Origin of the sequence: Thermolongibacillus altinsuensis, from assembly GCF_004341205.1 — a bacterium.
Lineage (GTDB): Bacteria > Bacillota > Bacilli > Bacillales > Anoxybacillaceae > Thermolongibacillus > Thermolongibacillus altinsuensis.
This window is the reverse complement of record NZ_SLUL01000014.1, coordinates 1-56901: the sequence shown is the minus strand read 5'-3', so window position 1 is coordinate 56901 and position 56901 is coordinate 1. Positions and strand designations below refer to the sequence as shown.

63 protein-coding genes, 1 rRNA gene and 2 riboswitches (1 of these 66 only partly in view) are annotated in these 56901 nt (G+C 40.3%); of the genes, 34 read left to right on the top strand and 30 right to left on the bottom strand.

Features of this window, described 5'->3' with window-relative positions:
- The 10 genes from EDD69_RS12125 to EDD69_RS12080 all read right to left on the bottom strand — a co-directional run.
- A protein-coding gene (locus EDD69_RS12125) for an NAD(P)-binding protein (protein WP_132949211.1) crosses the window boundary here: on the bottom strand, positions 1-17 show its start. 550 nt of this gene lie to the left of the window's left edge; the window shows 17 of its 567 coding nt (coding positions 1-17); its start codon is at positions 15-17; its stop codon lies beyond the left edge, outside the window.
- A gap of 5 nt (positions 18-22) precedes the next feature.
- Complete coding sequence (locus tag EDD69_RS12120) at positions 23-739, bottom strand: sirohydrochlorin chelatase (RefSeq protein WP_132949210.1); 717 nt, start codon at positions 737-739, stop codon at positions 23-25.
- Between the two features lie 3 nt (positions 740-742).
- The gene (gene cobA, locus EDD69_RS12115) at positions 743-1519 is read right to left on the bottom strand and encodes a uroporphyrinogen-III C-methyltransferase (protein WP_132949209.1); all 777 of its coding nucleotides are present in this window, start codon (positions 1517-1519) and stop codon (positions 743-745) included.
- Between the two features lies 1 nt (position 1520).
- A complete protein-coding gene (locus EDD69_RS12110) occupies positions 1521-1745 on the bottom strand; it encodes a DUF3906 family protein (RefSeq protein WP_132949208.1) in 225 nt (74 codons plus the stop codon).
- Positions 1746-1756: 11 nt separating this feature from the next.
- On the bottom strand, positions 1757-3367 hold the full coding sequence (locus tag EDD69_RS12105) for a nitrite/sulfite reductase (RefSeq protein ID WP_132949207.1): 1611 nt from the start codon (positions 3365-3367) through the stop codon (positions 1757-1759).
- Positions 3368-3370: 3 nt separating this feature from the next.
- Positions 3371-3967 carry an adenylyl-sulfate kinase gene (gene cysC, locus EDD69_RS12100; RefSeq protein ID WP_132949206.1) on the bottom strand — a complete coding sequence of 199 codons (597 nt, stop codon included), beginning with the start codon at positions 3965-3967 and terminating at the stop codon, positions 3371-3373.
- On the bottom strand, positions 3964-5112 hold the full coding sequence (gene sat / locus EDD69_RS12095) for a sulfate adenylyltransferase (protein WP_132949205.1): 1149 nt from the start codon (positions 5110-5112) through the stop codon (positions 3964-3966). Before sat ends, cysC begins: the two co-directional genes overlap by 4 nt.
- A 47-nt stretch (positions 5113-5159) precedes the next feature.
- Complete coding sequence (locus EDD69_RS12090; RefSeq protein ID WP_132949204.1) at positions 5160-6218, bottom strand: inorganic phosphate transporter; 1059 nt, start codon at positions 6216-6218, stop codon at positions 5160-5162.
- A gap of 14 nt (positions 6219-6232) precedes the next feature.
- Positions 6233-6940, bottom strand: a complete 708-nt coding sequence (locus EDD69_RS12085; protein ID WP_132949203.1) for a phosphoadenylyl-sulfate reductase — start codon at positions 6938-6940, stop codon at positions 6233-6235.
- Between the two features lie 79 nt (positions 6941-7019).
- Positions 7020-7160 (bottom strand): YezD family protein, encoded by a 141-nt coding sequence (locus tag EDD69_RS12080; protein WP_243643113.1) that lies wholly within the window; start codon positions 7158-7160, stop codon positions 7020-7022.
- 64 nt (positions 7161-7224) lie between these two features.
- Positions 7225-7333, bottom strand: a riboswitch (SAM riboswitch).
- Positions 7334-7736: 403 nt separating this feature from the next.
- On the opposite strand from EDD69_RS12080, the gene EDD69_RS12075 reads away from it, so the two are divergent.
- Positions 7737-8714 carry an HD-GYP domain-containing protein gene (locus EDD69_RS12075; RefSeq protein ID WP_132949202.1) on the top strand — a complete coding sequence of 326 codons (978 nt, stop codon included), beginning with the start codon at positions 7737-7739 and terminating at the stop codon, positions 8712-8714.
- Between the two features lie 15 nt (positions 8715-8729).
- Here EDD69_RS12075 and EDD69_RS12070 read toward each other — a convergent pair whose 3' ends face one another.
- Complete coding sequence (locus EDD69_RS12070) at positions 8730-8915, bottom strand: DUF1128 domain-containing protein (protein ID WP_132949231.1); 186 nt, start codon at positions 8913-8915, stop codon at positions 8730-8732.
- A gap of 124 nt (positions 8916-9039) precedes the next feature.
- Here EDD69_RS12070 and EDD69_RS12065 point away from each other — a divergent pair, with 124 nt between their 5' ends.
- Genes EDD69_RS12065 through EDD69_RS12055 form a run of 3 tightly spaced genes read left to right on the top strand, consistent with a single transcriptional unit; the run spans position 9040 to position 10696 of the window.
- Positions 9040-9516, top strand: coding sequence for a low molecular weight protein-tyrosine-phosphatase (locus EDD69_RS12065; protein WP_132949201.1), 477 nt, complete (start codon positions 9040-9042; stop codon positions 9514-9516).
- Between the two features lie 16 nt (positions 9517-9532).
- Positions 9533-9832, top strand: coding sequence for a YtxH domain-containing protein (locus tag EDD69_RS12060; protein ID WP_132949200.1), 300 nt, complete (start codon positions 9533-9535; stop codon positions 9830-9832).
- A gap of 30 nt (positions 9833-9862) precedes the next feature.
- A complete protein-coding gene (locus EDD69_RS12055) occupies positions 9863-10696 on the top strand; it encodes a YihY/virulence factor BrkB family protein (RefSeq protein WP_132949199.1) in 834 nt (277 codons plus the stop codon).
- Between the two features lie 251 nt (positions 10697-10947).
- On the opposite strand, the gene EDD69_RS12050 is transcribed toward EDD69_RS12055, so the two are convergent.
- The gene (locus EDD69_RS12050) at positions 10948-11094 is read right to left on the bottom strand and encodes a BH0509 family protein (protein WP_132949198.1); all 147 of its coding nucleotides are present in this window, start codon (positions 11092-11094) and stop codon (positions 10948-10950) included.
- Between the two features lie 66 nt (positions 11095-11160).
- Positions 11161-12357 carry an MFS transporter gene (locus EDD69_RS12045; RefSeq protein ID WP_132949197.1) on the bottom strand — a complete coding sequence of 399 codons (1197 nt, stop codon included), beginning with the start codon at positions 12355-12357 and terminating at the stop codon, positions 11161-11163.
- 145 nt (positions 12358-12502) lie between these two features.
- Between EDD69_RS12045 and cax the strand changes: the two genes are divergently transcribed.
- From cax to EDD69_RS12030, 3 genes are all read left to right on the top strand, one after another.
- The gene (cax, locus tag EDD69_RS12040) at positions 12503-13555 is read left to right on the top strand and encodes a calcium/proton exchanger (RefSeq protein WP_132949196.1); all 1053 of its coding nucleotides are present in this window, start codon (positions 12503-12505) and stop codon (positions 13553-13555) included.
- 33 nt (positions 13556-13588) lie between these two features.
- The gene (locus EDD69_RS12035; protein WP_132949195.1) at positions 13589-14191 is read left to right on the top strand and encodes a YczE/YyaS/YitT family protein; all 603 of its coding nucleotides are present in this window, start codon (positions 13589-13591) and stop codon (positions 14189-14191) included.
- Positions 14192-14287: 96 nt separating this feature from the next.
- On the top strand, positions 14288-15064 hold the full coding sequence (locus tag EDD69_RS12030; RefSeq protein WP_132949194.1) for a YfkD famly protein: 777 nt from the start codon (positions 14288-14290) through the stop codon (positions 15062-15064).
- Between the two features lie 30 nt (positions 15065-15094).
- On the opposite strand, the gene yfkAB is transcribed toward EDD69_RS12030, so the two are convergent.
- Positions 15095-16222, bottom strand: a complete 1128-nt coding sequence (yfkAB, locus tag EDD69_RS12025) for a radical SAM/CxCxxxxC motif protein YfkAB (protein WP_132949193.1) — start codon at positions 16220-16222, stop codon at positions 15095-15097.
- A gap of 111 nt (positions 16223-16333) precedes the next feature.
- Between yfkAB and EDD69_RS12020 the strand changes: the two genes are divergently transcribed.
- The 7 genes from EDD69_RS12020 to EDD69_RS11990 all read left to right on the top strand — a co-directional run bounded on the left by EDD69_RS12020 (position 16334) and on the right by EDD69_RS11990 (position 24828).
- Positions 16334-16528: an SE1561 family protein gene (locus EDD69_RS12020; RefSeq protein ID WP_132949192.1), complete on the top strand. Its 195-nt coding sequence runs from the start codon at positions 16334-16336 to the stop codon at positions 16526-16528.
- A 114-nt stretch (positions 16529-16642) separates the two neighbouring features.
- Entirely contained in the window at positions 16643-18175 is a 1533-nt protein-coding gene (locus tag EDD69_RS12015; protein ID WP_132949191.1) for a fumarate hydratase, read from the top strand.
- Positions 18176-18292: 117 nt separating this feature from the next.
- Positions 18293-19069 (top strand): delta-lactam-biosynthetic de-N-acetylase, encoded by a 777-nt coding sequence (gene pdaA, locus EDD69_RS12010; RefSeq protein WP_243643115.1) that lies wholly within the window; start codon positions 18293-18295, stop codon positions 19067-19069.
- 66 nt (positions 19070-19135) lie between these two features.
- The gene (locus EDD69_RS12005; protein WP_132949189.1) at positions 19136-20008 is read left to right on the top strand and encodes a DNA-3-methyladenine glycosylase family protein; all 873 of its coding nucleotides are present in this window, start codon (positions 19136-19138) and stop codon (positions 20006-20008) included.
- 3 nt (positions 20009-20011) lie between these two features.
- Positions 20012-21376 carry a 23S rRNA (uracil(1939)-C(5))-methyltransferase RlmD gene (rlmD, locus tag EDD69_RS12000; RefSeq protein ID WP_132949188.1) on the top strand — a complete coding sequence of 455 codons (1365 nt, stop codon included), beginning with the start codon at positions 20012-20014 and terminating at the stop codon, positions 21374-21376.
- A gap of 346 nt (positions 21377-21722) precedes the next feature.
- A complete protein-coding gene (locus EDD69_RS15715; RefSeq protein WP_279388152.1) occupies positions 21723-23357 on the top strand; it encodes a LuxR C-terminal-related transcriptional regulator in 1635 nt (544 codons plus the stop codon).
- Between the two features lie 232 nt (positions 23358-23589).
- Positions 23590-24828, top strand: a complete 1239-nt coding sequence (locus EDD69_RS11990) for a methyl-accepting chemotaxis protein (RefSeq protein WP_243643112.1) — start codon at positions 23590-23592, stop codon at positions 24826-24828.
- A 35-nt stretch (positions 24829-24863) separates the two neighbouring features.
- On the opposite strand, the gene EDD69_RS11985 is transcribed toward EDD69_RS11990, so the two are convergent.
- The 7 genes from EDD69_RS11985 to EDD69_RS11955 form a co-directional block, all read right to left on the bottom strand.
- Positions 24864-25190, bottom strand: coding sequence for an STAS domain-containing protein (locus tag EDD69_RS11985; protein WP_132949187.1), 327 nt, complete (start codon positions 25188-25190; stop codon positions 24864-24866).
- 234 nt (positions 25191-25424) lie between these two features.
- Positions 25425-26162, bottom strand: coding sequence for an EAL domain-containing protein (locus EDD69_RS11980; RefSeq protein WP_132949186.1), 738 nt, complete (start codon positions 26160-26162; stop codon positions 25425-25427).
- A 133-nt stretch (positions 26163-26295) separates the two neighbouring features.
- A riboswitch (cyclic di-GMP riboswitch) is annotated at positions 26296-26387 on the bottom strand.
- A 145-nt stretch (positions 26388-26532) separates the two neighbouring features.
- Positions 26533-26718: a YfhD family protein gene (locus EDD69_RS11975; protein ID WP_132949185.1), complete on the bottom strand. Its 186-nt coding sequence runs from the start codon at positions 26716-26718 to the stop codon at positions 26533-26535.
- Between the two features lie 72 nt (positions 26719-26790).
- Positions 26791-26919 (bottom strand): YfhE family protein, encoded by a 129-nt coding sequence (locus tag EDD69_RS11970; protein ID WP_132949184.1) that lies wholly within the window; start codon positions 26917-26919, stop codon positions 26791-26793.
- A gap of 96 nt (positions 26920-27015) precedes the next feature.
- Positions 27016-27573 (bottom strand): GNAT family N-acetyltransferase, encoded by a 558-nt coding sequence (locus tag EDD69_RS11965; RefSeq protein WP_132949183.1) that lies wholly within the window; start codon positions 27571-27573, stop codon positions 27016-27018.
- Positions 27574-27824: 251 nt separating this feature from the next.
- Positions 27825-28952 (bottom strand): amidohydrolase, encoded by a 1128-nt coding sequence (locus EDD69_RS11960; protein WP_132949182.1) that lies wholly within the window; start codon positions 28950-28952, stop codon positions 27825-27827.
- A gap of 43 nt (positions 28953-28995) precedes the next feature.
- A complete protein-coding gene (locus tag EDD69_RS11955; protein ID WP_132949181.1) occupies positions 28996-29904 on the bottom strand; it encodes a TIGR01777 family oxidoreductase in 909 nt (302 codons plus the stop codon).
- A gap of 69 nt (positions 29905-29973) precedes the next feature.
- Here EDD69_RS11955 and recX point away from each other — a divergent pair, with 69 nt between their 5' ends.
- The gene (gene recX / locus EDD69_RS11950) at positions 29974-30780 is read left to right on the top strand and encodes a recombination regulator RecX (protein WP_132949180.1); all 807 of its coding nucleotides are present in this window, start codon (positions 29974-29976) and stop codon (positions 30778-30780) included.
- A 12-nt stretch (positions 30781-30792) separates the two neighbouring features.
- Here the strand turns inward: recX and EDD69_RS11945 are convergent, their stop codons facing one another.
- The gene (locus EDD69_RS11945) at positions 30793-31461 is read right to left on the bottom strand and encodes an SDR family NAD(P)-dependent oxidoreductase (RefSeq protein WP_132949179.1); all 669 of its coding nucleotides are present in this window, start codon (positions 31459-31461) and stop codon (positions 30793-30795) included.
- A 166-nt stretch (positions 31462-31627) separates the two neighbouring features.
- Here EDD69_RS11945 and EDD69_RS11940 point away from each other — a divergent pair, with 166 nt between their 5' ends.
- Together EDD69_RS11940 and EDD69_RS11935 are read left to right on the top strand one after the other, a co-directional pair.
- Positions 31628-33277 carry an L-lactate permease gene (locus tag EDD69_RS11940; RefSeq protein WP_132949178.1) on the top strand — a complete coding sequence of 550 codons (1650 nt, stop codon included), beginning with the start codon at positions 31628-31630 and terminating at the stop codon, positions 33275-33277.
- Between the two features lie 56 nt (positions 33278-33333).
- Positions 33334-33663, top strand: coding sequence for a YfhH family protein (locus tag EDD69_RS11935; RefSeq protein ID WP_207893284.1), 330 nt, complete (start codon positions 33334-33336; stop codon positions 33661-33663).
- 25 nt (positions 33664-33688) lie between these two features.
- On the opposite strand, the gene EDD69_RS11930 is transcribed toward EDD69_RS11935, so the two are convergent.
- The gene (locus tag EDD69_RS11930) at positions 33689-33850 is read right to left on the bottom strand and encodes a YpzG family protein (protein ID WP_132949176.1); all 162 of its coding nucleotides are present in this window, start codon (positions 33848-33850) and stop codon (positions 33689-33691) included.
- A gap of 1 nt (position 33851) precedes the next feature.
- A complete protein-coding gene (locus tag EDD69_RS11925; RefSeq protein WP_132949175.1) occupies positions 33852-34019 on the bottom strand; it encodes a small, acid-soluble spore protein K in 168 nt (55 codons plus the stop codon).
- Between the two features lie 106 nt (positions 34020-34125).
- Here EDD69_RS11925 and EDD69_RS11920 point away from each other — a divergent pair, with 106 nt between their 5' ends.
- Complete coding sequence (locus EDD69_RS11920; protein ID WP_132949228.1) at positions 34126-34377, top strand: YfhJ family protein; 252 nt, start codon at positions 34126-34128, stop codon at positions 34375-34377.
- 29 nt (positions 34378-34406) lie between these two features.
- Here EDD69_RS11920 and EDD69_RS11915 read toward each other — a convergent pair whose 3' ends face one another.
- Positions 34407-35384 carry a metal-dependent hydrolase gene (locus EDD69_RS11915; RefSeq protein WP_132949174.1) on the bottom strand — a complete coding sequence of 326 codons (978 nt, stop codon included), beginning with the start codon at positions 35382-35384 and terminating at the stop codon, positions 34407-34409.
- Positions 35385-35476: 92 nt separating this feature from the next.
- On the opposite strand from EDD69_RS11915, the gene mutY reads away from it, so the two are divergent.
- The gene (gene mutY, locus EDD69_RS11910) at positions 35477-36571 is read left to right on the top strand and encodes an A/G-specific adenine glycosylase (protein WP_132949173.1); all 1095 of its coding nucleotides are present in this window, start codon (positions 35477-35479) and stop codon (positions 36569-36571) included.
- A gap of 20 nt (positions 36572-36591) precedes the next feature.
- Here the strand turns inward: mutY and EDD69_RS11905 are convergent, their stop codons facing one another.
- The gene (locus EDD69_RS11905) at positions 36592-36816 is read right to left on the bottom strand and encodes a cytosolic protein (RefSeq protein WP_132949172.1); all 225 of its coding nucleotides are present in this window, start codon (positions 36814-36816) and stop codon (positions 36592-36594) included.
- Positions 36817-36946: 130 nt separating this feature from the next.
- On the opposite strand from EDD69_RS11905, the gene EDD69_RS11900 reads away from it, so the two are divergent.
- The 7 genes from EDD69_RS11900 (at position 36947) to nikC (ending at position 43601) form a co-directional block, all read left to right on the top strand.
- Positions 36947-37123, top strand: coding sequence for a gamma-type small acid-soluble spore protein (locus EDD69_RS11900; RefSeq protein ID WP_132949171.1), 177 nt, complete (start codon positions 36947-36949; stop codon positions 37121-37123).
- A gap of 116 nt (positions 37124-37239) precedes the next feature.
- Positions 37240-37776 carry a nucleoside tri-diphosphate phosphatase gene (ntdP, locus tag EDD69_RS11895; protein ID WP_132949170.1) on the top strand — a complete coding sequence of 179 codons (537 nt, stop codon included), beginning with the start codon at positions 37240-37242 and terminating at the stop codon, positions 37774-37776.
- A gap of 193 nt (positions 37777-37969) precedes the next feature.
- The gene (locus EDD69_RS11890; protein WP_132949169.1) at positions 37970-38986 is read left to right on the top strand and encodes an ABC transporter ATP-binding protein; all 1017 of its coding nucleotides are present in this window, start codon (positions 37970-37972) and stop codon (positions 38984-38986) included.
- A complete protein-coding gene (locus EDD69_RS11885; RefSeq protein ID WP_132949168.1) occupies positions 38961-39929 on the top strand; it encodes an ABC transporter ATP-binding protein in 969 nt (322 codons plus the stop codon). The genes EDD69_RS11890 and EDD69_RS11885 overlap by 26 nt, the downstream gene beginning before the upstream one ends.
- Before the next feature lie 55 nt (positions 39930-39984).
- Entirely contained in the window at positions 39985-41595 is a 1611-nt protein-coding gene (locus EDD69_RS11880) for an ABC transporter substrate-binding protein (protein WP_132949167.1), read from the top strand.
- A 78-nt stretch (positions 41596-41673) separates the two neighbouring features.
- Entirely contained in the window at positions 41674-42678 is a 1005-nt protein-coding gene (locus tag EDD69_RS11875; protein WP_132949166.1) for an ABC transporter permease, read from the top strand.
- A 23-nt stretch (positions 42679-42701) separates the two neighbouring features.
- Positions 42702-43601 (top strand): nickel transporter permease, encoded by a 900-nt coding sequence (gene nikC, locus EDD69_RS11870; RefSeq protein WP_132949165.1) that lies wholly within the window; start codon positions 42702-42704, stop codon positions 43599-43601.
- A 42-nt stretch (positions 43602-43643) separates the two neighbouring features.
- Here nikC and EDD69_RS11865 read toward each other — a convergent pair whose 3' ends face one another.
- From EDD69_RS11865 to EDD69_RS11855, 3 genes are all read right to left on the bottom strand, one after another.
- Entirely contained in the window at positions 43644-44720 is a 1077-nt protein-coding gene (locus EDD69_RS11865) for an FUSC family protein (RefSeq protein WP_132949164.1), read from the bottom strand.
- Between the two features lie 140 nt (positions 44721-44860).
- Positions 44861-49333, bottom strand: coding sequence for a glutamate synthase-related protein (locus EDD69_RS11860; RefSeq protein WP_132949163.1), 4473 nt, complete (start codon positions 49331-49333; stop codon positions 44861-44863).
- A 282-nt stretch (positions 49334-49615) separates the two neighbouring features.
- Positions 49616-50911, bottom strand: a complete 1296-nt coding sequence (locus EDD69_RS11855) for a glutamate-1-semialdehyde 2,1-aminomutase (RefSeq protein ID WP_132949162.1) — start codon at positions 50909-50911, stop codon at positions 49616-49618.
- Between the two features lie 136 nt (positions 50912-51047).
- On the opposite strand from EDD69_RS11855, the gene EDD69_RS11850 reads away from it, so the two are divergent.
- The 6 genes from EDD69_RS11850 to perR all read left to right on the top strand — a co-directional run bounded on the left by EDD69_RS11850 (position 51048) and on the right by perR (position 55256).
- Positions 51048-52055, top strand: coding sequence for an ABC transporter ATP-binding protein (locus EDD69_RS11850; protein WP_132949161.1), 1008 nt, complete (start codon positions 51048-51050; stop codon positions 52053-52055).
- Positions 52048-52839, top strand: a complete 792-nt coding sequence (locus tag EDD69_RS11845; protein WP_132949160.1) for an ABC transporter permease — start codon at positions 52048-52050, stop codon at positions 52837-52839. The genes EDD69_RS11850 and EDD69_RS11845 overlap by 8 nt, the downstream gene beginning before the upstream one ends.
- Before the next feature lie 3 nt (positions 52840-52842).
- Positions 52843-53628 (top strand): ABC transporter permease, encoded by a 786-nt coding sequence (locus EDD69_RS11840; protein WP_132949159.1) that lies wholly within the window; start codon positions 52843-52845, stop codon positions 53626-53628.
- Positions 53629-53682: 54 nt separating this feature from the next.
- Entirely contained in the window at positions 53683-54090 is a 408-nt protein-coding gene (locus EDD69_RS11835; RefSeq protein WP_132949158.1) for a potassium channel family protein, read from the top strand.
- Between the two features lie 14 nt (positions 54091-54104).
- Positions 54105-54569, top strand: coding sequence for a thioredoxin-dependent thiol peroxidase (gene bcp, locus EDD69_RS11830; protein WP_132949157.1), 465 nt, complete (start codon positions 54105-54107; stop codon positions 54567-54569).
- A gap of 246 nt (positions 54570-54815) precedes the next feature.
- Positions 54816-55256 (top strand): peroxide-responsive transcriptional repressor PerR, encoded by a 441-nt coding sequence (gene perR / locus EDD69_RS11825; protein WP_132949156.1) that lies wholly within the window; start codon positions 54816-54818, stop codon positions 55254-55256.
- Between the two features lie 24 nt (positions 55257-55280).
- Here perR and EDD69_RS11820 read toward each other — a convergent pair whose 3' ends face one another.
- A complete protein-coding gene (locus tag EDD69_RS11820; RefSeq protein WP_132949155.1) occupies positions 55281-55643 on the bottom strand; it encodes a YgzB family protein in 363 nt (120 codons plus the stop codon).
- 107 nt (positions 55644-55750) lie between these two features.
- Here EDD69_RS11820 and EDD69_RS11815 point away from each other — a divergent pair, with 107 nt between their 5' ends.
- Together EDD69_RS11815 and EDD69_RS11810 are read left to right on the top strand one after the other, a co-directional pair.
- Positions 55751-56626, top strand: coding sequence for a nucleotidyltransferase-like protein (locus EDD69_RS11815; RefSeq protein WP_132949154.1), 876 nt, complete (start codon positions 55751-55753; stop codon positions 56624-56626).
- A gap of 190 nt (positions 56627-56816) precedes the next feature.
- Positions 56817-56901, top strand: a 16S ribosomal RNA gene (locus EDD69_RS11810); the annotation flags it as partial.

The following is a 56901-nucleotide window of genomic DNA, read 5'->3' as shown; positions in this document are numbered from 1 at the left end:
ACGAAAAGCGGATACATCGTTGTCATCCTTTTTGCATTAGATCGTTTATTTGCTTTTTCAGCAATTCGTAAAGAACAGGATGTCGACCGATCGGCTCACCTAGAACGAACACTTGATGGTCATTGCGAAATGAATCAATCGTCCGTTCCATTTTCGCGATTAGCTGTCCGAAAAAAAGCAAGTAAGGAATGATGGTAATATGTTTGGAAGAAGAAAGGGTCATGTTTTGCAACGCTTCTAAAAATGTTGGTTGGGCTGCAGCTAAATAGCACGTTTGCACAGGAATCTCCATTTTTTGTTCGAGCAGATGACCGACCGTTTGAAAATTTTGTTGCGCCTCGAGATCGCTGCTTCCTCGACCGACTAACAGAATGGCGTCACTTTGAGCATGAACTTGTTCGCTCAATGCATCGATGATTTTCGGTTGAACGCCAAACGGCTCTCCATAGATGATTGTTAAATCAGGAAATTGTTCTTTCGCTTTTGCTAACTGTTCGGGAATGTCTTGTTTGGCATGTGCTGCTGCTAAAAGCAGAATCGGAACAGCGATGATCGTTGTTGCTCCTTTAACGATACAGTTCTGAATGCCTGTCAAAATACTCGGTTCACATAGTTCCAAAAAACATAATTGTTGAATAGGAACGTTAACGAAAGGTGTGAATGATTCAATAAAACGTTTTGCTTCGTCATATCCTTTTTTCGTTCGGCTTCCGTGGCAAATATATAAAATAGCTTTCATCGTTTACCTCATTACGTTTACATACTTTTCTTCGCGCAACATCGTTTCAAACCAATGAAGTTGTTCATGAAGCGTAACGACCTCGCCAACGACAATAATACTTGGATTTGTAATCGGCTGTTTTTGAATCGCCTCGAGGATCGTATCTAATGTCGCAACGACCGTTTTTTGCTCATAAAGCGTTCCCCATTGTATAATGGCGATCGGCGTTTTTGGATGCTTGCCGTGCTGTTGTAGTTGTTCGCAAATAAAAGGCAACTGTTTAACTCCCATGTAAATGACGAGTGTATCGACACCTTTAGCAAGATGTTCCCACTTGAGCGTCTCGGTGGGATTTGTCCGTTGGTGTCCGGTAATGAATGCAACGCTCGAACTAAAGTCACGGTGAGTAACCGGAATTCCTGCGTAGGCTGGAACCGCGATTCCGGAAGTGATGCCTGGGACAATTTCAAATTCGATGCGATGTTTAACGAGCGCTTGCGCTTCTTCACCGCCGCGTCCAAAGACGAAAGGATCGCCGCCTTTTAGCCGCGTTACAATTTTTCCTCTTTTTGCATGTTTGATTAAAAAATGATTAATCGTTTCTTGCTTCATTGTATGGTAATTTGGGAGCTTTCCGCAATAAATCAAATCTGCCTCCGGTTTTGCATAGTTCAATAATTCATCGTTAATGAGCCGATCATACAAAATGATATCTGCTTGTTGAATACATTTTAGTCCTTTTAGTGTAATCAAATCGGGGTCTCCTGGTCCAGCTCCGACTAAGTATACTTTTCCCATGTTATTTCGCCCTTTCTGTTAATGGTTTTGCGTAAACGACAAATCCGCCCCCACGTTGAATTTTTTTCTTTTCATATAACGAAATATCAATGAGTTCCCGCGCAGGAATGAGTTGTTTATCCAGTTCATTTTCCGCTAATTGAAATGCTTGTTCGTCGTTGTGAGCGGCGACGACGACATAAATAAGCTGGGTCGTCGTCGTTACTTCAAAGCGATATAAATTCACAGGCTTCACCTTCAATTGTCCAAAATTCGGTCTAATTCTGCTTGTAATGGTTCGAGGCCAACGCGTTGGACGTATTTAAAAAATGTCTCGCCCGCCAATTTCGTCTGTTTGAAATAAAGAAGAAGTTGTTTTAATACATGCGGGAGATCTTCCGCATCGACTTTTCCTTTTAACTTTTCATTAAATTTTCCTCCGTTCAGCAACGTTCCGCCAACGTAAATTTCAAATGCTTCAATCATTCCTTTTTCCTTTGTTTTCATCTTGACTCCTTGCAAGCCAATGTCGGCGATTTGTCTTTGTCCGCAAGAGTTTGGACAGCCAACCATATGCAGGCGAACGGGAACATCAAGTTCTAGCTGTTCGTCAAGGAATTCGGCAATGCGCCGCAATCGTTCTTTTGTTTCGACGAGCGCTAAATTGCAGTATTCAATCCCTGTGCATGAAACGGAATAACCGATGAACGATTTTGGCTGTACCGTAATACGTTCAAAAACAGGTTCTTTTAATAAAGGATCGACGTTTTCTGTTGGAACGTTTGGAATAACCAAATTTTGTGAATTACATAGACGCACTTCGCCGTTCCCGTATTGTTTGGCAATTCTTGCAATCTCAAAAACTTCATCGGCATGTAAGCGGCCAACTGGCACGTTAAATCCGATATAATGAAGCCCTTGTTGTTTTTGCGGATGAACGCCGTAAAAATAGCCTGCGTTCCATCCTTTATGAACATCTTCGCCTTTTTCTGGAAGCGGGCCAATCAGCTCTAATAGCTTTTCTGTAAATTTTTCCACTCCCCAATCTGCTACTAAAAACTTAAGGCGAGCACGGTGGCGTTTTTCGCGATATCCGTAGTCGCGGAAAATGGTTGTTACCGCAATCGCTGCGTCTTTCACTTGCTCAGGACGGATGAAAACATTTAATGTTTGCGCTAAATAAGGGGCTGATGACAATCCGCCTCCAACTTTTATGTGAAATCCGAGCACTTCATTTCCATCAATCACTTTTTTTGCAGGAGTGAACGAGAGACAATGAATTTCAGCGTTGGATGCATTATAGACGTTTGCGTTAATGGACATTTTATATTTGCGCGGCAGGTTAGAAAAATCTTCGTTGCGTTGGAAAAATTCATATACTTCACGCGTGATGTCTGTCGTATCGACTAATTCGTTTGGATCGATTCCTGATAGGGGATTGCCGACGATGTTGCGCGTAATGTCACCACAGGCTCCAGCTGTGGACAACCCAACTTTTTCTAGACGTTCAAAAATATCAGGAATTTGTTCGATCGTTAACCAATGGAATTGAACGGCCTGTCTTGTTGTAATGTCAAATACGTTGCGTCCATAATCACGGCTAATTTGTGCAAGTGTAACGAGTTGATCATATTGTAAGATGCCGGAAGGGACGCAGACGCGCATCATAAAGTATCCTGCATCCTTTGGGCGTTGTAAGTAAAGACCAGCCCATTTGAATAAATCAAAATCTTCTTCAGGAATGGAAGCAAAGCCGCTTTTGGCATAGCGAGGGATGTCTTCAAAGATTTTTAATCCGTCTTTTTTCAGCTTTTTTAGTTCCGTTTTATTTAAGTTTGGATTATTTGCCCATGTTTTTGTGTATGCCATTGTTTACACTCCTTTAATAAAGTTTTGTTTTTGTAAGTAAGAAATAATTTGTTCTGTGCATTCTTCAATGGAATAACGATCCGTTTCAACGATTAATTCAGGGGAAAGGGGTTCTTCATATGGTGAATCGATTCCGGTGAATTCACGAATTTCCCCGTTGCGTGCTTTCTTATATAGCCCTTTTGGATCGCGTTTTTCACATTGTTCGAGCGGACAGCGTACATAAATCTCGATAAATTCATCTTGTTCGAGTTTTTGTCGAACGAGTTCACGATCTTGACGGAATGGAGAGATAAAGGCTGTTAAAACGATTTGCCCGCTATCGACAAAAAGCTTGGCGACTTCACCGATGCGGCGAATATTTTCGGTTCGGTCTTCGGGTGAAAAACCTAAATCGCTGTTCAATCCGTGACGAATGTTATCTCCGTCTAATACGTAATTTTGGATTCCTCTTTGAAACAACTCTTTAGCCACCGCATTGGCTAATGTCGATTTTCCTGAACCGGATAATCCCGTAAACCAAAGAACACAACTATGATGATGGTTTCGCTGACGGCGTTCGGCTTTCGTAACGCTTTCGTGATGCCAAACAATGTTCATCGGCTTGCACCTCCAACCGTTTGTTTTAGACCGTCCATGAGCACTTGCACGACTTCTGGGCGGCTAAACGTGCTCGGCGGCATCTCGCCATTTCGTAACATCTCCCGTACTTTTGTCCCTGACAGGATGACATGATACTCGCTTTCATGTGGGCATGTTTTTGTTGATGCCATTGCTTCGCATTTCGTGCAGTAAAAGCTATGTTCGAAAAAGAGAGGGGTAATGCCTAGCTCTTCATTTGTAAACTGTAAAAAGATTTTTTGGGCATCATATGTGCCGTAATAGTTGCCGACGCCCGCGTGATCGCGCCCGACAATAAAGTGAGTGCAACCAAAATTTTTGCGAACAATCGCATGAAAGATCGCTTCGCGCGGTCCGGCATAGCGCATGGCCGCTGGAAAGACCCCGAGAAAGACGCGATCGTTCGGATAGTAGTGTTCGAGAAGAACTTGATAGCTTTTCATGCGAATGTCAGCAGGAATATCATCTTCTTTCGTCTCGCCGACGAGCGGGTTTAAAAATAAGCCATCAACGATTTCGAGGGCGCACTTTTGAATATATTCATGGGCGCGGTGAACAGGGTTGCGCGTTTGAAAGCCGACAATGGTTTTCCAACCAAGTGAAGCAAATTGCGCCCTCGTTTCTTTTGGATCAAAGAAGAAAGAAGAAAACATCCCTTTATTTGTTCGTCGAATAAGCGTAATCGGGCCGGAAGCATACAAATTCGGTTTTTCGAACAATTTCTTTACGCCGGGATGAGCAAGGTCCTCGGTTTGATAAACAAGGCGCGCTTCTTTTGCTTTATTAGGGCGATAAATTTCTTCTAACTCTAAAACGCCATACACTGTGCCGCGATGAACGAGTTTTACTTTTTCGCCAATGCGTAATTCAGCTGCTTTTTCTTCCGTAATGGCTAGCGTAATCGGAATGCTCCAAACCGTTCCGTCTTGAAGCCGCATCGATTCAACGACAGATTCGTAATCAGCTTTTCCTAAAAAACCTGTTAGCGGGCTATAGCCGCCGATGCCGATTAATTCTAAATCGCTGAGTTCGGCGTTACTCAGTTCAATCTCTTTTTGAATGTTTTCAAGCGAATAAGATGGGTTTTCTCGTTCGATGAGCAATCCCCCATGTGGTTGAATCATTTTTCTTCCTCCTTAAAAACTATGATTCTTATAACTATGAATGGATGTTAAATGCCGCCACCGTGTTCATGAAAAGAACGTTTCTCTTCAGTGACTGTTTTCTTTAAGCTGATGGTGCCGATCGTTGCTAGGCAAACGCTGACGATGGCAATGACGGTATATAAATCGCTATCGAGAAGCAATTTAATAAGACTGTAAGAAATCGCAAGTGAAAAAATCGGTGATACAATCCAAACTTTTAACACTTGAATAACAATTTGTTTTTGCCAAAGATAAAACCCGTTTTGTGCGGTGCCGATGCCGATAATAGCGGATGTCGTAATCTGCGTTAACGGAACAGGCAATCCGAAAATGGAAGCAGTGATGACGAGAGCGGCACCAATTCCGGAGATGATACAGCCTTCCAGCTGCGAAAAACTTGTGATTTTTTTTCCGTTTGTTTCAAGGACGCGCCCCCCAAGCAAAAGGGCACCGAGCGCCACGAACAGTCCGCCGAACATAATTCCGGCATGGACGGAGATGAGCCCTGCTCCGACGAGCGGTCCAACGGCGTTTGCCACGTTGTTCATCCCTGCGGAGAATGCTTCGAAAAAACCGGCAATGATCAGTAAAACACTTAATGTTTTGGTTGAATGGATAAATGTTTTTCGCTTTGCGTTTAGCCATTTTCCAACAAGATACGCAAGCAAAAAAGCGACGAAAGGGGTAATCACCCAAAATGAAACGATCCATAGAAGTTTACTGACATATACGCTTTGATAGGCGATTCCTGCTCCGACAACAGCTCCGACCGTAATTTCGCTCGTTGATAAAGGAATGCCCATGATGTTAGCCGCAAATAAGGAGATCGTCGCTGATACTAAAATGATGATGACAATGTCCGTTTCTAAAACGGATGAAGGGACGATTCCTGAGCCGATCGTCTTCACAACTTCGCCACCGCTAAGGCTTCCGAGAAAAATCGCCATCGCACATAAAAGAAGGGCGAGACGTTTTTGTTTAATTGCACCTGAACCGTATGCCGCTCCCATGGTTGCGGCCGCTCCGCTTGCGCCGATATTCATGGCAAAGAAGAAAGAAACGATCCAGGCGATCCATACAAGCATTCGTTCCTCCTCCTTTATGACTCATGCAAGCCGCATTCAATTTTTCCTTGCCCCGCCCATCTTCCTGAACGTAAATCTTCTAAATTGTAGGCTGGGGACGTACAAGGAGCGCAACCAATGCTTGGGTATCCGCGATCATGCAGCGGATTGTATGATAAATGGTGGCGGTGAGCATAGCGCCAAATATCTTTCCAAGACCAATAAATAAGAGGGCATATTTTTATTTTTTGGAATTTTTTATCAAGGTTAATAAACTGGACATGTTGTCTTGTTGGCGACTGTTCGCGACGCAATCCTGAAATCCAGGCAGATACATCGTTTAACGCTTCACGTAAAGGAATAATTTTACGGAGCTGGCAACATTGATTCGGATCTTTTTTCCAAAGTTCTGATCCGAATGTTGTTTCTTGTTCTGTGAGCGATAGATTTGGCTTTTGCAAATGAATCTTTAAATTTGGGTATTTCTTTTGAACTTTTTCAATCGTTTCATACGTTTCAGGAAAATGGAGCTCCGTATCAAGAAAGACGATTTTAGCATCTTCACGAACTTTCGAGATGAGATCGATTAAGACGATCCCTTCAATTCCAAAGCTACAGGCATAAATAAGATCGTCTTGATAATGGTCATACGCCCACGCTAAAACGTCTAATGCACCTTTCGTTTTATTTTCGCTGGAAAATAAAGGTTTTTCTTCTGTATCCCACGTTTCGTATGTCAGCATGTGCAATCCCCCTTTTTAAACAAAAAGGCGGTTTTAACATAAAGTTAAAACCGCCTCTAGTTTGTCTAGTCAGCGTTTTTCACTTTATTCTTACTTTTTCCTGTTTTTCTAACTGAATGATTTTTCCATCTTGAACAATGATGGTAATCGAACCGTATTTTAAGGAATGAAGCATGTCTTTTAACTTCACAAACACTTCATCTAATTGCTCATCTGCCACTACACAACCCCCCTTAAAAATAAAAAGCTTTCCATTTCGGAAAGACGGAAGGGTAATGTATGTCACCTTATCTTCCCAAAATGGTAACCATTTGGCTGGATTTAGCACCTTACTTTTCCAAGCAGGTTGCCGGGATTCATTGGGCCAGTTCCCTCCACCGCTCTTGATAAGTATAATTGTTTTAAATTTTAACATAATTCAAATAAATGTCAATCCTAGTTTTTCGATAGGATTTTATTTTTTTATCTATATAGACTCAAGTTGAGTTTCCGACACATCACATCATGAATAGAAGACCGCTTTTCTGCCATAGGTGGATTCCGAACGTAAAACGCATGACAGACAAATTCATTTGTCTGATGGCGTTTTCGTTCGGAGAAGTGGCAGAAAAGCTTGTTTATATTGGAAAATTAAGATATATATATGGCTAATTTTTTTATCTGTATGGCTAACTTTCGTAAGTTGTTAATACAATGTAGTACATGGTGTAATGGCTGTTTTAAAAAATAGGAGTGACAGTCATATACGTTTATTTGTATACTACTTCCGTAATTACTAAAAATAAGGGGAATGGAAATGCGGCTTATTTTGTTGGACGAATACAACGAACAAACGATGCAGCTGGCAAAACCCATTTATGATCGGCATCGACGCGTGTTGTTAGCTGCTGGAAGAAAAATTGACCCAAAATATTTGGAAAGATTAAAGCAAATGGATATTCGATACATATTTGTAGACGATGCCGTTTCAGAAGGGATCACGATGGAAGAACTTTTGGATATGCCTTCATGGATGGATGCGATTGAAATTGTTCAACAAGCGTTTGAAACGGTGAAAACAAAACAATCACTTGATGTACGAAATGTTTTCAAGTTAGTAGCAAAACTTGTTGATGAAGTGAACAAACGAAAAGTGCTCACCATCATTCCATCGACGTCGCTAGAAGCAGATTTACGATTGTATGCTCATTGCGTGAATGTGACGTTATTGGCATTGCAGATTGGAAAAAAGATAGGATTGAATAGTTTGCAGCTTCGGGATTTAGCGGTTGGAGCACTTTTGCACGATATTGGGAAAGTGATGGATGGAAAAGAGGAGCACACAGTTAAAGGATTCGAGTATTTGCGGAAAGAAAGGGAAATTAGCCTTTTAGCAGCACATGTTGCCTATCAACATCATGAATTTCATGATGGGACAGGGGCGCCTCGAGGACTAAACGGTGAACAAATTCATCTTTATGCTAAAATTTGTGCGATTGCAAATGAATTTGAACACCTCGTTTCATCGCAACAAATTCCTCCGCATGAAGCATTGGAAATCCTGATGGCCAAAAGCGGTTCTCATCATAGCCAAGAAATTGTCCGCCTATTTGTTGAAAATATTCCAGCTTATCCGCCGGGGACAAGGGTGAAAATGAGCAATGGGAAAGAAGCCATTGTAACAAAAATTATTTCACATATGCAAAGACCGTATGTCCGATATTTGGATACACATGAAGAGATTTCGCTCATCGATCATCCTTCGCTGCTTATTGTCGAAACAGTGAGCGTGTAGAGTTTCTCTACACGCCTATTTTTTTCGTAAATTTCCTAGTTCTTCAGCAATCGCCTGCATTTCGCTTGGGCTGAATGATTGCTTTTTCATGACCATTTCGTAAATTTCTTTCAATTCATTATACATTTCCTCATCAAAATGACTGGATTTAATGGCATCAAAATTTAATACTTTCAACTTCTCTTTTATTTTCTCGATCATATATTCAACAGATAAATGCAACAGGCTTCATCCTTTCAAAAAATGATTGGTTTTATTGTAACACCATTGCAAATTTTCTTCTACTTTCTTTTTGTTTATAATGGTATGTAGCGAGGTGTTAAAGATGGTAAAGGTATTGTTTGTTTGTCTGGGGAATATTTGTCGTTCTCCGATGGCGGAAGCGGTGTTTCGCCATCTTGTTAAGCAAGAAGGATTGGAAGGAAAAATTAAAGTCGATTCAGCTGGAACAGGGAGTTGGCACGTTGGCAAACCGCCGCATCATGGAACGCAAACGGTTTTAATGAAAAAACAAATTGATTTTGATGGAATTAAAGCTCGCCAAGTGACAAAAGAGGATTTGCAACAGTTTGATTACATTATTGCAATGGACAGCGACAATCTTGCCAATTTGCGTCGATTGGCTGGTGAACATTCAACAGGCGTCATCGCTCGTCTTCTTGATTTTGTTCCTGAACATGATTTAGAAGATGTTCCAGACCCTTATTTTACAGGGAATTTTGATGAAGTGTATGAACTGATTGAAAAAGGATGCAGAAATTTGTTAGAAACGATTAAAAAAGATCATTCACTCACATCATGAGAGGGGGGAGATGGATGTGAGGAAGCGGCAAGTTCTCATTCGGACGGGTGTGGTTGTTGGCGGAATGGCTGTTTTAATGAATAAAGAAATGAGACAAAAGATCAAACAAACCGTCGAGCAAATGTTTCACCAATCGATCAGCGAGTTAGAAGCAATCAAGGAAAACATTCATCATATTCGGCGCAACGTTGAAGAAATGGCTGATGATATTCAGTTCATGATGGATAAAATCAAAGAATTGAAAGAGAATACTCCCTATGTCATGGAATGGATTGAAGAGTTGAAACATTCATTTTTCAATCGCCCGCAGAAGTAAAATTGAAAGAAAGGGATGGGAAGGCGAGCGATGATCATCAGTTTTTCCTTTGTTCGAGAATTAATGAAGCGATTTGAAGAAGACGAAATTTTCCGGTTGTCCGCTGAATTAGCCTATTTTTTCTTGCTTTCTCTTTTTCCATTTTTAATTTTTTTACTGACGTTTCTTTCGTACTTGCCTGTTCCGCATGAAGATGTGTTGTCATTTTTGCGTGAATATGCTCCAAAGGAAACGGTTGACATCATTGAAACAAATGTAAAACAAATTGTTACAAATCAAAATGGAAAATGGCTTTCATTTGGAATCATCGCAGCGATTTGGGCGGCTTCCAATGGAATGGCAGCGATCATCCGCGCATTAAATCGAGCGTATGATGTGCAGGAAAGCCGCTCGTTTTTCATAGCGCGGGGAATGTCGATTTTATTAACATTTGCGATGATTTTTGTCATTATGGTCGCGCTCGTCCTCCCAGTTTTTGGTCGAATGATTGGTTCTTTTATTTTCTCGACATTTGGATTTTCGCACATGTTTTTGAACGTTTGGAATGCGATTCGCTGGATTGTTAGCTTTGTTATTTTGCTTCTTGTGTTTGTAGCCTTATATTTATTTGCTCCCAACAAACGTTTACGTGTTCGTGACGTGATGGCTGGAGCGATGTTTGCCACAGTTGGTTGGATGGTTGTGTCATTGGTTTTTTCTTACTATGTGAATAATTTTAGCAACTATACAGCCATGTACGGCAGTTTAGGCGGAATTATTGCGTTGATGATTTGGTTTTATTTATCCGGAATGATGATTGTGTTGGGCGGAGAGATGAATGCGATTTTTTGTTGCCAGCGCGAGGGGCGAATGCGGATACGGTAAACATTCCCTTCAATAAGAAAAAACGCTTCCGCTTATATTAATGAGTGTAAGCCATGTTTGTAATTGAAGGGAGCGTTTACTGATGGCAAAACATACGAAAAAAGACGGTGGAACCAAACAAAAAGGAAAAAATCGTCCAAAAAATAAAACAAGCGGAAGTGCAAACGGCCAAAACGGCTATCATTAAAAGAGTTAAAAGAGGGAAATCATCCCTCTTTTCTTTATTCCAACAAAAAAAGAGGGAAATTCCCTCATTCAGCGATTTCTTCGTGATGGTAATACGTTTGATTGTAAATATGTTCGATTTCAGCGTCTGTCATATAAAGCAATTGTTCTTTGTTTAACTCTCGCATTTTTGTAATAAATTCAATCATGTTTTTTCTTTCTTCTCTACTCATATTCAATCGCTCTCCCCTCTGTTTTAAAACAGATTATTTTGTTTACTTGTATTATATAACAGAATTTTAAAAAGCGTCAATGTTTTTTCTTTTTTTTCTGAAAAATATTTTTTTCGTTTTTGTCAAGTTTGGTTGGGCAATGGCGAGAGAGATGCTTAATAGAAATAGGCTAATGACGAGAAAAAAGAAACCGCTGTTATATTGAAGGATCACGCCAACAAGGAAAGGGCCGCATATGCTGCCGATACTATACAAGATTCCACAAAGAATATTGCCGGCTGGGAGCAAATGTTTTGGAACAAGATCAGCCATATAGGCCATTCCGAGTGAAAAAAGGGATCCGACGAACATCCCAGCGATGAAAAAACTGCCGATAAAGCCAAGAACAGAAGGAGAAAGCATTTGTGCCAATAGAAAAGAAACCGCTCCGATTATTAACGAAAACAAGATGATCTTTTTTCTTGGAAAGCGGTCGCTCAAGACGCCAAGCGGCAATTGAAAGACAATACCGCCAATCGCAAAGGCAGGCAAAATGATTGAAACCGCTCGGATATTGAGTTCGTTGCGCAATGCATAAATAGGAAACGTGCTATGTAACGAAGCTTCCAGAAAACCGTATGTAAATGTTAACAATAAAGCAGGCCAAGCGTATTTCCACGTTTCAAAAAAACGAACAGACGTTGCTTTTTCCTTTTCGGCTTCTTCGTTTTCAGGGTATTCATTTTTTAATAAAAATAATGTAAACCATCCGAATAAACTAAGCAGCGACGAAATGAAAAAAGGAAGCGCTTCATTAAGATGAACAAGCGGAACGAGAAGAGGGCCAAGCGCAAAGCCGACGCCAAACGATAGGCCGTAAAGCGAAATGTTTCGTCCGCGTTGATGGATGGGCGAAGAAGATGTAATCCACGTCTGTGATCCAAAATGAAGCACATGGTCGCCAATGCCGATCAGCAAGCGCAAAATAAACCAAAAAGAAACAGAATGCCAAACTGGAAATAATGCTAAAGAAAGAACGACGATCGCCCCTCCAAACATAATGATGCGTTTAAAGCCATATTTTCTTAATGGTTTTTCTAAAAAAGGAGAAACGATCAAGACGCCAATGTACATAGCCGTTGCATGCAAGCCGTTCAGTGAAGAATCGATTCCGCTTTTTTCGAAAATGACAGAAATTAACGGGAGAAGCAATCCTTGCGATAAACCAGAAATGGTGACAATACTAATTAAAATGAAAAAGTGTAACCGTTGTTTGTCCATCATTTCCCCCCCACAGTTTTTTGTCAACACTCCGATGTTACACGTTTGGAGAAAAATGAGCAAGAAAAATGATGGATGAAACTTTAACGGCATTCCTGTAAAATATGGATGTCATATCTAAAAATTAGTTAAAAAAGGAGAAGATGTGATGAATAAACTATTTTTTCTTATGGTAGCGATTGGCGTTCCGCTGTCTGTCGTTGGCAGCTTGTTGCACTGGCCAGCGGCGATGATGTTCGTTGTATACTGTTTAACCATTATCGCTTTAGCAAGCTATATGGGTAGAGCGACAGAAAGTTTAGCCATTGTGGCAGGACCGCGCATTGGCGGATTGTTGAATGCGACATTTGGGAATGCAGTGGAGCTCATTATTTCCATTTTTGCGTTAAAGGCAGGATTAGTCGGGGTTGTTCTTGCTTCGTTGACCGGTTCTGTGCTTGGAAACTTATTGCTTGTCGCAGGCTTATCGTTTTTCGTAGGCGGCTTAAAATATAAACGGCAATCATTTAATGTGTATGATGCGCGTCATAATTCTGGTTTGTTGACGTTTGCGGTATTGGTTGCGTTTGTCATCCCTGAAGTGTTTTCAATGACGATGGATGAAACAAAAACATTATCATTAAGCGTTGGAATTTCGATCATCATGATTGCCCTCTATTTAGCGGCCCTTTATTTCAAGTTGGTGACGCATCGCGGGGTCTATCAGCATAAAGATGACGAATTTGAGGAACATGAAGAACCTGAATGGTCAAAAGGAAAAGCGATGCTCATTTTAGCTCTTGCGACTGCAGCTGTTGCGTATGTTTCTGAAAGCTTAGTTCATACGTTCGAAGTAGTCGCGGAATCATTTGGTTGGAGCGAATTGTTTATCGGCGTGATCATCGTTGCGATTGTTGGAAATGCCGCAGAGCATGCTTCGGCGATTATTATGGCCTATAAAAACAAAATGAACGTTGCGGTGGAAATCGCAATCGGTTCGACATTGCAAATTGCGATGTTTGTCGCTCCTGTTCTTGTCCTTTTTTCTTTGTTTTTCCCGACGAAAATGGCGCTTGTTTTTACGCTGCCTGAATTGATTGCGATGGCTACGGCTGTCTTATTAACGATCGTTCTTTCAAATGATGGAGATACAAACTGGTTTGAAGGGGCAACACTGCTCGGCGCTTATATCATTATGGGAATTGGTTTTTATCTTTTGTGATCTTCTTAAACACCATACTTCTAGGAGGCTCTTATGTATCGTTTTCTTTTTTACGTAATCGGCTTATTGATCCTTTCATTCGGTGTTGTATTAACGATTAAAGCCGATCTTGGCGCAGGAGCATGGGATGCGCTGAACGTTGGGTTAGCGAAAACAGTCGGTTTTACAGTCGGAACGTGGGTTATGATCGTTGGGATTGTTCTCATTATTCTTAATGCGGTGTTGTTAAAAAAATTTCCAGAAATTTTCGCGTTGTTGACAATTGTTTTAATTGGGACATTTGTTGACTTTTGGCTTGAATTGGTTTTTAAACATTGGGCACCGTCTGGTTTATTTTTTCGTTTTGGCATTCTTATTTTTGGGTTGATCGTTATTTCGATTGGCGTAGCGCTATATCTCCAAACACAGTTTCCGCTCAATCCCATTGATCAATTTATGATGGTTTTACATCAGAAGTTAAATGTGAGCATTCAAGCTGCTAAAACGTTAGCTGAATTATTGGCTCTCATTTTAGCGTTTTTCTTTAACGGCCCGATCGGGATTGGAACCGTGATTATTACGTTTCTCATTGGACCGCTCATTCAGTTTTTCTATCCAAAATGTCAAACGATTTTTCGGCGTTTGCAGTACCGCTAGCAGTTGGCTAGCGGTTTTTTTTATTGTCAAAGGATAAATCATGACATTTTGAAAAAAATAAACGTTGAACGAAGTTTAAAGAGAGGGGTTTCGTGGATGAAAAAATGGATTATGATCAGTTTATTTAGTGTTTTTCTTCTCCATCCATGTGTTAGTGAAGCAAATGTGAAACTTCCTAGTTCTGTTGTTGATATTTCGAAAGAAAATACGTACCCAAACCCAACGCAAAATCTCCCTTATTTGCAACCGAGCGAACTTGCGAAAGAATTGCTTGCTTCCGCTAATGTCAAAATCAAAAATCCAGAATTAATTCGTCTATTAAATGAATCATCTATTTCAAGTACACCGTTTGCGATTGGGTATAAAGCAACGATTTATTTGGGACAATGGCCGCTCAATTACGAGTCAACAGAAACGACGACCAATTGGGAATATCAAAAAGTGAATACAAATTTCTATGACAATCGCGGCGGAAAAGCGCCGGTGCGCCTCATGTATAAACAGGAGATGCAAAAACATGTTCGAGGCGGATTAACGGCAAGCGTTCCGAATGAAGAAGCAGTCAAAAAAATGATGTTGTTGACAGCGATGAGCAAAACAAATTTGCCGCTTTCCTTTAGCACATTTATCGGTGCAGGAACAAAAAAGGAGCAAATGTATAACGTTCATGCGAGAAAGTTAGGATATTTATATGCATACGCTCCTGCTGTCAACGAAAAAGGAAAAGTAACGTACGGAGAAGTGTATATTGTATTAAAAGGAAACAAAAAAAGCGTTCTCGTTAAAAATGTCACTTCTCAAGGAATTGGAGCCTGGATTCCGGTACAAGACCGCCTCTCGTTCTCATTCGTTTCCAGTGATATTCCAAGATAAAAAACGTCAAGGTTTTTACCTTGACGTTTTTTATGAGCGGCTTATTTTCGCTTTCCGTTTCGTAAAATCAACATTTGGATAATAACGATTTTTTACGAGCACGTTCGGCCCTAAGCATTGTGCAGAAGGGCAATGGCAATTTAATGTTTTAGCCAGAGGTGAATTCATCCATCGTTCATATGCGGTAAGAAGCGAATCTGTTTGAATATTTCCGAGCGACGGTTCATCACCGAAGTCGGTGACAATAATATCGCCTGTGAAAATATTGACGTTTAAGCGAGAACGGCCATCTGGGTCGTTGCGAACCGTCACGTTTTTACTATTATACAACCGTTTCAATAAAGCTAAATCTTCTTCATTATCGCTGCATGGATAAAATGGAAGCGTGCCGAACAACATCCAAACATTTCCATCGCGCACATCCAACAAATGGTGAATTGCTTGGCGCAATTCATCTAATGTTAATGTTTCAAGCGAACTTGCGAAATCGCTCGGATACATCGGATGAACTTCGTGACGTTTACAGTGCATCTCATCCACAATTTGGCGATGAATTTTTTCTAAATGCGGCAATGTTCGTTTATTGATCATCGTTTCCGCCGAAACGATGACACCCATATCCGCAATGGCACGCGCATTTTCAATCATTCGTTCAAAATACTTCTCCCTTTGTGCGATCGATGGCTTGCGTTCCATCATCGCAAAGCCGGCTTCAACGAAGTCTTCAATCGTTCCCCAGTTATGTGAAATGTGCAATACATCTAAATAAGGAATAATTTTTTCATATCGTTCCAGATCCAATGTCAAATTCGAGTTGATTTGCGTACGAACTCCTCGTTCATGCGCATACTTTAACAAAGGAACAACATATTGTTCGACGGACTTTAACGAAAGCATCGGCTCGCCGCCCGTAATGCTTAACGAACGTAAATTTGGGATTTCTTCTAGCCGGCGAATAAGCAAATCAAGCGGCAGCGCTTCTGGATCTTTCGTTTGCAATGTATAGCCAACTGCACAATGTTCACAACGCATGTTACAGAGGGTTGTCGTTGTAAATTCGATATTCGTAAGCTCAAGTTTTCCATACTGCTTAACATCTAAATAAGCTTCCCACGGATCATATGAAGGGGTAATCGGTTGAAATGATAAAGTTTCCATCTCGAAACTCCTTTATTTTTAATTTTAGACTAACGTTAATTATGTAAAACACTGTTTGTTGTTGTCAATGATGATGGCTTCATGTACGATGGTGAGGAAGGAGGGATTTTTTTGGGCAACGCAGTTTATGATCAAGGTCTACAATTAGAATATTTGAAAAATCGGTTAAATATGTTTCTTGAAGTGATCGATGCGCTTGATCCGGAAACGGCCGATTTAGAAGATATCGATCGCCTCATTCGCGTGCTTGATGATTTACAAATGAAGTATGAACGCTTCAAAAAAGATTGGGAAAAAAGTCGCTAAGGCGGCTTTTTTATTTGCAAATGAATGCCTTTTCATATAAAAAGGGATATAATGAATAGTGGAGTATTCTAAATATTGATACATATCTTAAACAAAGGGGAAGGGGAGTTTACCGTGGAAAAGTTTCAAGAAAGTATGTACAAGCTCATTGTGGAAACATCAACGAAGCTGCCAAAAGATGTGCGTCGGGCGATCGCGCGAGCAAGAATGAAAGAAAATGCAGGAACGCGTGCGGCCATGTCATTAGCAACGATTGTGAAAAATATTCAAATGGCGGATGAAAACATTTCGCCTATTTGCCAAGACACGGGCCTTCCGACATTTAAAATTAAAGTTCCGGTCGGCGTCAATCAAATCGAAATGAAAAAAGCGATTAACCAGGCGATTGCTCAAGCGACAAAAGATGGGAAACTGCGTCCGAACTCTGTTGATTCACTAACGGGCGAAAATAGCGGAGATAATCTTGGAATCGGCATTCCTGTCATTAAATTTGAGCAATGGGAGAAAGACTATATTGATGTTCGCCTTATTTTAAAAGGAGGCGGCTGTGAAAATAAAAACATTCAATATAGCCTTCCTTGCGAATTAGAAGGGTTAGGACGAGCTGGCCGCGATTTAGATGGCATTCGCAAATGCATTTTACATGCGGTGTATCAAGCGCAAGGCCAAGGATGCAGCGCTGGATTTATCGGCGTGGGCATTGGCGGTGATCGCTCTTCAGGTTACGATTTAGCGAAGGAGCAACTATTCCGTCCTGTCGATGATGTCAACCCGAACGAGCAGTTGCGACAACTGGAAGAATATATTATGGAAGCTGCGAACAAGCTTGGCATTGGTACGATGGGATTCGGCGGAGAGACAACGCTTCTTGGCTGTAAAATCGGTGTGATGCATCGCATTCCAGCGAGTTTCTTCGTATCGGTTGCTTATAACTGTTGGGCATTCCGCCGCCTTGGTGTCATCATCGATCCAGCAACTGGAGAGATTCAAGAGTGGCTTTATCAAGATGGCGACGATGTCGATTTTGGTCATGACGAACAGTATGAAACAAACACAAAAGAAGTGCGTGAAGTCGTGTTAGAAGCACCGATTACCGAAGAACAAATTCGCCAGCTCAAAGTCGGTGATGTCGTTCGCATTAACGGCATGATTTATACAGGACGCGATGCGATTCATAAATATTTAATGGACCATGATTCGCCAGTCGATTTAAACGGACAAATTATTTACCATTGCGGTCCAGTGATGCTAAAAGATGAAAATGGAAACTGGCAAGTGAAAGCGGCGGGACCGACGACAAGCATTCGCGAGGAACCTTATCAAGGCGAAATTATGAAAAAATTTGGTATTCGTGCCGTGATCGGAAAAGGCGGCATGGGCGCGAAAACGCTGGCGGCATTAAAAGAACATGGTGGCGTGTACTTAAATGCGATTGGCGGTGCGGCACAATATTATGCGGACTGTATCAAATCCGTCGAAGGCGTCGACTTTTTAGAATTCGGTATTCCTGAAGCGATGTGGCATTTGCGGGTTGAAAACTTTACGGCTGTCGTGACGATGGATTCGCACGGAAACAGCCTTCATGAGGATGTTGAAAAATCATCGCTTGAAAAATTAGCGCAATTTAAAGACCCTGTGTTTAAATAATGAAAAACGAAAGACCGTTTAGCTTTTGGCTAGACGGTCTTTTTTGTCATAAAAAATGAAAGAAAGAAAAACCTATAACTAATGCATGGATGAATGGAGGGTTTCGTCATGAGAAAAATGGTCTATAGCATCGTTATTTTTTTGTTTACATTTGTGTGCAGTCATGAAACGTATGCATTATCGTGGGGATTTAAACGAAGCGAAAATCATATGCCCCCTTCGGCAGGGAAAGAATTGGATGAATTGCTTGCGAAGTACGATGCTTTTTATCTCGGCAACACCACGAAAAAAGAAATTTATTTAACATTTGATAACGGATATGAAAACGGCTATACCGAGAAGATTTTAAATATTTTAAAAGAAAAGAACGTCCCTGCTACGTTTTTTGTAACGGGTCATTATTTGCAATCGGCTCCGCATTTAGTGAAAAGAATGGTAAAAGAAGGGCATATCGTCGGAAACCACTCTTGGCATCACCCAGATTTAACAACAGTCAGTGATGAGAAGTTGCGCCGTGAGTTAGAAATGGTTCGCAAAAAAACAGAACTGTTAACCGGTCAACGGAACATGAATTACCTTCGTCCGCCGCGCGGCATTTTTGATGAAAGGACGATGCGAATAGCGAAAGAATTAGGCTATTATCATGTGTTTTGGTCGCTTGCCTTTGTTGATTGGAACGTTCATCAACAAAAAGGCTGGCAATATGCTTACGAAAATATTATGAAGCAAATTCATCCGGGAGCGATTCTTTTGCTGCATACCGTTTCGAAAGATAATGCCGATGCGTTAGAAAAGGTGATTGACGATTTACAAAAGCAAGGGTATACATTTAAGAGCTTAGATGATTTAATGGTAGAGAAAGCAATGTTTCATCCTTGGTTATTCGCCCTTTGAACAAACGATTCAAAGGGCTTTCAACGTGTATGATATTATAATTTTTGCGGAAAGGATCGAAAGTGGATGTGGCAAGAAAAAATACAGGTTCAACCGCCTTATGATTTTTCCCTTGTCTTGCAAAAATTGGGTCAGCAACCGCTCGTCTGCATGGATTTGAACGAACAATGGATTCGCGTGCCGATGTACATTGAGCGCGAACCTGTCGTTGTTTCTGTTCAATCGATCGGTTCGCGACAGGAGCCGTGTTTTCTTGTTTCGGCTGACCAAGCGAAATTCAAAGATGAAATCATTGAACGAATCGCAACGATTTTTCAGTGGAACGTGCCGCTCAAACCGATTCAAGAACATTTTTTACAAACCGAACTGCGCGACCTTTTTATCCGCTTTGAAGGAATGCCGCTTATGTTAGATGTCGATTTATATTTTTGCTTGCTGAAATGCATCATTCACCAGCAAGTCAATATGACGTTTGCTTATCGGCTGACAGAACGGTTCGTGAAGCAGTTTGGCATGGAGAAGGATGGTGTATGGTTTTATCCGCAGCCGGAGACCGTCGCCTCCTTGCATTATGACGATGTACGCGCCTTGCAATTTAGCGCAAAGAAAGCAGAATATATCATTGATCTATCCAAGATGGTTGCAGAAGGAATGCTCGATTTAAATGAACTGGCTTCACAGTCCGATGAAGAAATCATGAAACGGCTTCTTCCGATTCGCGGCGTCGGTCCATGGACGGTCCAAAATTTTCTATTGTTCGGGCTTGGGAGACCAAATATTTTCCCGAAAGCGGACCTTGGCTTGCAAAAAGCGATGCAACGTCTTTTGGCGTTAGAAAAGAAACCAACGATGGAACAAATGGATGCAATGAGCGAACGATGGAAGCCGTATTTAAGCTATGCCACTTTTTATTTATGGAGAAGTATAGAAGGAGAATGATCCATGATACAAGTAGGACAACAATTCCTGTTAACGATCAAACGAATCGGCATTAATGGCGAAGGGGTTGGATATTTTAAGAAACAAGTTGTTTTTGTTCCCGGAGCTCTTCCAGGGGAAGAGGTAGTCGTGGAAGCGACAAAAGTAGAAAAAAATTATGCAGAAGCGCGCGTGAAAAAAATTAGAAAAAAATCGCCGCATCGCATTCAACCGCGTTGCCCTGTTTATGAGCAGTGCGGCGGATGCCAACTGCAACATCTTGATTATGAAGCTCAGCTTGAAGCGAAACGAGATATTGTCATTCAAGCATTTGAACGGCATTTTCATCAGCCGCTAGAAGAAAGCAAAATCCGCAAAACGATTGGCATGGACAATCCTTGGCATTATCGAAATAAAAGCCAATTTCAAGTGGGAAAAGAAAAAGAAAAAGTAATCGCGGGATTGTATAGTTTAAATTCGCATCGTTTGGTCGATATTAGCCACTGCTTCATTCAACATGAAAAAACGATTCGCGCAACGAATACGATCAAGATGATTTTACAAGACTTACGAATTCCAATTTACAATGAGCGAAAGCGAACAGGGATTGTGCGAACGATTGTTGTGCGCGTCGGTTTCCAAACAGGCGACTTGCAAGTGGTGCTTGTGACAGCGACAAAAGAGATTCCGCGCAAGGAGCTGTTTATTTCGGAAATGAAAAGGCGTTTGCCTGAAGTGAAATCGATTGTGCAAAACATTAACGGCCAAAAAACATCGCTTATTTTTGGAGAGGAAACCTTTTTGCTTGAAGGAGAAGAGTATATTCAAGAAGTATTAGGCGACCTTTCATTCGAATTATCGGCTCGCGCCTTTTTCCAGCTAAATCCGGTTCAAACGGTCAAATTGTATGACGAAGTAAAAAAAGCAGCCGCCTTAACAGGAAACGAAAAAATCGTTGATGCATATTGCGGTGTAGGCTCGATCGGGTTATGGTTAGCGAAAGAGGCAAAAGAAGTACGCGGCATGGATATCATTCCCGAAGCGATTGAAGATGCGAAGAAAAACGCAGCCAAACACGGCTTTACGAACACCATGTACGTCGTCGGCAAAGCAGAAAAATGGCTTCCTGCTTGGGTAAAGGAAGGATGGAAGCCAGACGTCATCATTGTCGATCCGCCGCGCACAGGCTGCGATCGGAAATTGCTCGAAACCATTCTGAAAGTAAAACCGAAAAAAATCATCTACGTCTCATGCAATCCATCAACATTAGCGAAAGATGTGGATGTGTTAGCGAAACACTATGACGTACACTCTATTCAACCTGTAGACATGTTCCCGCATACGGCGCATGTTGAAAGTGTTACGCAGCTGATGTTGAAGGTGAAATAAAAATAAACTCTTGCGATTGAGCGGGGAAAAGGTTCGAGGGAACAGGGAAAGTCCTTATCCTTCAAGCCTTTTCTCCTTTTTTCATGTCAAAAATTTATTTTAACATGTTCACCGAGAAGTCTCCCACCTCTAAACAACGTGTAAGTGGGAGAGGTTCATTAGCTTGGCACGGATTTTGCATTACTAATTTATAAAACGCTATAAAGAGGTGTTAATATGCTCACGATCTGTAGATACAAATATTAAAAGAATCGCGTTTGAAATGATTGATTTTTAAGTATATATAAATTATTGGGAGGGGATATCGATCATCGATTGAATATCATGGTAAAGCGAGTGAACGTAAGTGGAGTTAAAAAAGTTATTGCAAAGCGTTCAAGAAGCATATGCGTCCTTATTAAACGCTACGGTTGTTATTTTGGATCAATCGTTTACTCCTGTTACAAGAGTGTCGAGAATGAATGATTTGACAGAGTCGATATTATCTACTTTTCGTTTTTCAAAAAATTTCGGTCGGTTGCGTCGGGCCATGTGGGTCGATACGGATGTGATTGGTGTTAAATCTTTAATTACTCCTGTGATCGTTCAAGATGAAGCAACCTTATTCATTTGGGCAGGGGTGTTTATAGAAGAAGGAACGAAGTCATGGATCGAGTTCTTCCGAAAAGAACAGCAACATTCGTATCCTCTGCATCTAGCGAAAGTAGTTTCATTAGAACAGATGCAAGAGAAGATCGAATGTATAGAAAAAATGGCGAAGATATGTACGCAACTTGTTCAATCACAAAGAGAAAAACAAGAATATCATCATCGCATTCAATTATTAAATAGTATGATTCAATCGTTTTCGAAAAAGAAATTGGGAGTCGAAAACCATTTAAGGCTGTTTCAAAAAATAGACCCATCGATTGAATTTGTAGCGTATGCTGAGCGGATTAGCCCTGATAAATTTTTAATGAAGCATGCGATCGGTGAAGAAGTGAAGCCATTACGCCAACTTTTATTATATAGCGATGACCCCATTGTTAAATTTTTATCTGAAAATAAGCAACCGCTTGTGATAGAAAATGCAGAATCTCACTTATTTGTATCATCTATCTTTAAACAAAAATCAAAACCTTCGTTTTTTTTAGCCTATCCATTAATCATTGATGACGAATTGGTTGGGATTTTATTTGGCGGCAGTTTTCGTGCAAAACGTTTTACCACCTTTCAAGCTGAAAAAACAGTTCAAATGATTGCAAGTGTAATGACTATTCATCTGCAATATGAGAAGACGCTAGCTTTGTTGGATCGGCATTTAATGCGGCTTTCTAATTTAAATGATATGAGTAAAGTGATCAATATGGCTAATGATGTTGACGAATTGCTGCACATGATAGGAGATTTAGCGCAATATCTTGTATCAAGTAAACTGGTAACGATTGTTATTGGAAATCGGCATCATTATATAAAGAATCATTTAATTTCTCAAGAGCAGCTAGATGAATATATAAACCATTTAGAAAAGCGTTGCTTGGAGGGGAAACAAAGTTCTTTTTTAAAATTAAATAAAACACCATTTGGGTTCATGATCGAAGCGTTCTTCTTGCTATCTGAAGAAATAAACGGTGCGTTAGCTGTTCATGTAGAGAAGGAAGAAGATTTAAAGGAAGCGGAAGTATATATCACGACTTTGCTCAACTTTAGCCAAGAAAGACTAAGAAAGTTAGTCGAAGGGGATCATAAAGAACTTGTGTTATCTTATGAAAAAGAGCCTAAAGAATTGCTTGAATGTTTAACTAAAAGAGAGAAGGAAGTATTAAAACAGTTAATACAAGGGCGCAGCAACCGCGAAATTGCTGATCATTTATTTATTAGTGTCCATACCGTTAAAAATCATATCTCGAATATTTTCCATAAACTAGGTGTAACAGATCGCTCACAGCTCATTGCGATGGTATATAAGCTCAATTATGAGAATAGTCGCAATAAAGATTGATAATTGTTGGGGTGTAAGGAGAGAATGAGTCAAAAATTTCATACTTTTGACTTATTTTGTTATAATGAAAATGTAGTAAAAAATAACTATTGTACCATTTAAATCATTCAAGTGACTTTTGCGGAGAATAGGAATAGAAGGTGATATGTTTATATTTTATTTCTTATATAATCATCTACGTTAAGCACACTTGGGCCATTTTCGAAGCATGGAGTAGAGGGAGGGAGCTATCATGCAACGAAATTATGTACTTGATGCAATCATACTATCCACATTTTTATTCATTAGTTTTATCCCACTGCTCATTTATTTAATTGTTAAGAGTTATGTGATGGCTTTCGCTTTGGAAATGGTCATGATTGTTGTCGGTTTTATTTTGTTTAGATTTATTTTTATTTCTCCTCTCCACGAGCTCATTCGATGTTCCCAGGCTGTTTTAAACGGAGATTTGACTCAAGAGGTAGATGTTCAAGCGATTGGGGAAATTAAAAATTTAGCGCTGACGATTAATGGAATGACCGAAAGTTTACGTAATCTAGTCATCAAAATTAAACACGGTTCAAGAAATTTAACAGAAGCAGCGACAGATTTATCTAAAGCTACAGCTACATCAGAAAAGGCGATCGAGTTATTAGCGAATACATTTGAACAAACCGCCTCTTCTACTGAAAAGCAAAGTGCCAATATCGAGGAACTTCAATCAACCATAGAAGAGATTACTTCTTCCATTGAAGAAATTTCTGCATCTGCTCAGCAGGCGAGCGCGGTAGCAACGATGGCCATTCAAACTTCGCAAAACGGTGTAGATGCTGTTAATCATGTAGCGGAACAATTAACATTATTGGAACATAAGTCAAATGATCTCGAACAAGTGATTCGAAAATTAGAAGATAGCTCGAAGCAAATTACAGAAATAATCACATTGATTACCCATATGGCCGATCAAACGAATCTGTTAGCTTTAAATGCTGCAATTGAAGCCGCAAGAGCTGGGGAATACGGTCGAGGATTTGCGATCGTAGCAGATGAAGTGAGAAAATTGGCTGAAGAAAGCGCGAATGCTGCACAAAATATTGGTGAAATTATAAATAAAAATAATGCAGAAACTCAAGAAGCTGTCGATGTGATTAACCAATTAAAAGAACAAGTAGCAATGAGTAAAGAATTGGTGAACCGAGCAAAAGAGGCTCTTTCTGCTATTATGACAAGCTCAGAAGAAATTGATAAAAACTCATCTAACATTGCTGCTGCTGTTGAACAACAGTCTGAAGCAACTCAAATTATAAGCCAAACGGTTGAAATGATTTCCAGCGCAGCTCAACAAATTTCTGCTTCTAGCCAAGAGGCAAACGTCGTTATTGAGGAACAAGTAAGCGCGTCAAGATTGTTAAATAAATCCTCTTCTAATCTACAAACTCTTGCTGAAGAGCTTGAAGCGCTAATCGGTACATTTAAAACGTCATCTTCATGATGGAGCCCACTACTTAAAGTAAGTAGTGGACTGTTTTAGCTATTGTTTTGTTGACAGTATGCGATTGCTTCTCTGTCTGAGTCAAACCATTTTATAAAAGTTGAAAGTTTGGTCGTATGAAAAGATTCTCTCAATGAACTTCCTATATTCGTAATCACGATTTCTTTATTTTTCTTCCTTGCTATGATGCTGCTTTGAATAATAATTTCTAAACCTAACCCATTGATATAACCTACTTTTTCCATGTTCAAAATAATATATGTGCTGTTTCCGTTTACTAATCTTGTTATTTTTCGCTTTAATTCATGAGCATTTTTTAACGTAATATCCTCCTTAAGATATAAAATTTTAAATAGCCCCATTTATTCATCCCCTGCCCATTTTTATTTACACTTAATGTTTTTGTAGTATAGCTTGTTTAAGAAAATTATCTTACACAATTTTACAAAAGTAAATAAAAAAGACATGAACCACTTCTTTCAATCTAAAATGAAATGATCAAAAGTGGTTCATGTCCCTCTAGAAAAATCTTGCCGCCTATGGCAGAAAAGCGGTCTTCTATTCATGATGTGATGTGTCGGAAACTCAACTTGAATCTATATACAAACTGAAATCGATAACATATGAGGCTTAGCTAAATAATATCCTTGAGCATAGCCAATTCCTAAATTTTTCGCACATATCATATCTTCTTCTGTTTCAATTCCTTCTAATATGATGATATTTTCGCCGTCATTAAAATAATCTAAGAAGTAAGACAGGATTTTCTGTTTTTTAAGGTTTTTTGATAAATCTTTTGCAAGATATTGATCCAATTTGATTATATGTGGCTCCACTTCTAGCAAAGTATACAGCGAATGTTTTCCGCGCCCAAAATCATCTAATGCGATGATAAATCCTTTTTCTTTCAGAATAATGATATTTTTTATAAATTGTTTTAAATCTTTTAGCGTCTCTGATTCATTGATTTCTAGCACGATTTGTTGATTAGAAAGGGAAAATTTTTTAACTAACTTTTCCAAAAATTGTGGGAAGAATGGCACGGCAATGGTAGAAGGGTACACATTTACTGATAAAAATAATTCACTTGAGTTTACGGTTTTATAGTATTCATAAAAACTTTTGAAAGAGTTGGAAATAGAAGCCATATCCAACTCATGTATACATCCTTGTTGTTGAGCGTAGTTAAAAAGTAAATCAGGGCTTTTCACAAGGGAACAGCGAAGTAAACTTTCGTAGCCGACAATTTGCTTGCTAGGCAGATGATAGATTGGCTGAAATACATTTGTAAATAAATTTTTCGTTATAATCTCTTGTATTTCATCTAATGTCATATGTAATTTCTCTCCTTTGAATATACCGTTCTTTTCTTATGTTCAATTAAAAATAGCCCTCCTAAAGAGGGCTGTTCAGAAGCCATTGACACGAAAAGTGCTTGTCGCACTTTACATGTAACCTTCCTCATGGAAGGGCAACTGGCTGGCATGTCTATTTTGAAAATAGATTTAGCCCCTTTAGTTTTGCGTCCTACCCTTTCGAGTAGTTTGCCGATTCGATATGAAATTTTTATCTATCTTGTTTAATATTGTCGTCATTTGTATCATATTACAATCCACAGATAGAATGAAATAGCACTGTATTCTTATTTTTTTATTAAACCTAAAATCATGACGCCAACAAAATGTGTTGGCGTCATGTCATGGGTTATTTCCGTTTTTTGCTTTGGCGAATGCCGGATGCTTCGGCGCGCGCTTGTGCTTCTAAATCTTCATGATCGGCGAATTCAGCAGAAAATTCGACGTCATACCCGTCCGATTTCATATTTTTTGGCACTTGCGGTAATGTTGATTTGTTTTTATCGCGCGCTTTTTGACCGCGTGAACGTCCCATGTTGTTGCCTCCTTTAGCTGGTTTCACTTTTAGCATGCAACGGAACAACGAAATGATGAATGGTGAATGTTGTTAATGTCTTGCTTTTTTAGCGGTAAAGCCGCCTGCCTGATCGGCTCGTTTGAAGTCGCGCGCGTACATGACTTCTTGAGCGCTTGATAACGTGCTTTTCGTTTTATCTTTCTTCTTTTTTTCAGTCATATTCATCCCTCGCTTTGTTTATGGTAGACGTTTACATTATGGACGAAAAAGGAAAAATTTATCCAAACAAAAAACCTGTTCGATGTTCGAACAGGTTTATGCTTCTTTTAATTTTTGTTCCTCTTCTTCTTTCAATTGGCGCATCATGTATAGCGTGTAATTGTCCTTCGAAATCTCATATAGGTTATAAATGTCTTCCCCTTGATTGATTTCGTCTAACAAACTTTTTCGTGTTTCATTAGCAAATGTGACGTAAGGTAATTTTTCAGCGGCTTTAATGGAGCGGACGTTTACTTTGCGAATGCGCATGAAGATCGTTTCGATGGATAATTCGTAGAAGAGTTCTTTAAAGAAGGCATCTTTTGCTAGTTGGTTGTATCCTTTGCCATGATACGGTTTTCCTAGCCAAGTGCCTAAAAAGCCTGCTCCATCTTGAATATCGAATAAATTAATCGTTCCAATCGGATTGCCCCATTCATCTAAAATGGTGCGCGAAATGAGTTCGCCGCGTTCTTCTGCTTCAATCGTTTGTTTTGTAATGAATAAAAATTCTTCGTATGAATAAGCTTTCTGGCGCACGAAAGGGAAGACGTCCGGGTGCACCATTAGCTCGTATAACGCTTGGCAATCTTGTAATTCACGTTTTTTTAGCATAATATCGCCCTCCTCCATCGAGGGCAGTCGACCTATGGGATCGAGCCACCCTCGAAATTTTTCAATTTATGCAAATCAAAAAATTTCGGGGTGGGAATCGAACCCACTAGAACCAGCAGTTATGCTGGTGGCGCACCATTTGCCTTCCCTTACTTTCGCATCGATATCTAATTGTGAACGTATATTTTCGTTTTTTGACACAACCTTCTATATCATACTTGAGTTTTTGTGAAAAATAAATAGTTTTTTTGTTAATTTTTTTTGTATACGATTTCACCATTGATCATGGTTAACAAAGGCATCGCTAAATAGTGGAATGGATGATGGTTCCAAACAACGATATCCGCATCCTTTCCTTCTTCTAAGCTCCCCACTAAATGATCGACACCTAAATTACGAGCAGGTAATATCGTAATGCCTTCTAATGCTTTTTGTTCATCTAATCCTTCACGAACCGCAATTGCGGCACAAATGTTTAAATATTGGATCGGTGTATACGGGTGATCGGTTGTAATGGATACTTCCAAGCCGGCATCTGAGAGGATTTGATATGTTTTCCAACTTTTGTTTTTCAACTCCACCTTTGAGCGTCTTGTTAAGGTTGGACCGACGGAAACTTGCAACGGACGTTCTTTTAACTCGTCAGCGATGAGATGTCCTTCTGTACAATGTTCAATGCGTAAATCAAGATCAAATTCTTCAGCAAAACGAATGGCAGAAAGAATATCATCGGCGCGGTGAGCGTGGATGCGCACGGGAATTTCCCGATTTAATGCTTGAATGATCGGAATGGTGCGCAAATCGTGTGGACAATCACAGTACTTTGCGTTATAAAACGTCTCACGCAACATCCCCATAATTCCCATGCGTGTCATTGATTCTTTGTTTCCGTGGCTATGAATGCGTTTCGGATTTTCGCCAAGCGCGATTTTCAGTCCGGCGGTTTCTTTAATGATCATTTTGGAAATGTTTTTCCCGTGTGTTTTAATAACGGCGGTTGTTCCGCCGATCACATTGGCACTTCCGGGCATAATGTGCACCGTTGTAATGCCGTGTTCAATTGCATCCCGAAAGCCCGGATCAAGCGGATAGACGCTGTCGATCGCACGGACATGAGGTGTCATCGTTTCAATCGTCTCGTTTGCATCGTTTCCTGCCCATCCTGTTCCTTCATCGTATAAGCCGAGATGGGTGTGCACATCAATAAAGCCAGGAAAAAGGTACTTTCCTGAAACATCGATGACGTCCGTTTGTTCATCAGCAACAAAATCAAATCCGATTGCTTTTATCTTTCCATCTTCGACAAGCAAATCAGCCCCGTTTAGCGGCGGTGATGTAATTGGATAAATGATCGCATTTTTAAATAGAATTTTCCCCATTTTAAACTCCCTTGCTTCTCTTAAAGTCATTTAGTAATATTCTTCACGATTGTAATATGTTCTTTAACGCTTCTTCAAGAGTAGGAAACGAAAAAGAGAAGCCGGCGCTCATTAATTTTTCTGGAAAGACTTTTTGTCCTTCTAGTACGAGCATGCTCATTTCACCAAGTAAAAGCTTTAAAGCGAAGGAAGGGACTGGAATCCAATGTGGCCGTTTTAATATATGGGCAACCGTTTGACCAAATTGTTTCATTGTTGTTGGTTGAGGCGCGGTTACATTGACGGGGCCTATCAACGATTCATTCATCATCGCAAATTCGATGGATCGAACAACGTCATGAATATGCACCCATGACATCCATTGCTTCCCTGAACCAATCGTTCCCCCGATGAACCATTTATACGGCAATAGGATGCGCGGCAAAGCTCCTTCATCTTTTCCTAAAATGATGCCAAAGCGCATCAACACGGTACGAACCCCTAACGTCTCGATTTTTTGTGCTTCTTGTTCCCAACGTTGAACGGTTTGTGCAAGAAAATCGCGACCGGTTGTCGAACTTTTTTCTGTAAATGTCTCATGAAGTGATGTACCGTAAATGCCGATGGCGCTTGCTTGAATGAGTACGTTTGGTTTTTGTTTCATGTTGGCAATGAGGTCGTAAACGGCTTTTGTTGCGGAGAGGCGACTTTTTATAATGCTTTGTTTTCGTGCTTCATTCCATCTGCCGCTATTAATCGATTCGCCTGCCAGGTTGATGATGGCATCAATAGGGGGGAGCTGGCGATATGGTTGTGCATCATTCGTTAACCATTGAACATAATGAATGTTTGTTTCGTTTTTTATTTTGGTTGTTTTTCGCGTTAGTATATAAATATGATGGCCTTTTTGTCTAAAATACTCAGTTAATGCTTTTCCGACAAAACCGGTTCCGCCGGCGATGGCGATATTCATATTGATCCCTCCTTTTTTACCATTATGCTTTGTTTTTACAAAAAAAGAAAGAAAAGGTGTGTTGATTCAATGATATTGATTACAAAAATAGCAGTCGAAAAAAATAATCATGAACGTTTTCGCATTTATGTGGATCGTGGAGATGGGAAAGAATATATGTTCACTGTTGATCAAGACGTGCTCATTCAGTTTCAGTTGAAAAAAGGAAAAGAGATTTCAGAAGAACAATTAAATCAAATGTTATATGAAGATTTGATTAAACAAGCGTATCAAATGTCTCTTCGTTTCCTTTCTTATCGAATGCGATCAGAGAAGGAAGTGCGCGATTTTTTACATAAAAAAAATGTACCGCATGACGTCATTGAAAAAGTGCTGCATACATTGCGGCAAAATCGATATGTTGACGATCAACAATTTGCGATCGCGTATGTACAAACACAAAAAAAGACAACGTGGAAGGGACCGCAGCTTATTTATAAAGAATTACTTGAAAAAGGGGTGGAACAAGAAATCATCGAGGAAGCCATCACGCAATACCTGATTTCGGAACAAATCGAAAAAGCAAAAAAATGGATCGAAAAAGTAAGGAAACAATCTAAAAAACGTTCTGAAAAGGAACAAAAAATGCATGTTGTACAAACCTTAAAAATGAAAGGATTTACACAAGAGGTCATTGACGAGGTGAGCAAAGAAATTCAGCAAGATGAGCAAAGTGAATGGGAAGCATTGCAATATTACGGTCAAAAAGCGCATCGACGTTATGAAAAATATGAAGGTTATACATACGAACAAAAAATGAAGCAGGCGCTTTATCGCAAAGGATTTTCCATGGAGATGATTGAAGAATTTTTACAAAAAATAAAAGAAGAACAGTAGGAGAAAGTTCTCCTACTGAATGATGATTTCAGCTTGGCCGCGATCTTCAGCGATGATGGTTTTGGCGACCTCTTTCGGTGAGCGTAAACGCGAGCGATCTTTGATGTGATTCGATCCTTCCCAGAACGGTGTATCCATTCCGCCCATGTAAACGGCTGTGACCGAAATATTCGTTTGTTCTAATTCTTTTATAAGACTTTCAGTAAATCCACGAACGGCGAACTTACTAGCGACATAAACGGACTCGTTTACTTTTCCGCGCAGTCCCGCGGTGGAAATGATGTTCATAATTTTAGCTTTTGGCAATGTTTTGAAATAAGGAAGAAATGCTTTTGTTACATAAATCGTTCCTTTGACGTTTGTGTCGATCACTTCGTGAATTTGTTGCTCTGTCATTTCTTCAAGCGGTCCGAAATGACCGACTCCTGCATTGTTAACGAGCATCGTTACTTGATGTTCGTTTAAGATAGTTTGAACCTTGTTATGTACATCTTCGTAACAAGTAATATCGAGCGGATAAATGTATGCTTCGCCATTCATGGCCTGAATTTTCGTTTGAACGTCGATCAGCGGCTCTTTTCGTCTGCCGATCAAAATCAGTTTATGGCCTTGTTCCGCATATAAAAGCGCTAATTCCTTTCCTAACCCTGTTCCTGCTCCTGTAATCACGATGGTTTCCATTTATTTCATCTCCTTATTTAGTTATACATTTCAATTATTATGGAAAAGGATGAAGGTAGGCAAGTTTCATGAAGTAACCAAATATAATTGTGAAAGCATGAACAATCATGTGATATAATGTCTAACGTCTAATGTCATTATATTACATGATGGAAAGGGGAACGATATGAACTTATTGCAATTGCTAACAGCCTCTACACCTGTATTAGCTGTTTTTATTTTTCTTGTTTTGTTGCGTTTGCCAGCGGCAAAAGCCATGCCGATTAGCTTGATAATCACCGTTGTGCTGTCTCTTCTTGTTTGGAAGATGCCAGCTATTCAAGTAGCAGCGGCGACCGTTGAGGGATTCATTGTTGCCATCTCGATTTTATGGATCATTTTTGGCGCGATTCTTCTACTGAATACATTGACGAAAAGCGGAGCAATGAATGCCATTCGAAGCGGCTTTTTAGGCATTACAAAAGATCGCCGCGTTCAAGTCATTATTATTGCATGGCTATTTGGTGCGTTTATTGAAGGTGCGGCTGGATTTGGTACGCCAGCAGCGATTGGGGCACCGCTCTTAGTCGCTTTAGGTTTCCCGCCGCTTGCGGCAGTTGTTGTTGCGCTAGTGGCAGATAGCAGCCCTGTTTCTTTTGGAGCGGTTGGTACACCGATTATTGTTGGCGTCGATCAAGGATTGCGGGAAGGTCATTCTGTTGCAGCCCAAGTACAACAAGTGATCGGAACGAACGACTTGTCTAGCTTTTTGCAAACGCTCGCCAAACAAGCAGTTTCGTTTGATTTAATTCTTGGTACGCTGATCCCGCTCATACTCGTTTTAATTTTGACGCGTTTTTTTGGTGAAAATCGCTCGTGGAAAGAAGGATTGCAAATTTGGAAATTTGCATTATTTGCGGGATTGAGCTTTACTGTTCCAGCATTTATTGTTGCTACGTTTCTTGGACCTGAATTTCCATCGATGATCGGAGGACTAATTGGGTTAGCGATCGTCGTTCCAGCTGCGAAAAAAGGATTTCTTTTGCCAAAAGAGCCATGGGATTTTAAGAAAAATGAACAAGCAGAAACGGTTGTTGAAACAAAAATCGAAAAAAATATGCCTCTTTTCTTAGCTTGGATGCCATACATTTTTGTGGCGATCATTCTAGTATTAACAAGATTGCAAAACCTTCCTTTAAAAGCATGGTTACGTTCAGTAAAATTGGAATTTAACCATATTTTAGGAACGAACATTAGTACATCGATTGAACCGTTATATTTACCGGGGACTATTTTCCTTGTTGTGATTCTTATTACTATTTTCATGCATCGAATGAAACGGGAAGAAGTCGTTGCTACATTTAAAGAATCAGCTCAAACGCTAGTCGGCAGTGCAATTGCTTTAGGAACCGCTGTACCGATGGTGCGCATTTTTATTAACTCAGGAATAAATGAAGCCGGTCTTGCTAGTATGCCGCTTGAGTTGGCATCGATGGTGGCTAGTGCTGTTGGTGCCGGATGGCCGATGGTTGCACCGTTAATCGGTTCGCTTGGATCATTTATCTCTGGCAGTGCAACCTTTAGCAATATGATGTTCTCATTATTCCAGTTTAGCGTGGCAGATCAAATCAACGTTCCACACCATCTTGTCTTAGCTGGACAAATGTTAGGGGCAAATGCAGGAAACATGGTATGTGTATTAAATGTCGTTGCAGCAGCTTCCGTTGTTGGCCTTGCTGGGAAAGAAGGAACCATCATTCGCATGACGCTCGGCCCAATGCTTTATTATGTTCTCATGACGGGACTATTTAGCATGCTTTTGATCTATGTATTTTAATGTAAATTTATGCTACGATATAATTAGAGAAATTGGTACAAAGTGGAGTGGGGGAAATGCAGCCAAAACGGTACAGCGAGATGACAGAGTGGGAGTTAAAACAAGAAATTGCCGCGCTAACAGAAAAAGCGCGAAAAGCGGAACAAATGGGGATGATTAATGAATATGCGGTGTATGAACGTAAAATTGCGATGGCAAAAGCTTATTTACTAGATCCGAATGATTTTCAGCCTGGCGAATTTTATGAAATTGATGGCGCTCCTCGTTCGTTATTTAAAGTTCAATATGTAAATGGCGTATTTGCTTGGGGATACCGACTAGATGAACCTGATAAGGAAGTGGCATTGCCGATTTCGATGTTAAAGAAAAAGGCTGACCTAAATTGAAAAAGGTCAGCCCTGTTTATTTTGATTACGAACGCTTTCGGACGTCATATTCGAGAACGATCGCATGTTGTGTTTGTTGAGTCTCTCCATTTACTTGAGAATGAGCGTGTTTTGGATTGGCCCAAGGCTGCTGAAATGGGTTAGAATAAAGATTGTCATAAAATTTCTTTTTCGAATGTTTTCCCATTTTACTCCCCCTCGATATCGCTTCGTTGAGTGGATGCGTGCATTCGCTCTTGAGGATGGGTGTTAATCGTTCCGTTTGCGCGCTTGGATGCATATTCCGCCTTAGCACGCGGTTCGCCTTCCAATTTGTTATTGTTTTGATTTGGGAAGTTTCGTTCCTTATTGCTCATCGCCCTGTCCCCCTTTGTTCCATCGTGCACGATAAGCGAGCACGTATGGATAGTATGGATGAAGATGATCAAAAATATGAATGCTAGGTGGTGAAAGCAAATGGATATGAATGAATATTTTGAGCGTTTGACAAATGAATTGCTTGAAAAAAATGATCGACTTACTTACGCTCAAGCACGAACATGGGTGGAATTGCTATGGGAAGATTTTGAAACGACTTATGCCCGAGCCGGGTGGTCTTATAAAGGAAAAGAGTTAACAGAAAAAGTGGTTCGACAATGGATTGAGAATTATGGTCCGCGCTTGCACGAATTTGTAGCAACCAATCCAAAATATAAACATTTGCTTAATCAATAAAGCTGTCTCAGTTTGAAGCGAGACAGCTTTTAGCTTGGAATGAGCTCCAACTTTTTGCGCAGTTTTTTTTCGCTGAAAATCCAACCCGTGTAAGAACTAACGATATTTAAATCAAGGTCGAGTTGAACGACCGCCACAAATGGATAATAACCTTTGCTTCGATAGCGCAAATCGGTAAAACGCACTTCGTAATGATCGGAGTATTCATTGACTTCCCAGCGGTAAACAGGCGAAAAAGAGAGAAATGCTGCTAAGTTCTCATCTTTTTTGGCAGCTTCGATGACAGGAATGTTGGGAATCGGGCATTTTTCAAATATATCTAATATCCGGATCTCTCCATTTTTTGCGCGTGCAACATAAAAGTGAGTGGCTGTCGAAACAGCTAGATGCCACTCATTCCATTTCATTGTAGGAACTGTGATGATTTGTTCAACGTTTTCAAACATATTTCGAAGCTTTGTTTTAATCGTTTGTTGTTGTTGAAAGCGGAAAATATAGTAACCAACAAGCAACGCATAAATCGCTAAAAACGTATAGCCTAGATGGGCCCCGTTCAACCATAGCGCAATGCCGATGAGATGCGCAATGAAAATAAATGGATCAAATGTATTAATGATGCCGAGGGCGATCCATTTTTTTGAAAACGGCCTGAGCGCTTGCGTTCCGTAAGCATTAAAAATGTCAACCAAAACATGAAGGCTAACAGCGATGAACGTCCAAAGCAATAAATGGAAAAATGAGACGTGATAAACGTAAAAAAGAATGGTGCTAATCAGCAACGTCCATATGAATACAGCGGGGATCGAATGGGTAATTCCCCGGTGATTGCGAATATATTTAGCGTTATTTTTTAATTTTAAAATGGTATCTAAATCGGGGGTTTGCGAGCCGACTAACGTTCCTAAGAGTACCGCTTCTGCGAGCGCAGGGTTATTGGCGACGGTTGGATCTAATGTCGCAAGTCCCCCTAATGCGATTCCCATTAAAAAGTGTGTGCCTGTATCCAAAAAAAAGCCTCCTTCATATCGATGAATTGAAAAATCAAAGAAGATTACCTATAACTGAAATGAACTTATTTTAAGTTTACCACTTTGGAGGAATGATCGTGAAAAAAAATTTGCAACAAATATTGGATGGTTTTCATATTGAACAATTTCAAAACGATTTAATCGATTGGTTCACGAAAGAACAGCGCGATTTGCCTTGGAGAAAAGATCGTGATCCGTACAAAATATGGGTATCAGAAGTCATGCTGCAACAGACGAGAGTCGATACAGTGATTCCTTACTTTCATAAATTTATGGAAAAGTTTCCAACTTTAGAAGCGTTAGCAGAAGCAGATGAAGAAGAAGTATTAAAAGCTTGGGAAGGGCTCGGTTATTATTCGCGTGTCCGTAATTTGCATGCAGCGGTGAAAGAGGTAAAAGAAAAGTATGACGGCGAAGTTCCGCGATCAAAAGAGCAATTTTCCAAATTAAAAGGGGTCGGACCTTACACAACGGGTGCCGTTTTAAGCATTGCATACGGAATTCCTGAACCGGCGGTAGATGGAAATGTGATGCGTGTATTGTCTCGAATTTTTTTAATTTGGGATGATATCGCCAAAGTAAGTACGCGCAAACAATTTGAAGAGATTGTCCGCCATATTATTTCACGCGAAAATCCGTCTTATTTTAATCAAGCATTGATGGAACTTGGCGCTCTCATTTGCGTCCCGATGAATCCGCTTTGTTTGCTGTGCCCTGTTCAAGCGCATTGCCGTGCCTTTCATGAAGGGGTAGAGAAAGAATTGCCAGTAAAAACAAAAACAAAAGCAACGAAAAAAGTATATCTTCGGGCAGTTGTATTAAAAAATGAGGAGGGAAGAATCCTCATTCGCAAACGCCCAAGTGAAGGGCTGCTGGCAAATTTGTGGGAGTTTCCAAATGATGAGCTTCCTTTACAAATAGAAGAAGCACAAGCATTTGCTGAATGGATCAGCCGTGAGCATAACGTTGTTGTGCAATCGTTAGAGCCTATTGGTGAATTTGAGCATGTATTTTCTCACTTAATTTGGCATATCACCGCTTATCGAGGAGAAGCGATTGGACAAACAAGCGAAAGTGAAACAAGCAAATGGGTAACGCCAGAACAATTAGAAACATATGCATTTCCAGTTTCCCATCAACGTATTTGGAAAGCATACAATGAATAAAGGTGAGTTAGCGCTCACCTTTATTCATAAAAAACGCGTGTTCCGTGTGTGTAATCCGCTTCATTGCGCTTCAGTCCGCCTCTTGCTTCAATCTCCTCAATCACTTCGCGATGAATGGTCTGGCCCTCTGCATTTAAATATGGTGTCATTTGTTGGAGCGCATGATGGAAAAAAGCTAACTCGCTGTCACGCCATTTTGTTTTTGGGATCATCCCTAGCTCTGTTAAATCACGTCCTACATACATGTTTTTCACCTCGTTCATAGTTTGAAAAAAGGTAGGAAGAATTATTCGAAAAAACGATAAAATGGTAAGAAAAAGATGTGGATATTTCTCACCTCTTCGGGAAAAAGTAATGGTCGTGGAGGTGAGAATCATGAACAAACAACCAAACAAAACAGTAGCAGGTACAAACATCCAACATGTCAAACAACAAAACGCTCAAACTGCAGGCCAATTTGGCACAGAGTTTGCTTCTGAAACGGACGTTCAGCAAGTGAAACAAGCTAATGCACAAGCAGAAGCAAAGAAAGCACAAAATTCAAGCAAGTAAATAAGAAAGGCACCCCTTCTTGACGGAAAAGGGGGTGCCTTTTCTTTTGTTTTAATTCATCATCCAAGCAGCTATAATAAGAACATGGAAGCGTCGGAATGAAAGTAGGGAAGATGATGAGTACGGCATATCCAATAACAGGAGAGATCATTCAAATTCATAGTTATAAACATAATGGCCATATTCACCGTGCATGGAAAGAAACCGTTGTATTGAGCGGAAGTGAACAAATGGTGGTCGGTGGAAATGACCGAACGATTGTAACCGAAGCGGATGGACGCACATGGGTTACAAGAGAGCCAGCGATCTGTTTTTTTTATGCAGAGCATTGGTTTAATATTATCGCCATGATTCGTGAAGAAGGAGTGTATTATTATTGCAACATTAGTTCTCCTTTCGTATGGGACGGTGAAGCGTTAAAATATATCGATTATGATTTAGACATTAAAGTTTTTCCGAACATGCATTATGAAATATTAGATGAAGATGAGTATGAGAGCCATCGCCAAGAAATGAATTATCCTGATGTGATCGATAAAATTTTAAAAAATAATGTTCATAAGTTAATTTACTGGATTAAAGAACAAAAGGGGCCATTTTCTCCTAACACCGTTCAAGAATGGTATAAAAAATTCATTATGTACCAAAAGTAACCTTTTGATTGAGTTCCTTTAGTTAACAACGATGAATATGATTTCATCGTTGTTTTTTATTTTCTATTAAGAATAATTTAACTTTTTTGAATTTTTGGTATTGTATTTTTTTATTATTGATGTAATAATTTGAAATATAACGTGACGCTATTTTGAAAACATGAATTTGTTTTGATTTAAAAGGAGTGACTTCATGAATAAGCGTTCAATTTTAGAAGTGAAAAAATTAAAAACTTCTTTTTTTACAGATGATGGAGAAATTCCTGCAGTCGATGGAATCGACCTATGTGTGAAAGAAGGCGAAATTTTAGGCATCGTCGGAGAATCTGGATGCGGGAAAAGCGTCACTTCTCTTTCAATCATGGGGTTATTGCCAAAAGGGATTGGGAAAATTGTTGGCGGCGAAATATGGTTTAAAGGCGAAAATATTGTCAATGCTTCTGAAAAAAGAATGAAGGAAATTCGCGGAAACGAAATTGCGATGATTTTCCAAGAACCGATGACATCGCTAAATCCATTGTTTACAATCGGCAATCAAATGATGGAAGCGATTCTTATACATAATAAAATGAGCAAAAAAGAAGCGCGAGATCGCGCGATCGAAATGTTGAAGCTTGTTGGATTGCCACGCGCTGAAGAAATCATGAAAGAATACCCTCATCAATTATCCGGAGGGATGAGACAGAGGGTCATGATTGCGATGGCGATGGTTTGCAATCCATCTGTTTTAATTGCTGATGAACCAACAACAGCTTTAGACGTCACCATTCAAGCGCAAATTTTACACTTAATGAAAGAGTTAAATCAAAAATTTGGCACAGCGATTATGATGATTACGCACGATTTAGGCGTGGTTGCTGAAATGTGCCAACGAGTAGTGGTGATGTATTCGGGGAAAATTGTGGAAGAAGGGGATGTGAAAACAATCTTTAGAGATCCGAAGCATCCTTACACAATTGGGTTGATCCGTTCAGTTCCAGACATTCGTGAAAAAAAAGCACGCCTTTATTCCATACCAGGAAATGTTCCAAAACCTGGATCCATTAAACAAGGATGTCGATTTGCAGCACGATGTGAGCACGCGTTTGATCAATGTTTGAAAGAAAATCCTGATTTATATGAAGTGAATGAATTTGGCCATCGTGTTCGTTGCTTCTTGCATCAAAAGGGGGAAAACACAACCAATGAGCGAACCGTTATTACGAGTTGAAAGATTAAAAAAATACTTTCCAATTACTTCGGGCATTTTCGGCAAACAAGTTGGACAAGTCAAAGCGGTCGATGATTTATCGTTTACCGTGTATAAAGGAGAAACGTTGGGGATTGTTGGAGAAAGCGGATGCGGGAAATCAACGACAGGAAGAATGCTTCTTCGGTTAATTGAGCCGACAGAAGGTTCGATTTTATTCGAAGATCAAGAGATTACAAGATTATCAAAGTCTGAATTGCGAAAAGTTCGTCGAGAGATGCAAATGATTTTTCAAGACCCATTTGCTTCTCTAAATCCGCGTCATACGGTCGAAAAAATTTTAGAAGAACCGCTCATTGTCCATGGGATTGGCTCAAAACAAGAGCGAAAAAAGAAAGTGCAAGAAATGTTAGAAGTGGTAGGACTCAGCAGTTACCACGCCAAGCGTTATCCCCATCAATTTAGCGGTGGGCAACGCCAGCGAATTGGAATTGCTCGAGCGCTTATGACACGACCGAAGCTCATTATTGCGGACGAACCTGTTTCGGCGCTGGATGTATCGATTCAAGCGCAAGTGTTGAATCTTTTGGAAGATTTACAGAAAGAGTTCGGTCTTACGTATATTTTTATTGCTCATGATTTAGGGGTCGTTCGTCACATTAGCGATCGTGTCGGTGTCATGTATTTAGGTAGAATGGTTGAATTGGCTGAAAGTGAAAATTTATACAACAATCCAAAACATCCTTATACAAAAGCGCTGCTATCCGCAGTGCCCATTCCTGATCCTGAATATAAACAAGAAAAACAATTATTGGTTGGGGATTTGCCAAGTCCTTCAAATCCGCCAACAGGGTGTGCGTTTCATACTCGATGCGATGCGTGTATGGAAATTTGCAAAACAGTTAAGCCAGAGTTGAAAGAAGTGGAAGAAGGTCATTACGTCGCTTGTCATCTTTATTCATAAGATGATAAACGGCGAAATATATATCAATGATCTATAAAAAAGGGGGAGAAAAAACATGAAGAAAAAATGGTTATTGGCCATGCTTGTATTTCTTCTAGCGTTATCAACAGCACTTGCTGGCTGCGGAAAATCAGAAGAAACAAGCGGTGAAAAAAACAACGATCAAGAAAAAAGCGCACAAAGCACGCTCGTTTATGGGCGCGGCGGGGATTCTGTAAGTTTGGATCCTGCTGTGGTTACAGATGGTGAGTCATTAAAAGTTACTAAGAACATCTTCGACACATTATTGGACTACAATGATGGTGATACAAGTATCCAGCCTGCGTTAGCCACAGAGTGGGAAATTTCTCCAGATGGTTTAACGTATACGTTTAAGCTCCGTCAAGGGGTTAAATTCCATGATGGAACTGATTTTAACGCGGAAGCGGTTGTTTTTAACTTCGAGCGTTGGGCGAATGGAAATGCAGACACATTCCCGTATTACGGCTCTATGTTTGGCGGATACAAAAATGATGAGAGCCATGTCATTAAAGAAGTAAAAGCGGTTGATGAATATACTGTTCAATTTGTATTAAAACGTCCGCAAGCGCCATTCTTGAAAAATATTGCGATGACTCCATTTGCGATTGCAAGCCCAGCAGCAATCGAAAAGTATGGTGATAAGTTTGGCGAAAATCCTGTTGGCACTGGCCCATTCGTCTTTAAAGAATGGAAACGCAATGAGCGTATTGTGCTTGAGAAGAACGAAAACTACTGGCTAGAAGGATATCCAAAGTTAAAACAGTTAATTTTCGTCTCGATTCCTGATAACTCTGCCCGCTTAAATGCCTTATTAAAAGGTGAAATTGATTTAATGGAGGATTTGAATCCAGCTGATTTGAAACAAATTGAAGGAAATAAAGATTTCAAGATCTTTAAGCGTCCATCGATGAACGTTGGTTATGTTGGCTTAACGGCAACAAGAGGACCATTGAAAAATAAACTCGTTCGTCAAGCACTTAACCATGCAGTCGATAAACAAGCGATTATTGATGCATTTTATGCTGGGCAAGCAGAGCCAGCGAAAAACCCATTGCCGCCAAGCATTCCTGGATATAATGATGAGATTCAAGATTACCCATTTGACTTAGAAAAAGCAAAACAACTTCTTGCTGAAGCGGGATATCCAAATGGATTCGAAATGGAATTATGGGCAATGCCTGTTCCAAGACCGTATATGCCAGATGGACAAAAAGTGGCTGAAGCCATCCAAGCAAACTTTGAAAAAATTGGCGTCAAAGCGAAAATCGTTACTTATGAGTGGGCAACTTATTTAGACAAAGCGGCAAAAGGAGAAGCGGATGCGTTCTTGCTTGGTTGGACAGGAGATAACGGTGATGCCGATAACTTCTTGTATGCGTTGCTTGATAAAGACAGCATCGGCAGCAACAACTATACGTATTACTCAAACGATGAGCTTCACAAAATTTTAGTTGAAGCGCAAACAATAAGCGATGAGAACAAACGGATTGAGCTTTACAAAAAAGCACAAGAAATCATTAAAGAAGATGCACCATGGATTCCGCTCGTACACTCAACACCATTATTAGCTGGTAAAGCAAATATTGAAGGATTTAATCCACATCCAACAGGATCAGATAAATTCACAAAAGTTGAGTTTAAATAATTTTGTGTTGAGGGAGGGGAGTATATCCTCTCCTTTTTCAATCAGCGAATAAACGGGGAAAGGAAGGAGTGAAAAAAGGTGTTTACTTATGCGCTAAGAAGAATTTTGACGGTCATTCCTGTCCTTTTAGGAATGTCGTTAATTGTCTTTTTTATGATTCGTGCAATTCCTGGGAATCCTGCTCAAGTGATTTTGGGGCAGAAGGCTACAAAAGAAGCGGTCGAAGCATTAACGCATAAATTAGGATTAGATCAACCTTGGTACATTCAATATTTGAAATATTTAAAAGGGTTGTTAACAGGAGATTTAGGAGAGTCGATTCGAACAGGAGCAGCGGTGTCTCAAGAAATTTGGCCGTATTTAGCAGCGACATTGGAATTATCGCTTGCTGCGATGTTCATCGCCGTCATCATTGGAGTGAATGCTGGAATTATTAGTGCTTGGTTTCAAAACTCTTGGTTTGATTATGTAGCGATGGTGCTCGCTTTGATCGGGGTTTCCATGCCTATTTTTTGGCTCGGTTTGATGGAACAATGGATTTTTGCAATTAATTTAGATTTACTGCCAACCTCAGGTAGGGAAGACGTACGAAATCCGATTGAGCCAATTACCCATCTTTATCTCATTGATACACTCATTCAAGGGAATACAGATCAGTTTATTCAAGTTTTGCAACATTTAGTCTTGCCAAGTGTAGCGTTAGCGACGATTCCGATGGCGATCATTGCACGAATGACGCGTTCCAGCATGCTGGAAGTCATGAAGTCGGATTATATTCGCACAGCTCGAGCAAAAGGGTTAAGCATGTTTTGGGTGGTATATAAACACTCTTTAAAAAATGCGATTATTCCGGTTTTGACCGTGATTGGATTGCAAATGGGATTATTGTTAGGAGGGGCGATCTTAACGGAAACGATCTTCAGCTGGCCGGGAATTGGACGTTATATTTATGAAGCGATTGGCTATCGTGATTACCCAGTGATTCAATCTGGAATTTTGATTGTCGCCACCATTTTCATTTTCATCAATTTAGTGGTCGATCTTCTCTATGCGGCAATTGATCCGCGCATTAAATATAATTAACGGAACTAAAGGGGGGAAACATCTTGGCTGAACTCGCTCGCAATGAAGCGCCAATTGAGACAATACAAGAAAATGAAAAGGCCATTTCGCCATGGCGAGAAGGGTGGCGCCGTTTTAAGAAAAATAAAATGGCAATGGTCGGGATGGGGATTGTACTATTTTTCATTTTATTAGCCGTTTTTGCACCTTTGATTGCTCCATATGGCATTAATGATCAAAATTTATCTTTGCGCTTACAAGCCCCATCGAAGGAACATTTATTTGGAACGGATGATTTTGGACGAGATATTTTTTCTCGAGTTGTATATGGTGCACGAATATCGTTATGGGTTGGATTCTTTTCGGTTTTAGGGTCCGTTATCGTCGGTTCTTTGCTAGGGATTATTGCTGGTTATTATGGACGTTGGGTAGACGGAATCATTTCTCGGTTGTTTGATATTATGTTAGCATTCCCTAGTATTTTGCTAGCAATCGGCATTGTTGCTGTATTGGGACCTTCTTTAAAAAATGCATTGATTGCTATTGCCATTATTAACATTCCAAACTTCGGACGGCTCATTCGCTCAAGAGTGTTGAGCATTAAGCAAGAAGAATATATTACGGCTGCGAAAGCGATTGGGATGAGCGATGCCCGCATTTTATTTCATCATATTTTGCCAAACAGCATGACTCCCATTATTGTGCAGGGGACATTAGCGATCGCCACAGCCATTATTGAAGCCGCGGCACTTGGTTTTCTTGGATTGGGGGCACAGCCGCCAAATCCGGAGTGGGGGAAAATGCTTGCAGACTCCAAGGCCTATTTAACGCAAGCGCCGTGGACCATGATTTTCCCAGGATTAGCGATTATGCTAACTGTACTCGGATTTAACTTAATGGGGGATGGATTGAGAGACGCGCTAGATCCACGCATGAAAAATTAATAAAAGCAAAAAAGGCCATCCAAACGGATAGGCCTCTTTTTATTATTCGTCTTTTTCCGCTATTTCCAACGTATTTTCTTCTTTATGGTAATGATGGAAGCTTTCGATTAAGGTATCTAAATGTTCAAGCTGATAGCTATATTCAATGATCGCACCGATGAGAGGGAACAGGTGATAATTGTCTTCTTCAAGACTTTTTTGCAGATAATGCTTGTAAAACGAATTCACTAACCCCTTTTTCCCAGAGCAAGCATCTTCGACAATTTCAGATTGTGGCTGAGATTTCACTTTTCCGATAAATTTGAGCAAAATTTGATCATGGTAATTTAACAAACAATCGAGTTCCGTCTTGATTGCTTGTTGAAATTCAATAGGGATATGATATAGTTCATTTTCTAAGCGATGAAGTAGTTTCAGCGTTTCTAATGCGCGATTGGTCGCCACAATCATTTGGCGATACAAAACGAGTTTTCGCGATTTGCTGTATTTATGTTTATGAAAATATGTGCGTTCTTCTTTATATAGTAAATAAAGCTGATCAAGCTTGATCATATTTTCTTTAAATTTTTCAATGTCTTCTTTAAGAAGATGGTGTTCGGATGCATGACGAATGTTCATGCGAATCCATTTTAAAATGTTTTCTGTGTTTTCAACAATTTTTAAATAGAGCTTTTTCTCATATTTTGGTGGAAGAAAAACTAAGTTGACAACAAATGCGGCGAGAACACCAAGCATAATCGTTGAAAAGCGGACAAGTGCGAATTGAATAAAGTTTTTGTCCGTATACTCCATAATCGCAATGACCGTCACAAGTGCAACCGAGATTGAAGATTCTAAACGCAGTTGAATGAAAAGAGCGATGACTAAAATGGCTGTCAATCCAACAATAAATGGATCATGTCCGAACAGAAGAACAAATACGATCGCAAACAATGCTCCGATGACGTTTGCCTGTACTTGTTCAACAAGCGATAAATAGGAGCGGTAAATGGTCGGCTGCATGGCAAACACAGCTGCAATTCCAGCAAAAACAGGGGATGGAAATTCAAATAATTTCGCTAAAAAGAGTGCGAATGTAATCGCAATCCCGGTTTTGAATACGCGGGCACCGAGTCTCATAGTTGTTCAAAATCCTTTCCGTTTTTTATCATGATGTGAGAACAACAAACTAATATACATCCTTTAGGAAAGGATATCAAGAGAGAAGGGAAAAAGTTAAAAGAACTGTCCCATTTTTTGCAGGGACAGTTCTTTATAAATCATTCTGTTGAAACGGAAGGATCTGCTTGCTCTTTAGCTGGGATCACTTGGAAGAAGTGATTTTCTGGTTGCTCAAGCAATGGTTTAAGCGAATTTGCTTCTTCGTGTTGCTCGTGTTCAATGAGAAGTTCAATATATTTTCCTAATAATTCTTGAACATCCGCTTTTCCTTTTTCGTTTAGTTTCTCAATGCGAACTTTTGCGCCTTTGGCGATGCGGCGCTCTAGTGCCGCTTTTGTGAGTCCCATTTCTGGTTGATGGCGCAAATACACAACACCGCCTGTCATTCCTGCACAAATCCAAGGCCCCGGATCGCCTAGCACAAGTCCGCGTCCGTTTGTCATATATTCGAAAGCAAACCCTTTAATATTGGCATGAACGCCAATATTTCCATGTTCTACTTCAGGAATTGGTTTGGTCACTTGGCCCCCGATGATCATGTCTGCTCCGGATAGACGAATTCCAGCGCGCGCATCTGCATTTCCTTGAACGACGAGCAATCCTTTTTGTGCACCGTAACCGAACCCTTTGCCAACGGAACCGTTATAAAATTTTCCGTCTTTTCCTTTTGCTTTAAAAATGAAGATGCCGCCGCCAAAAGCGGTTTTTCCGCTTCCGTCTTGCGCTCCGCCATCGACATGAATTTCAATGCCGCTCGTGTTGTAGGCGCCCAACCCGTTTCCAGGAATGGATCCGTCTTTATAACGCAGCGTGATTTTTGGCAGCTTTTTGTAAGAGCCATCTAAACGGCCGCGGACACGGTGGCAGGAAACACGGCTGCCAAGAACGCGCTGCTCTGCTGTTACTGTTGTAAACTCTCGAGAACGATGTAAATCTTCTACATAGTAATCTAAATATTCAGCTCCTGCCGCCACGACGAGTTGTCCTTGTTCTGCGGTTGCTGCGACTTCTTTTTGATGAGCGAATTGTCCGATCTCTAACGGTTTTAATAAATTCGTTAAATCCATTTTTCCTAATCCGCGTGTTTGTTCAAGCAAATCGGAACGGCCGACAAGCTGTTGAAGGTTGTCATAGCCGAGCGAAGCCGTTAACGCTTTTAGCTCTTCGCCAAAGGCTGTAAAGAAATTCACTAAATTTTGTACCGCTTGCTCGAATTGACGTGGAACGAAGCGGCGCAATCCGTGCTCTTTTGCTTGCGCCTCTGATTCAATTTGTGTTGCGATTCCGACGTGGCATGTATCTAAGTGACAGCCGCGGCAAGTTGTACAACCGATCGCAATCATCGCCAACGTACCGAATCCAACGCGATTGGCGCCAAGCAACATCACTTTGATGACGTCAAGTGCGCTTTTCATTCCACCGTCTGCCCATATTTCCACTTTGTTTCTCAATCCGGCTTCTAAAAGGGCGTTATGTGCCGCTTTGACGCCGATTTCCACAGGCAGGCCAACGTGTTGGATTGCATGAATTCGGGCGGCACCTGTACCGCCATCGAAACCGCTTAACGTAATAATATCAGCGCCTGCTTTTGCGATTCCTACAGCGATTGTACCGATGTTTGGAACAACCGGAACTTTCACGGCTACTTTTGCTTGATCGTTTGCTGTTTTTAGTTCGGTAATCATTTGAGCCAAATCTTCAATTGAATAAATATCGTGGTTGTTCGATGGTGAAATTAAATCCGATCCGATGGTTGCGTTTCGAGCTTCAGCGATTTTCGCGGTTACTTTCGAACCAGGGAGATGTCCGCCTTCTCCAGGTTTTGCCCCTTGCCCAATTTTAATTTCTAAAAGATTCGATGAATTAAGCAGTTCCGCATTCACGCCAAAGCGTCCGGAAGCGATTTGCTGCCCTCTTGTTCGCGGATATTTGCCTAACATATCTTTAATTTCTCCGCCTTCGCCGTTTAAGCTGACCATGTTTAAACGATCGGCCGCTTCTGCGTAGGCGCGAAAAGCAATTTCGTTTTGTGAACCGAATGACATCGATGCAATAACGAATGGGAGGCTATGTTCGCCAACAGAAATATCGACTTTGTCTTTCGGAATCGCTTTTTTCGCCTTTTTCAAATCGGTTAAATGGCGGATCGTTGTTGGCGTTTCCGTTTCAATTTCTGTTAATTTTTCACGATAGCTATCATATGAACCAGTTTGCGCCACTTCGCCAATCGCTTTCCAAATGCGCGGGAATACATGGAACGTTTTTCTTGGTTTCGCTTGCTTGTTGGCAAAATCCTCTGCACGCTCGATCGCATCTTTTTTCAGTGCTTCAAAATTGTATTCAAGCGAGTTGGAACCGAAGAAATTCACAATATTTAAAACAGATGCAATTTCCTCATGTAATCCGATCGAAGAGAAGAGGCGGCTATACCCTCGCAATTCGTGAATGCCGATCGTTGAAATGACTTTTTCTAGTCCTTTGTTTAACGCATGGAACAAATTAATCGATGGTCGGATCGATTCATCTGTGACCGTTGCAAACATTAAATAAGGACTGATCACGTTCGCTCCTAAACCGTAAGCAACAATGAAGTCGTGAAGCGAGCGAATGGCACCTGAACGAAGCAATAATGAACAGTCACGGCGCAATTGCGCTTTCGCTAGCGCTTGATCGATCGCGGATGTGACAAGCAATGGATCGATCCAAAGTTTTCCGTTTCGATGCGCTTCGGAATCGTCAATGACGATTAATGTTTTGCCGTTTTTAACAGCTTCACATGCTTCATCGGAAAGACGTTTTAAAGCGTCTGGAATGGTTTCTTCTATAGAAAATGTTGCTGATAAGAAATGGACAAGCTTTTTCTCTTGGAATGAATGAACAAGTTGATCGTAAGACGGTTGCTTCAGTTCTGGGGCACATTCGCAACCGATTTTCCCTTCAATTAAAATTGGCGAAAGCAATTCAACAACGTAAGATTCGCTGTCGGTTTCGAATAGGTTAGGGCGTTTGCCAACGACGGTTCTTGTTGAGAAATGTTCTGTTTCACGGTCGCGGTCAATCGCTGGGTTCGTTACGACAGCGACGCTTTCTTTAATGAAGTCCGCTAAGTTTTTTCGATTCGGATCGATGGCAGCTAAAGGAGCATCGTGTCCGAGCGAACGAATCGGTTCAACGCCTTTTTCAGCCATTTGTTCAAGCAATTGAATGTGTTCGCGATCCCAACCAAACGCTGCGTATTGGCCGTCATGCACTTTTGTTGGATGAGAAACCATCACATATTTTTCGAAAGATGGAGGATCTAATCGAAAACGATAGTTTGTGATGTTGATTCGCTTTGACAAACGAGAATAAACTTCCTCTTGATATTGGGCGTATTCGTAAACTTGAATGTTTCCATCTTCTCCCCACTTTAAGCCGATTTTTTCTCCTGGGGCGAGAGGTTTTGGTTCTCCTGTATATTCACTAGAAGGAATAATGCCTGGTTCGGATGAGAAGATGTAACGATCTTCTGTTTCTAATTTCCAAAGCGGGCGCAACCCAAGCGCATCGACGCTAAACACAGCTTCGTCCGCATAGCGAGAAATGATTCCGGCTGGACCTTGCGCAAAATGCCCCCATGCTTCACGAATGTAGGCATATAAGTCTTGTAAATGTTCTGGATAGTTTTTAATTTCGTTCACGATTGGAGGGAATAAGAAATCCATTGCTTCAAATAAGCTATACCCGTGGCGAGAAATGAGTGTTTCCATCGTTCGGCTTAAGTCTTGTGAGTCGCTTCCTCCATGTGTGAGCGGAACGCCGATCATCGCCGCTTCATCGCGCAGTTTAGCAATCGTATTAATTTCACCGTTGTGCCCTAATACGCTAAACGGTTGAACGCGGAAAAAGTTTGAAAGGGTATTGGTTGAATAGCGATTATGACCGAGCGTCATCGTTGAAGCGACAAGCGGGCTGGCAAGATCGTGATAGTACTTTGGCAAAATATCGCCTGCCCCCATGACTTTATATACAGCATGGTAGTTGCTTAACGAAGCGACGTGAATGTTCTCGTCTTTTTCAATTTCAATAAGAAGTTCGAATAGTTGTTTAGCTAGATTTGAAGAATCCGAAGGTAAAAGAGCCACTTGCCAAAACACAGGTTCTTCACGCAGAGCAATTGGTCCGAGCGCACTAGAAGATGTGACGCGGTCAGACTCGAAAATAAGCGAGAAACCAAAACGAGTAAAGAGTTCACGAATATGTTGTTTTTTCTCATCAACATTGACTGTTCGATTAATAAAAATATGGCCGACTGTAAAATCATCACGATCGACAAGTTGAGGGTTTGCTCCCGATTGCGCCAATTTTTCTTTCCAAAGCGCTTTTGGAATGTCGATATGAATGCCGACTCCATCGCCTTCGCCATTGATAAATCCAGCACGATGATTCATTTTAACGAGGGCGTTAATACATGCCATAATATTTTCTTTTGTTGGAATGCGACGCTTTTCAATGGCAGAAACAATTCCGCATGCATCATGTTCAGCGTGATGGAAATCTTTAAATGAACTTGGGTTCCATTTTTCTTTCATGTTTTTCGGCTTTAAAGTGGATGGTTTCCACTTCTCGCCTTGGTCACCTCCTATGCTGAATCTATGGTAAATGCTAAAATAATTTTAAAAAGATGTAATTTTCAGAATTGTATAGTTTATATTATCATGTTAAAAAAGTAAAATCAATTATTTATTCATCTTTTTGGATATAATATTCATTATCTGTAACAAAAAATCCATACTTTTTGTAATCGCTTTCATTTATTTATATAGAAAAAAGCAGAGAATTCTTTTTTCTCTGCTTTTTTAGGTTTTGTATATTTATGCATTTTTAAGTGATTTAAATGCATTTTTAACCGCTTCAATTGTATATTCGATATCTTGTTCGGTGTGAGCTAATGTAATAAACCATGCTTCATATTTGGATGGAGCAAGGTTAATTCCTTGTCTTAACATAAGTTTAAAGAATTTCGCAAACATTTCTCCGTCTGTCCGTTCGGCTTGCTCGTAATTTTCTACTTTTTCAGTCGTGAAGTAAACCGTGAGCGCGCCTTTTAAGCGGTTGATGGTAACAGGGATATCGTATGTGCGAGCATGCGTTAAAATTCCTTCTTCTAACATCGCGCCAAGTTTGTCAAGATGCTCGTATACTCCCTCTTGCTGCAATACTTCCAAGCAAGCAATTCCCGCTAAAATCGACGCTGGATTTCCTGCCATCGTACCAGCTTGGTATGCAGGGCCAAGCGGAGCGACTTGTTCCATAATGTCTTTGCGTCCGCCGTAGGCACCGATTGGCAAGCCTCCGCCGATAATTTTTCCAAGAGCGGTTAAATCCGGCTTCACGCCTAACAAATCTTGTGCTCCACCGTACATGAAACGAAAGGCTGTAATGACTTCATCGTAAATGACAAGCGCTCCCGCTGCATGGGCAATTTCGTTAATGGCTTCAAGAAAACCTGGTTTCGGTTCAACAATTCCAAAGTTCCCTACAATCGGTTCAACGAGAACAGCCGCTACTTCGCTTCCCCATTTGTCCATTGCTTGTTTAAAGGAATCAATATCGTTATACGGAACGGTAATGACTTCTTGAGCAATGCTTTTTGGAACACCGGCGGAATCAGGAGTTCCTAATGTAGATGGGCCAGAACCAGCAGCAACGAGAACAAGATCGGAGTGGCCATGATAACATCCGGCAAATTTAACAATTTTATCGCGGCCAGTGTAAGCGCGGGCAACGCGAATTGTGGTCATCACTGCCTCTGTTCCGGAGTTGACAAAACGCACTTTTTCCAATGAAGGAATCGCTTCTTTTAACATTTTCGCAAAAGTAATTTCGTAAGGGGTTGGTGTGCCGTATAGCACGCCATTTTCTGCTGCATGTTGAATCGCTTTTGTAATATGCGGATGGGCATGACCTGTAATAATGGGACCATAAGCTGCCAAATAATCGATGTATTTATTGCCATCAACGTCCCAAAAATAAGCGCCTTGTGCTCGTTCCATCACGACAGGTGCACCGCCGCCAACCGCTTTATAAGAGCGAGAAGGGCTGTTGACGCCGCCGACGATATGTTCGAGCGCTTCTTTATATAATTGCTCAGATTTTGTAAAATTCATTCCGGAGTTCCTCCTTCATCGATTTCTACTAACGCTTTTTATTCTAACACATTTGTATAAGCACACAATTTGTTCACTTCGTACATTTTCGTTACACTATTTTTATCGCTTAGTTATTCAACGAGAGGTGAGTAGGATGACATACGCAATTGAAGTTGAAAAATTGAGAAAGGAGTTTAAATCATATTCAAGCCGTTCCGGTCTGATCGGGGCGTTTCGTGATTTATTTACGAGAAATTACAAAATCATTCGTGCGGTTGATGATATTTCGTTTAAAGTCAAACAAGGAGAGATGGTTGGATATATCGGTGAGAATGGTGCAGGAAAATCAACAACCATTAAAATGTTGACCGGCATTTTAACTCCTACTTCTGGTAAAGTGATCGTGAACGGGATGAATCCTCATAAGGAACGAGAAAAGTTTGTCCAAACCATCGGGGTTGTCTTTGGCCAACGATCTCAACTGTGGTGGGATATTGCTGTACAGGAGTCTTTTCGTCTTTTAAAAAAGGTGTACCGAGTATCGGATCGCGATTATAAGGAGCATATGGAACATGTCATCGAGACGCTTGATATTGGTCCTTTATTAGACAAGCCCGTGCGCAAATTATCACTTGGGCAGCGAATGCGTTGCGAGTTGGCAGCTGCTTTAATTCATAATCCGCCGCTTCTCTTTTTGGATGAACCGACCATCGGTTTAGATGTGCTTGTCAAATTGAAAATCCGTCAGTTTTTAAAGGAAATTAATGAGAAATATAATACGACGATTTTACTGACAACGCACGACATGTCAGATATCGAAGCGCTTTGTGAGCGCGTCATTATGTTAGATGAAGGAAAAATCATTTATGACGGCTCATTGCAAAAACTCAAACAAAATTGGGGAGAGGGCAAACAAATTCAATTTCAGTTTCGTCATGAAGTGACAAAGGAACAGCTGATTTCGTTAACAAATGATTTGAACGTAAAATGGGAAGCTGGCGAGCAAAGTCATAGTTGGATTGCTCACGTTCGCGCGCAAGATATGGCGGAAGTGATTGGAAAAGTGGTCGCTGCGTATGAAATTAAAGACATTAACATTCGGGAAACATCTACTGAGGAAATTATTCGCAACATTTATGAAGAAGGGATTGTCCATGGCTAAGTATATTGAGATGATTCGCATTCGTTTTTTAATGATGCTTGCTTACCGAACCAATTATTATAGCGGCATTTTAATTTATAGCATCAATATCGGCGCTTATTATTTCCTATGGTCGGCGATTTACGGAGGACAATCATCGATTCAAGGAATGTCCGCTACACAAATGACCACGTATGTCGCTGTCGCCTGGATGGCTCGGGCTTTTTATTTCAATAATATTGATCGTGAAATTGCGATGGAAATTAAAGAAGGAAAAGTAGCGATTGAATTGATTCGTCCTTACAGTTATTTAGGGATGAAAATGATGCAAGGACTCGGGGAAGGAATTTTCCGTCTCTTTTTCTTTTCCGTTCCTGGAATGGTGATCGTCGGATTGATTTTTCCGCTTCAATTGACAACGAATTTGCATACGTGGGGCTATTTTGCGATTTCTACCCTTTTGAGTTTTATGATCAATTCTCAACTGAATTTACTTGCGGGAGTTCTCACGTTTTTTACGTTGAATGGTGAAGGGTTGTTGCGGGCAAAACGATTTGTCATTGATCTTCTTTCAGGTCTGATTTTGCCGATTAGTTTTTATCCAGAGTGGGCTCAACAATTGATGAAATATCTTCCTTTTCAAGGGATTAGCTATATTCCGAGCATGATTTTTACGGAAAGTTTTACAAACGATGAGATTCTTCAAGGGTTATTATTCCAAGCGGTTTGGGTCATCATTTTAGTGATTCCGATTCAGTTTTTATGGAGGATCGCGAAGAGAAAGCTCGTCATTCAAGGGGGATGATCTATGTTTTACATTTCAATCTTCTTTCAATACATGAGCCAATACTTAAAAACAAAGTTGCAATATCGGGCGGATTTATTGGTTGAGTTTTTGTCGGATTTAATGTTCCAAGCGGTGAATTTAATATTCATTCTTGTTGTTTTCGGGCATACGCAAATGTTGCATGGATGGACGCGTGATGAAATCATCTTTATTTATGGCTTTTTTTTAGTTCCGTTTTCCGTCTTTGCTTCTTTCTTTAACATTTGGGATTTTAATGAACGCTATATTGTAAGAGGAGAAATGGATCGCGTGTTGACGCGCCCGGTGCACAGTTTATTTCAAATCATTCTTGAGCGAATGGAGCTTGAGTCGCTTCTTGGGGGAGTAACAGGACTCATTATTATGGCTTATGCGGGTTCGCGGCTGCATCTTGCGTTTCATTGGTACGATGTGTTTATTTTTATCTTGTTTGTATTAGGTGGAACGCTTGTGTATGCCGGCATTTTTATTTCGCTAGCAACCATCAGCTTTTGGTCGGATGCGCGAAGCTCGATTATGCCGATGATGTACAATATTGGAAACTATGGCCGTTATCCTGTTGATATTTATAACCGCGTCATCCGTTATATTTTAACGTGGGTGTTGCCGTTTGCTTTCGTAGGCGTCTATCCTTCCGCTTATTTTCTCGGCAAGAAGGAATGGTATGTGTATTCATTTTTAACCCCAGTGATGGGAATCGTCTTCTTTATGATTGCTATTTTCCTATGGAATGCAGGAGTGAAGCGGTATCGGGGAGCAGGAAACTAGTTGGAATGTTTCGGACCATCCCTCGTATATATGGACATAGACGGAGGGATGGGTGTGGGATACATTTTTCTCGTAGTTATTGTGGTGATGGTATGTGTAAGTGTTGTTTCTATGTGGACAATCGAACAGCGATCGAATAAGGCTGTTTCCTTTGAAAATTTTTTATCCATTCTATTTGTATATTTGACAGTGATGATCGGTTTTGGGCTTATTTATGCAGTCTTGCAAGTAAACGGACATGCTATTTTGTTGGAGAATGGATATGTGTTTGGAAAGGGCGATTTTTTAGGAAATCTTCAAACGAGTTTTTATTTCAGTGCAATAACATTGCTTTCAGTTGGATATGGTGATATTGTTCCAATTGGGATTGGGCGATGGATTGCAATCATCGAAGCGCTGTTGGGATACGCGCTTCCTGCCGCTTTCGTCGTTCAAACGGTTATGGATTTTGAGAAAAAATAGATGTGGAGGGATGAATGGTGCAAATTGGGCAACTTGCGCCGGATTTTGCTTTAAAAGCAAGCAACGGTGAAATGGTTCAATTATCTGATTTTCGCGGAAAGTATGTCGTTCTATATTTTTATCCTAAAGATATGACGCCAGGATGCACAACAGAGGCTTGTGATTTCCGCGACCATTATCGTGAATTTCAAGATTTAAACGCAGTCATTTTAGGAATCAGCACGGATTCGTTGGAACGTCATCAAAAATTTATAGAAAAATATAGCTTGCCATTTTTGTTGTTAGTTGATGAGCAACACGAAGCGTCTGAAAAATATGGGGTTTGGAAGTTGAAGAAAAACTTTGGGAAAGAGTACATGGGAATTGAGCGCTCAACCTTTATCATTGATCCGAATGGGATATTAATCAAAGAATGGCGAAAGGTAAAAGTGAATGGGCATGTGGAGGAAGTATTAAAATTTTTGAAAGAAATTTCTTAAACAAGGCAAATAACTATACGGCTCGGGGGTGTTGAGCGTACTCTATAGTAGGGCATACACCTCCTCGGATAAAAAATTTGGCGATCTCATTCGTGTGAGATTGCTTTTTTTTGGAGTAAAAACATCGGACAAATCATATAATGATACTTGAAATGTTGACAAAATCACAGATTTTCTTGTACACTGATTATAAAAATTATAAAATAATAATTATAATTTTTTTAAACGAAAGTGGGGTGCAAGGCGGTGTCGCACGCACAACAATTAAAAGAAGCGCTTCATACATTGAAAGAAACAGGTGTTCGTATTACCCCGCAGCGTCACGCGATACTCGAATATTTGATTCAATCAATGTCCCATCCTACAGCCGATGAAATTTATAAGGCGTTGGAAGGGAAATTTCCGAATATGAGTGTCGCAACCGTGTATAACAATTTGCGGGTTTTTAAAGAAGTCGGTCTTGTTAAAGAATTGACATACGGCGACTCTTCAAGCCGTTTTGATTTTGTGACGTCTGACCATTATCATATTATTTGCGAGCAATGTGGGAAGATTGTTGATTTTCATTATCCGGGATTAGATGAAGTAGAAGCTTTAGCGGCTCATGTAACAGGGTTTAAAGTGAGTCATCATCGAATGGAAATTTACGGAACATGTCAAGAGTGTCAAAAAAAGCATGCGCACTAAAAAGCTGATAGCGAGAGGAAGCTATCAGCTTTTTGATTTTTTCGATTTTCGATTATATTTTTCATCAAATTCTTTTCCTTCTAGTTCAGGGTCAAGGGTTAATGGCTCGTTGCAATACATGCACATATCTACTCTTCCAAGCATTTTCGTTACTTTATTGCAAGAAGGACATACAACTTGGACAGTCCTTGTTGATAACATACCAATCCAGAAATATACAACTGTACTTGCAATGATAAAAAGTAGCCCTAAAATCATAAATATCGTCATAACGAGCATGGATGTTCGGAAAAATACTCCTACATACATCACTAAAAAACCGATAAAGATTAAGCTTAATGCAAATGTTCGAATTTTGTTAATCTTGCTTGAATATTTTAATCCCACTTTTTTTCCCTCCTAAAATAAACTATATCATAAGATGAATGGGGAAGCAGGGATTTTTTCGATTTTTGTCGAATGGAACAAAACTATCTAAAATTGGGGGAATTGTGATGGAGGATTTACTTCGGCCGATTTATCAAGAAAAGGCGAGTCATAAAAATACTCTGGGGATTTTAATGATTGAAAAAGTAGTTCAACACTCTCCTGTGACGGATACGTTCAATATCGTTTTGTTTGTCATTGTTCAAAATGCTGAACATCCTGTTTTTATTAAACATTATGCTTTTCATGACCAAAAAGCTGCTTTACATATTGTTGATGAGCAAAAAGTGCGGGAGTGGATTTTATACGGTTCCAATCGAAAAGTGATTGATTGGTTGTTAAATGGAAAAATTTTATTTGATCGAAATGAATATATATCGAATTTAAGAAAAGAATTGTTAGAGTTCCCTAAAGAAAATAGAAAGTTAAAAATGGGATTAGAGTTTGCGAAGTTGATTCGCAGATACATGGAGGGGAGAAGTTTTTTTGAGAAAGAGCAATTTTTAGATGCTTACAATCATGTTCTTCATGCTTTGCACCACCTTGCACGGCTATCCGTAATTGAACATGGATTTTATCCTGAAGTAACCGTGTGGAACCAAGTTAAGAACATTGAACCGCAAATTTATAAGCTGTACGAGGAATTGATCGAAAGTGAAGAACCGTTATACAAACGATTAGAATTGTTATTTTTAGCGAGCGATTTTTTAATCCATTCCAAATTGGATGTAGGGGCTAGTCATTTAATCAGCGTGCTTGAGACAAAAAACGAACCGTGGTCTATTTTTGATATGTATCGTCATCATGAACTTGAAGCGTATTCTATAGATCTTGTCATTATGCTTGAATTTTTAGTGGAGAAAAACGTGTTATCGATTGAAACTGTTCATACGAAGGGGCAAGGGATTTATCATCGTTATTATTTCGTTGAAAAAAATTTATAAAAAGGTGTTGACTTCAGAAAATAGCCATGATATATTTTAAGACGTCGCTACGATGATGTGGCGATGTGAAATAAGAAGTTGACAATGAAAAAACATGATGTTATGATGAAGAGGTCGCCTTGAGCAGGCGAAAAGTAATGTTCCTTGAAAACTGAACGAAACGGAAGCGTGAAAGCTAGCGAGAAAACTTTCTATGGAGAGTTTGATCCTGGCTCAGGACGAACGCTGGCGGCGTGCCTAATACATGCAAGTCGAGCGGACCGAATGGAAGCTTG

Excerpts from the sequence above, each read along its gene's own strand:
- EDD69_RS12120 (WP_132949210.1), bottom strand. The coding sequence starts at position 739 with ATGAAAGCTATTTTATATATTTGCCACGGAAGCCGAACGAAAAAAGGA.
- cobA (WP_132949209.1), bottom strand. The coding sequence starts at position 1,519 with ATGGGAAAAGTATACTTAGTCGGAGCTGGACCAGGAGACCCCGATTTG.
- EDD69_RS12105 (WP_132949207.1), bottom strand. The coding sequence starts at position 3,367 with ATGGCATACACAAAAACATGGGCAAATAATCCAAACTTAAATAAAACG.
- cysC (WP_132949206.1), bottom strand. The coding sequence starts at position 3,967 with ATGAACATTGTTTGGCATCACGAAAGCGTTACGAAAGCCGAACGCCGT.
- sat (WP_132949205.1), bottom strand. The coding sequence starts at position 5,112 with ATGATTCAACCACATGGGGGATTGCTCATCGAACGAGAAAACCCATCT.
- EDD69_RS12090 (WP_132949204.1), bottom strand. The coding sequence starts at position 6,218 with ATGCTTGTATGGATCGCCTGGATCGTTTCTTTCTTCTTTGCCATGAAT.
- EDD69_RS12085 (WP_132949203.1), bottom strand. The coding sequence starts at position 6,940 with ATGCTGACATACGAAACGTGGGATACAGAAGAAAAACCTTTATTTTCC.
- EDD69_RS12075 (WP_132949202.1), top strand. The coding sequence starts at position 7,737 with ATGCGGCTTATTTTGTTGGACGAATACAACGAACAAACGATGCAGCTG.
- EDD69_RS12070 (WP_132949231.1), bottom strand. The coding sequence starts at position 8,915 with ATGATCGAGAAAATAAAAGAGAAGTTGAAAGTATTAAATTTTGATGCC.
- EDD69_RS12065 (WP_132949201.1), top strand. The coding sequence starts at position 9,040 with ATGGTAAAGGTATTGTTTGTTTGTCTGGGGAATATTTGTCGTTCTCCG.
- EDD69_RS12055 (WP_132949199.1), top strand. The coding sequence starts at position 9,863 with ATGATCATCAGTTTTTCCTTTGTTCGAGAATTAATGAAGCGATTTGAA.
- EDD69_RS12050 (WP_132949198.1), bottom strand. The coding sequence starts at position 11,094 with ATGAGTAGAGAAGAAAGAAAAAACATGATTGAATTTATTACAAAAATG.
- EDD69_RS12045 (WP_132949197.1), bottom strand. The coding sequence starts at position 12,357 with ATGATGGACAAACAACGGTTACACTTTTTCATTTTAATTAGTATTGTC.
- cax (WP_132949196.1), top strand. The coding sequence starts at position 12,503 with ATGAATAAACTATTTTTTCTTATGGTAGCGATTGGCGTTCCGCTGTCT.
- EDD69_RS12035 (WP_132949195.1), top strand. The coding sequence starts at position 13,589 with ATGTATCGTTTTCTTTTTTACGTAATCGGCTTATTGATCCTTTCATTC.
- EDD69_RS12030 (WP_132949194.1), top strand. The coding sequence starts at position 14,288 with ATGAAAAAATGGATTATGATCAGTTTATTTAGTGTTTTTCTTCTCCAT.
- yfkAB (WP_132949193.1), bottom strand. The coding sequence starts at position 16,222 with ATGGAAACTTTATCATTTCAACCGATTACCCCTTCATATGATCCGTGG.
- pdaA (WP_243643115.1), top strand. The coding sequence starts at position 18,293 with ATGGTCTATAGCATCGTTATTTTTTTGTTTACATTTGTGTGCAGTCAT.
- EDD69_RS12005 (WP_132949189.1), top strand. The coding sequence starts at position 19,136 with ATGTGGCAAGAAAAAATACAGGTTCAACCGCCTTATGATTTTTCCCTT.
- rlmD (WP_132949188.1), top strand. The coding sequence starts at position 20,012 with ATGATACAAGTAGGACAACAATTCCTGTTAACGATCAAACGAATCGGC.
- EDD69_RS11990 (WP_243643112.1), top strand. The coding sequence starts at position 23,590 with ATGCAACGAAATTATGTACTTGATGCAATCATACTATCCACATTTTTA.
- EDD69_RS11985 (WP_132949187.1), bottom strand. The coding sequence starts at position 25,190 with ATGGGGCTATTTAAAATTTTATATCTTAAGGAGGATATTACGTTAAAA.
- EDD69_RS11980 (WP_132949186.1), bottom strand. The coding sequence starts at position 26,162 with ATGACATTAGATGAAATACAAGAGATTATAACGAAAAATTTATTTACA.
- EDD69_RS11975 (WP_132949185.1), bottom strand. The coding sequence starts at position 26,718 with ATGGGACGTTCACGCGGTCAAAAAGCGCGCGATAAAAACAAATCAACA.
- EDD69_RS11970 (WP_132949184.1), bottom strand. The coding sequence starts at position 26,919 with ATGACTGAAAAAAAGAAGAAAGATAAAACGAAAAGCACGTTATCAAGC.
- EDD69_RS11965 (WP_132949183.1), bottom strand. The coding sequence starts at position 27,573 with ATGCTAAAAAAACGTGAATTACAAGATTGCCAAGCGTTATACGAGCTA.
- EDD69_RS11960 (WP_132949182.1), bottom strand. The coding sequence starts at position 28,952 with ATGGGGAAAATTCTATTTAAAAATGCGATCATTTATCCAATTACATCA.
- EDD69_RS11955 (WP_132949181.1), bottom strand. The coding sequence starts at position 29,904 with ATGAATATCGCCATCGCCGGCGGAACCGGTTTTGTCGGAAAAGCATTA.
- recX (WP_132949180.1), top strand. The coding sequence starts at position 29,974 with ATGATATTGATTACAAAAATAGCAGTCGAAAAAAATAATCATGAACGT.
- EDD69_RS11945 (WP_132949179.1), bottom strand. The coding sequence starts at position 31,461 with ATGGAAACCATCGTGATTACAGGAGCAGGAACAGGGTTAGGAAAGGAA.
- EDD69_RS11940 (WP_132949178.1), top strand. The coding sequence starts at position 31,628 with ATGAACTTATTGCAATTGCTAACAGCCTCTACACCTGTATTAGCTGTT.
- EDD69_RS11935 (WP_207893284.1), top strand. The coding sequence starts at position 33,334 with ATGCAGCCAAAACGGTACAGCGAGATGACAGAGTGGGAGTTAAAACAA.
- EDD69_RS11930 (WP_132949176.1), bottom strand. The coding sequence starts at position 33,850 with ATGGGAAAACATTCGAAAAAGAAATTTTATGACAATCTTTATTCTAAC.
- EDD69_RS11925 (WP_132949175.1), bottom strand. The coding sequence starts at position 34,019 with ATGAGCAATAAGGAACGAAACTTCCCAAATCAAAACAATAACAAATTG.
- EDD69_RS11920 (WP_132949228.1), top strand. The coding sequence starts at position 34,126 with ATGAATGAATATTTTGAGCGTTTGACAAATGAATTGCTTGAAAAAAAT.
- mutY (WP_132949173.1), top strand. The coding sequence starts at position 35,477 with ATGATCGTGAAAAAAAATTTGCAACAAATATTGGATGGTTTTCATATT.
- EDD69_RS11905 (WP_132949172.1), bottom strand. The coding sequence starts at position 36,816 with ATGTATGTAGGACGTGATTTAACAGAGCTAGGGATGATCCCAAAAACA.
- EDD69_RS11900 (WP_132949171.1), top strand. The coding sequence starts at position 36,947 with ATGAACAAACAACCAAACAAAACAGTAGCAGGTACAAACATCCAACAT.
- ntdP (WP_132949170.1), top strand. The coding sequence starts at position 37,240 with ATGAGTACGGCATATCCAATAACAGGAGAGATCATTCAAATTCATAGT.
- EDD69_RS11890 (WP_132949169.1), top strand. The coding sequence starts at position 37,970 with ATGAATAAGCGTTCAATTTTAGAAGTGAAAAAATTAAAAACTTCTTTT.
- EDD69_RS11885 (WP_132949168.1), top strand. The coding sequence starts at position 38,961 with ATGAGCGAACCGTTATTACGAGTTGAAAGATTAAAAAAATACTTTCCA.
- EDD69_RS11880 (WP_132949167.1), top strand. The coding sequence starts at position 39,985 with ATGAAGAAAAAATGGTTATTGGCCATGCTTGTATTTCTTCTAGCGTTA.
- EDD69_RS11865 (WP_132949164.1), bottom strand. The coding sequence starts at position 44,720 with ATGAGACTCGGTGCCCGCGTATTCAAAACCGGGATTGCGATTACATTC.
- EDD69_RS11860 (WP_132949163.1), bottom strand. The coding sequence starts at position 49,333 with ATGAAAGAAAAATGGAACCCAAGTTCATTTAAAGATTTCCATCACGCT.
- EDD69_RS11855 (WP_132949162.1), bottom strand. The coding sequence starts at position 50,911 with ATGAATTTTACAAAATCTGAGCAATTATATAAAGAAGCGCTCGAACAT.
- EDD69_RS11850 (WP_132949161.1), top strand. The coding sequence starts at position 51,048 with ATGACATACGCAATTGAAGTTGAAAAATTGAGAAAGGAGTTTAAATCA.
- EDD69_RS11845 (WP_132949160.1), top strand. The coding sequence starts at position 52,048 with ATGGCTAAGTATATTGAGATGATTCGCATTCGTTTTTTAATGATGCTT.
- EDD69_RS11840 (WP_132949159.1), top strand. The coding sequence starts at position 52,843 with ATGTTTTACATTTCAATCTTCTTTCAATACATGAGCCAATACTTAAAA.
- bcp (WP_132949157.1), top strand. The coding sequence starts at position 54,105 with ATGGTGCAAATTGGGCAACTTGCGCCGGATTTTGCTTTAAAAGCAAGC.
- EDD69_RS11815 (WP_132949154.1), top strand. The coding sequence starts at position 55,751 with ATGGAGGATTTACTTCGGCCGATTTATCAAGAAAAGGCGAGTCATAAA.